Raw genomic sequence first — 57,671 nt, forward strand, 5'->3', positions numbered from 1 at the left:
GAAAAGCGCCTTCCGATCCGCGCACGGAGGCGCCGCTCGTGCGCACCGCCATCGTGCAGGCGGCCGTTCCCGCGTCCCGCGCGTTTACCGGAATCGTCGCCGCACGCGTGCAGAGCGATCTCGGGTTCCGGGTGCCCGGCAAGGTGCTGGAGCGGCTCGTCGATACCGGGCAAACCGTCCGGCGCGGCCAGCCGCTGATGCGGATCGATCCCGTCGACCTGAAGCTGGCGGCGCGCGCACGCGACGAAGCGGTGGCCGCCGCACGGGCACGCGCGCGGCAGACCGCCGAGGACGAAGCGCGCTACCGCGACCTGCGCGGCACCGGCGCGATATCGGCATCGGCCTATGACCAGGTCAAGGCCGCAGCCGATGCGGCGAAGGCGCAGCTGAGCGCCGCCGAGGCCGACGCCGACGTCGCGCGCAATGCGACCGGCTATGCGGACCTCGTCGCGGACGGCGACGGCGTCGTGATGGAAACGCTCGCGGAACCCGGCCAGGTCGTCAGCGCCGGCCAGCCGGTGGTGCGACTCGCACACGCGGGCAGCCGCGAGGCCGTGATCCAGTTGCCCGAAACCCTGCGCCCGGCGGTCGGGTCGGTCGCGCAGGCCGGACTGTTCGGCAAGCCGGACGTCAGCGTCCCCGCGACGCTGCGCCAGCTTTCCGATACCGCCGATCCGGGAACACGCACTTTCGAAGCGCGCTACGTGCTGCAGGACACGCTGGCGAACGCACCGCTGGGCGCGACCGTCACGATCCGCCTGCCGGACGACGCGCGCGCCGCGTCGCAAGGCGGCCTGCAGGTGCCGATCGGCGCGCTGCTGGACGCGGGCAAAGGGCCCGGCGTGTGGGTCGTCGCCGGCGAACCGGCCAAGGTGGCGTGGCGGCCGGTCAAGGTCGAGCATCTGGACGACGACAGCGCGCGTGTGTCCGGCGACGGCGCACTCAAGCCAGGCGAACGCGTCGTCGCGCTCGGCGCACAGCTGCTGCGCGAAGGCGAGCCGGTCCGCGTGTCCGCGCCGGCCATCACGGTCGCGGACGAAGGAGCACGGCCGTGAGCGAACGCCGATTCAACCTGTCGGCGCTCGCCGTGCGCGAGCGCGCGATCACGCTGTTCCTGATCTGCCTGATTTCGCTCGCGGGGCTCGTGTCGTTCTTCAAGCTCGGCCGCGCGGAAGACCCGGCATTCACGATCAAGGTGATGACCATCGTCACCGCGTGGCCGGGCGCCACCGCGCAGGAAATGCACGATCAGGTCGCCGAAAAGATCGAAAAGCGCATGCAGGAGTTGCGCTGGTACGACCGTACCGAAACCTACACGCGCCCCGGCCTGGCGATCACGACGCTGACGCTGCTCGACAGCACGCCGCCGTCGGAGGTCCAGGAGCAGTTCTACCAGGCGCGCAAGAAGATCGGTGACGCGGCGAACGATCTGCCGGCCGGCGTGATCGGCCCGATGGTCAACGACGAATACGCGGACGTCACCTTCGGGCTGTTCGCGCTGAAGGCCAGGGGCGAACCGCAGCGCCTGCTGGTGCGCGACGCCGAAACGCTGCGCCAGCGGCTGCTGCACGTGCCCGGCGTGAAGAAGGTCGATATCATCGGCGAGCAGCCCGAGCGCATCTACGTCCAGCTGTCGCACGAACGGCTCGCGACGCTCGGCGTGAGCCCGCAGGAAGTGTTCGCCGCGCTCAACGGCCAGAACGCGCTGACGGCGGCCGGCTCCGTCGAGACGCGCGGGCCGGAGATATTCATTCGCGTGGACGGCGCATTCGACAAGCTGCAGAAGATTCGCGACACGCCGATCGTCTCACGGGGCCGCACGCTGAAACTGTCGGACATCGCCACCGTCGAGCGCGGTTACGAAGATCCGTCGACGTTCTTGATCCGCAACAACGGCGAACCCGCACTGCTGCTCGGCATCGTGATGCGCGACGGCTGGAACGGGCTCGACCTCGGCCGCGCGCTGGACCATGAAGTCGGCGCGATCAATGCGGGGCTGCCGCTCGGCATGAGCCTGACCAAGGTCACCGATCAATCCGTGAACATCAGTTCGGCCGTCGACGAGTTCATGGTCAAGTTCTTCGCCGCACTGCTCGTCGTCATGCTGGTGAGCTTCGTCAGCATGGGCTGGCGCGTGGGGCTCGTGGTTGCCGCGGCCGTGCCGCTGACGCTGGCCGTGGTGTTCGTCGTGATGGCCGCCACCGGCAAGAACTTCGACCGCATCACGCTCGGCTCGCTGATCCTCGCGCTCGGCCTGCTGGTCGACGACGCGATCATCGCGATCGAAATGATGGTCGTGAAGATGGAGGAAGGTTACGGCCGCGTGGCCGCGTCGGCCTACGCGTGGAGCCATACGGCCGCGCCGATGCTGGCCGGCACGCTGGTGACCGCGGTCGGCTTCATGCCGAACGGCTTCGCGCGCTCCACCGCCGGCGAATACACGAGCAACATGTTCTGGATCGTCGGGATCGCGTTGATTGCGTCGTGGGTCGTGGCGGTGGTGTTCACGCCGTACCTCGGCGTGAAGATGCTGCCCGAGTTCAAGAAGATCGAAGGCGGTCACGATGCGATCTACGACACGCCGCGCTACAACCGTTTCCGCCAGATGCTGACGCGCGTGATCGCGCGCAAATGGCTGGTTGCGGGGTCCGTCGTCGGCCTGTTCGTCCTCGCCATTCTCGGGATGGCGGTCGTCAAGAAGCAGTTCTTCCCGATCTCCGATCGCCCCGAGGTCCTCGTCGAGGTACAGATGCCGTACGGCACGTCGATTTCGCAAACGAGCGCCGCCGCGTCGAAGGTCGAAGCATGGCTCGCGAAGCAGAAGGAAGCGCGGATCGTCACCGCGTACGTCGGCCAGGGCGCGCCGCGCTTCTACCTGGCGATGGGCCCGGAGCTGCCCGATCCGTCGTTCGCGAAGATCGTGGTGCGTACCGACAGCCAGGACGAACGCGACGCGTTGAAGGCGCGCCTGCGCCGCGCCGTCGCCGACGGCCTCGCGCCCGAAGCGCGCGTGCGCGTCACGCAACTCGTGTTCGGCCCGTATTCGCCGTTCCCGGTCGCGTACCGGATCACCGGCCCCGATCCCGACACGCTGCGCGGTATCGCATCCGACGTCGGGCACGTGATGAACGGCAGCCCGATGATGCGTACCGTCAATGCCGACTGGGGCACGCGCGCGCCGACGCTGCACTTCACGTTGCAGCAAGATCGCTTGCAGGCGGTCGGGCTGACGTCCAGCGCGGTCGCGCAGCAGTTGCAGTTCCTGCTGACCGGCGTGCCCGTCACCGCGGTGCGCGAGGACATCCGGACCGTGCAGGTGATCGCGCGTTCGGGCGGCGATGCGCGGCTCGACCCGGCGCGGCTCGACGACTTCACGCTCGCCGGCGCGAACGGGCAGCGCATTCCGCTGTCGCAGGTCGGCAAGGTCGACGTGCGGATGGAGGAGCCGATCATGCGCTGGCGCGATCGCGTGCCGACGATCACGGTGCGCGGCGACATCGCCGACGGCTTGCAGCCGCCGGACGTATCGGCCGCGATCACGAAGCAGCTGCAGCCGATCGTCGCGCGGTTGCCGAGCGGCTACCGAATCGAGGAAGCGGGCTCCATCGAGGAATCCGGCAAGGCGACGACGGCGATGCTGCCGCTGTTCCCGATCATGCTGGCGATCACGCTCGTCATCATCATCTTCCAGGTGCGCTCGATCTCGGCGATGGTGATGGTGTTCCTGACGAGCCCGCTCGGGCTGATCGGCGTGGTGCCCACGCTGATCCTGTTCCGGCAGCCGTTCGGCATCAACGCGCTGGTCGGCCTGATTGCACTGTCGGGGATCCTGATGCGCAATACGCTGATCCTGATCGGACAGATCCATCAGAACGAACAGGCGGGACTGGATCCGTTCCATGCGGTCGTCGAAGCGACCGTGCAGCGGGCGCGCCCGGTGATCCTGACCGCCATGGCCGCCGTGCTCGCGTTCATTCCGCTCACGCATTCGGTGTTCTGGGGCACACTCGCGTACACGCTGATCGGCGGCACGTTCGCCGGGACCGTCCTCACGCTGGTGTTCCTGCCGGCGATGTACGCGATCTGGTACAGGATCCGGCCGGGCCATTCCGCCGGTGCGCGGCACGGCCGGCATGAACCGGGATTGCCTGCCGAACCTGCACTTCAGACCGCGCTGGATGCGCGTAATTGACACCCTATTCATCGCATCGAAGGAAACAGCCATGTCGAACTCCATCGTTGTCGTCGTGACCGGCGTGTCGTCGGGCATCGGGCGCGCCGCCGCGGAGACCTTCGCCAAACGCGGGTGTCGCGTATTCGGCACCGTGCGCAGCATCGCCCGGACGGCACCCGTCGCCGGCGTCGAGCTGATCGAGATGGACGTGCGCGACGATGCGTCCGTTCAAGCCGGAATCCATACGATCATCGAGCGAGCCGCGCGTATCGACGTGCTAGTCAACAACGCGGGCACGAGCCTGATCGGCGCGGTGGAAGAAACGTCGGTGGACGAAGCGGCCGCCCTGTTCGACACCAACGTCTTCAGCATCGTGCGCACCGTGCAGGCGGTGCTGCCGCACATGCGCGCACGACGCAGCGGACGCATCGTCAACGTGAGTTCGGTGCTCGGCTTCTTGCCGGCGCCGTACATGGGGCTCTATTCGGCGTCCAAGCATGCGGTCGAAGGGCTGACCGAAACGCTCGATCACGAGGTGCGCCAGTTCGGCATCCGCGCGACGCTGGTCGAACCGTCGTTTACGCGCACCAGTCTCGACGTCAATGCGCCGCGCGCGAACGCGAAGATCGCCGACTACGACCGCGAACGCGCGCTGGCGTCGCAGGCTGTCGTCGACGGCGTGCAAGCCGCGCCCGAACCCGACGGCGTCGCCGCCACGATCGTGGACGCGGCGCTCGGCGCGTGGCGGATGCGGCGCACGCCGAACGGCGAGGCGTCGCTATTGCGCCAATTGCGGCGCTTCATGCCGGCAGGCCCGGTCGATTCGAGTCTGCGGAAAAAATTCGGGCTCGGGTGACGCGGCAGGCCGGCGAACCGTTGTTGAACGGGGTATCCGTCATGAATGTCGACACGGTCTGACTGGGCAATAGCGGCGGTACGCTTGCGCGCTGGCTGAAGGCGGCGGGACGGCGCTGTTCGCGAAGCACCGGCGGCGCCCGCCCGTCATTTGCACACGTAGTTGGCCGCGTCCTTGATCGACCCCGAACCGTTGTACGTCGCCTTCGCCGGATACATGCAGACGGGCTGGCTCGCGCTGCCGTCCGCCGACGTCAGCTTGATGCTGGCCGGCGCGTTCCCGTTCTCGACCCAGTTGACCAGTTGCGCATACAGGTCCTGGCGGTCGGCATGCGGCAACGGCACCGTATTCGCCGTTTGCGCCGGGCCGGCCGTGCCGTTGACGCCGCCATAGCCTCTGCAATGCCCCATGCCCGGAACCAGGAACAGCCGGTCGTACTGCTGTACCGCCGGAATGCCGCCCATGCGGCTCGCCACGCGTTCGTAGTAGTTGATGCTGCCCGACGGCGTGATCAGCGGATCGGCCAGGCCGTGGTAATGCAGCACCTTCGCACCGCTCTTCACGAGCCCCGACAGGTCCGGATTGTCGGTATTGATGTTGCCGAACGACGACTGCAGCGCGATCCCCTGGTCATAGGCGTTCGCCAGACCCGCATAGCCGAGGCTCTGCCACTTGTTCGCGCCGTTCCCGGTCGCGTTCGTGAAGCTGGTGCCCGCGATCGTCGGATCCTGCAATTCCAGCGCGACCAGGTCGGTCGAGATGCTGAACGGCGACGCGCCGGCCAGCGAACCGGTCAGCGTGCCGCGCATCAGGCCGAACCACAGCTGGTTGCTCGCGAGCGAGGTGGCCGTGCCGATGTCGGCCGCGGGGCTCGGCACCGAACCGTCGCGCGTCATCCCGTACCAGGTCTTGTTCATGGCGGTCGCCTGCGCGGCCGTCACGCACGCGGCCGTCGTGTTCGTACCGGTGACGGCGCCGATCTTCACGCCCGAGCACAGCACGTTCGGGTCCTGAGTCGGATCGTAACGACACTGGGCCGGGTCCATCAGGTAACCGAGATGCTGGCCGCCGACCGTGTCGCACGCGCTGACCGCCGCCCCCGACAGCAGCGACTGCTGCGCATCCGTCAGCGTCACGCCGCCGAGATCGACCTGCGCGACAACCTGCGGATACAGCTCGCCCGTAATGAACTTCGACCAGTTGAACGCAGGCGCGCCGTTCAGGTAACCGTCGTAGTCGGACGGATTGTTCTGCACCTCGTTGTAACCCTGCCGGCCGCCTGTCGAGCAGCCGTCCCAGTACGCATACTTTTGCGGCGTCGCGTAGTACGCGGCGACCAGCGCCTTCGTCTTGAGCGCCAGTTCGTGCAGACTGCGCTGCGCGAAGTCGTTCCACAGCGTCGTGTTGATCGTGCCGTCCGGATTCATCGCAAACGAACCGTTCGGGACGGCATGCCCGGTATCCGTCGTGCCGACCACCGCCCCCTCGGTGGCCGCGATCGTCGCCGCGCCCGGCACACCGCCGGCGCTCGCGACCTGCGTCGGGTCGTCGTACGCACCGCCTTGCCAGCCGCCGCCGCCGAGGTTGTGGATCCGGTGATTCCAGTTCGCCGGCGCAGGCAGCCAGATCTCCATGCCGATGCCGGCCGACGTCGACGGCGCGCCGGCCGGCCCCGCGTGACCGGGGCCCACGTTCAGCTTGACGAGACACAGGTCGCTCGCGGCAACCGGCGTCGCGGACGTGGCGGCCGATGCCGTCAGCACCAGCGGATCGCCGGCCTTGAACGACTTCACGGCGATGACGGAGGTGTTCGCGTCCGGTGCGAAGCGGGCCTTCATCGTGTCGTTGCATTCCAGCGCGACGGACGTCGTGCCGCTTCCCGATGCTTCCACGTCGTGGTCGTTACAGCCGGACAGCGCGAGCGTTCCCATCGCGGACGCGACCGCCAGCACACCCACACGCCATGCACGGCGACCGCCGTTGCCGCTTGTCGTCGAATTCATACCGCTCCTCCGTCTTGTCTCGATTGATGTGCGTTTTTGAAAGCGATTTGCTCAGAACATGTGCCGGATGCCGGCCATCACACCGACCTGGTTCTGCCCCGGGGCGGGCGTCGTGCCGCCGCCGCCGGCGCTGATCGTGAACGCGGCGTGCGCGCTGTTGGCGAGGTAGCCGCCCTGCAGATAGACGGCCGTCTGCTTCGACAGGAAGTAGGTGCCGCGTAACGCGCCGAGCGTCGCGCGCGCATCCTGGCCCGATACGTTGACGTGATAGACGCCGCCATCGACGAGGAAGGCCGGCGTCACGTAGTAGTTCGCGGTGAGGTAGAACAGGTTCGAATGCAGGTTCGGGCCGCCCGAGGAACCGGCGTCGACCCAGCGCCCGATCCAGCCGCCGCCGATCTTCACGCCGAACGCGTTGACGTAGCCGTTGACCTGCGCGCGATCGTCCTTGTCGCCGTTCGACGTCAGCGGTACCGGCTTCACGCCGTCGAAGAAGTTCGCGGCCGCCGTCGCGCCGCCGCCGCGTTGCTCTTCATACGAAGCGGCCGCGCCGAACGCCGTCGAATCGTATTTGAGCATCGCCGACCACAGCCGGCACACGGTCGTCTCGCCGGGCGTCGGGCCCGCACACGTGCCTTGCCCCGGCGAGTTGCCGGTCCCGGCCGAATCGCGGCCGAACGAATACATCGCGCCGGCCGTCACCCCGCCGAACTTGCCGCGCCATGCCACCGCATTGTCGGCGCGACCGTTCGGGATATAGGCATCGAGCGACGGCAAGCCATAGATATTCGGGCCGAGCAGGTCGGAATCGAGCACCGCGTAATACGTCATCGTGTACTGGCGGCCGAACGACACCGTGCCGTACGGGCTTTCTATCCCTACCCAGCTCTGGCGGCCGAACAACCGGCCGCCCTGTCCCATCGTGCCGCTGCCGACGTTGAAGCCGCTCTCGAGCGCAAACACGGCCTTGTAGCCGCCGCCGAGATCCTCCGACCCGCGCAGCCCCCAGCGCGACGGCAATTCGCCGGTGATCGACGGCATCCGCACGATGCCCTTGCCTTGCGCATTGGCATGCGACACATACTCGACACCTGTATCGATCACGCCATACAGCGTCACGCTGCTTTGCGCAAAACCGGCCGTCGCGAATCCGAGCAAAGCTCCGCCCACGAGATGGTGAAATCTCATTCAGTCTCCAAACTTTGATATGGGTATTTCTTGTTGATTCGGGTTACTAATCGGTAATCCGGTATTTCCGACGAGGACGACCGAGCCGGATCATCGTGTCGCGACGGTCGAGCTTCGACACGCTGCCGCTCGACTTGCCGCTGGCTTCCGGCCCAAAAGGGGATGTGATCGGGGGGCGTCTCCTTGTTGCATTGATCCGTTCGGCTGTGCAACCTGTTTGCGGCGATAGTAGCGACCGCAAAATCACCCGTCCAACACCGAATGGGTATCGGTTCATATCTGCGAGGTATGCATCGCCGTACCGTCCTCCTTTGGTGCATCGATTGCGGCCCTTCATCAAAAATCAATCTGTAAGCCAAACTAATTTTTACGAAAATCCGGCCATGCCGTCCCCTTCCCTGCCTTAGAATCGACATGACCCATTCGCGCCTCGCGCCCTCACTCCCCTCACTCGACGGCAACGAACATGGAGCTACGCCATCTGCGCTATTTCATCGCTGTCGCGGAAGAACGCAGCTTCACGCGTGCCGCACAAAGGCTGCACATTGCACAGCCGCCGTTGAGCCGGCAGATCCAGCAACTCGAGCAGCTGCTCGGCGCGTTGCTGTTCGAGCGTGAGTCGCGCCCGCTGAAGCTCACCGAGACCGGCCGCTTCTTTCACCAGCACGCGGCGCAGTTGCTCGCGCAAACGGCCGAGCTGGAATCGATGACGCGCCGCGTCGGCAAGATCGAGCGCAGCCTGTCGGTCGGCTTCGTCGGCTCGACGCTGTACGGGATGCTGCCGAAAGTGATTCGCCGCTATCGCCAGCTGCATGCGGAAGTCGAGCTGAGCCTGCACGAGATGTCGACGATGGACCAGATCAAGGCGCTCAAGGAAGGCCGCATCGACGTGGGCTTCGGGCGCATTCGCCTCAACGATCCGAGCGTGCGCCGCGTCGTGCTGCGCGAGGAGCCGCTGATCGCGGCGCTGCCGCTCGGCCACCGGATGTGCGGAACGAACGCGGCGCTGTCGCTGCACGACCTGCTCGACGACACGCTGATCGTGTTTCCGAACGCGCCGCGCCCGAGTTATGCGGACCAGGTACTCGCCGCGTTCCACGACCGCGCGCTCAAGCCCGCTCGCGTGCTGGAGACGCGCGAGTTGCAGGTCGCGCTCGGCCTCGTCGCGGCCGGCGAAGGCGTGTCGATCGTGCCGAAGAGCGTATACGGGCTGAAGCGCGACGACGTGTCGTACCACGAACTGGATGACGCGCGGCTCGTGTCGCCGATCATCATGAGCATGCGCATGCTCGACGAATCCGACGACATCGAGCGCATGCTGCGGCTCATCTACGACCTGTACGACGAACACGGCATCGCGTACCTGCGTCCGGCGTCGCAGGACCGGGCGGACGCCGGGTCATGATGCAACGTCGCGGTCAGTTCGCCAGCACGGCCACCGCCTTGATTTCGACGATATAGCCGGGCGAGCCGCCCAACATGTGCGCGCCGACCGCCGTCCATGCCGGCTTCGGATGCGCGCCGAGATAGCGGTCGCGCACCTGCATGAACAGCGGCAGGTCGCGCATGTCGGTATGGAACGTGGTCAGGTCGACCACGTCGTTGAACGATGCGCCGGCCGCGTCCAGCACCTGCTTCAGGTTCTCGAACGCCTGCACGATCTGCGCTTCGCGGCCTTCGACCAGCTGCATCGCCGCGTCGCGGCCGATCTGGCCGGACACGTACAGCGTGTCGCCGACCTGCAGGCCCGGCGCGTAGCCGATTTTCTCGTATACCGCTTCCATTCCCGCCGGAACGACGGCTTTGCGATCACGCATGGATGTCTCCGTGGCCGGCGTCGTCGCGCCGGCCGTCTGGTTGTCGATGAGGGCTGTCGATGAACGATGGCAAGCGGCGCGCCGCTCAACCCGTATCGCCGCCCGCCACCGGCAGCACCGTGCCGGTGATGTAGCTCGCCTCGTCGGATGCGAGGAACAGGATCGGCGCGATCTGCTCGTCGAGGCTGCCGTAGCGCTTGAAATACGTCGAGTCCGTCACCTGCTGCACGGCCTCGCCCATCCACGCCTGTTCCTGCTCGGTGTCGCCCGCCGCATTGCGCGGCACGCGGCGCGGCGGCGCTTGCGTGCCGCCGGGCGCGGTCGCGACGACGCGAATGTTGTGCGCCGCGTACTCCATCGCGAGCGCCGACGTCAGTGCGTTGACGCCGCCTTTCGCCGCCGAGTACGGCACGCGGCGGATCCCGCGCGTCGCGTTCGACGACACGTTGACGATCGTGCCGCCGCCGCGCGCGAGCAGGTGCGGCAGCACCGCGTGACAGGCATAGAGCGTCGGCATCAGCGAGCGGCGGATTTCCGCGTCGATCTGCGCCGGCTCGAATTCGGCGAACGGACGCATGCGAATCGCGCCGCCGACGCCGTTGATCAGGATGTCGATGCCGCCGAACACCTGCGCCGCGTACGCGATCGCCGCGTGCGCGCCTTCGTAGGTTTCGAGATCGGCGACGAAGCCGGCCGTCTCGCCACCGGTCGCTTCGGCCGCCACCTCGGCGACGAAGTCCGCACGATCGACGAACAGCACCCTGCCGCCCTCGGCCGCCGCGCGCAGCGCGACGCCTCGGCCGATGCCCTGCGCCGCGCCGGTGACGACGACGACCTTGCCGGAGAATCGTTGCATGGTCATGCCGCCTTTGCCGTGACGTTGGGGGTGAACTTCTCGTAGTGGAAGCTGTTCGGCTTCACGCCTTCGTCGTCGAAGTACTTGCGCACCGCGTCGACCATCGGCGGCGGCCCGCACAGGTACACGTCGACATCGCCGTCGTTCAGTGCATCGGCCGGGATGTGCTGCGTGACCCAGCCCTTGCGCGGATGGCTCGACGCGGCATCCGCGACGACCGTCGAAAAGCTGAAGCTCGGCAGTTTCGCCGCATACGCTTCGATCGCGTCGACCAGCACGAGATCGAGATCGCGCGTCACGCCGTAGATCAGGTGCACCTTCTGCGGCGAGCCGCTGCGCGCCAGCACTTCGAGCATCGACAGGAATGGCGCGAGGCCCGTGCCGCCGGCGAGGAACAGCAGCGGCCGCTGCACGTCGCGCAGGTAGAAGCTGCCGAGCGGGCCGTGCAATTGCAGCGTATCGCCCGGCTGCGCCGATTCGAGCCACCCGCTCATCACGCCGCCGGGAATCTTCTTGATCAGGAAGCTGACCTTCGCGTCGGCCGGCGCCGACGAGAACGAATACGAGCGGTGCTGGCCGCTCGCGGGCACGTCGATGTTCACGTACTGGCCCGGCAGGAACACGGGGGCGGCCGCGCCGACGTCGAGTTCGAGCACGACGGCCGCATCGTTGTGCTGCTCGACCTTCGTGACCGTCGCGGCAAAGCCGCTCTGGCCGGTCTTGCACGCGACCGACGAGGTCGGCACCGCGATCACGCAATCGCTCTGCGGCACCATCTGGCACGTCAGCACGAGGCCGCCGTCCTTCTCGTCCTCGGTGAGCGCGTCGTCGATGTAGTCGTCGCCGAGGTCGTAGCTGCCGCTTTCGGCGCGGCACTTGCAGGTGCCGCATACGCCGTCGGAGCAATCCATCGGCAGGTTGATCTTCGCGCGGAAGGCCGCGTCGAGAACCTTCTCGCCGGCCTTGCAATCGATGAAGCGGGTTACCCCGTCCTCGAAATTCAGTGCAATCTTGTAGCTGGACATGGCGTCACCTCCACTTCCTTTCATGACAAAGCAACAGCGTCAGACGTGATACACGTCGAGCACCTGCCGGATGTAGTCGTTCTTCAGCACGATCTTCTTGTGCGATATCAGCAGCGCATCGCCCGCCCGGCGCAACGTGACGAACATCGTGCCGAAGAAGTGATCGGTCACGCGGTAACGATGGTTCAGCGTGTGAAAGTTGTAGCGCACATCCACTTCGTCATCGCGCTCGGCCAGCACCTCGACGTTCGTCACGTTGTGGCTGGTGCGCGGCTCGGGCGTCGACGCGCCGCTGCGCTCGGTCTTGATCCGGAACACGCGATCCTCGAGGCCGCCGCGGTCCGGGTAATACATCAGCGAGATCTGGCTCTGGTGATCGTCGGTCGGCAGGTCGTCGTCGTCCCATGCGGGCATCCAGTACGTGACGTCTTCCGTGTAGCAGGTCAGCCACTCGTCCCACTGACGATCGTCGAGCAGGCGCGCTTCGCGATACAGCGCCGCGCAAATGGTCCGGTAATCGAAGCTCATGCCGTCACCTCCCCGCGTTCCTTCTTCAGCGCATCGCGCATCACGTGCACCCAATGTTCGTGCTGGCACACGAACAGCCCTTCGTCCTCGCTGCGCTCGCCCGAGATGCGCGGGTTCAGCCCCATCTTCTTCGCGTTCTCATCCGGGCCGTGTACCCACAGCGGCGCGCCGCGCGACAGGTCGTTCCACATCGCCGTAATGCCCGCATAGCCGGCCTGGCACGCGCGGAACTCCTCGAGATCGTCGGCCGTACCCATGCCCGTCACGTTGAAGAAATCCTCGTACTGGCGAATCCGCGTCGTGCGATCGGTGTCGCTCTCGCCCTTCGGTGCGAAGCAGAAGATGCTGACTTCGGTCTTGTCGACACCGAGCGGCCGCACCACGCGGATCTGCGTGCTGAACTGGTCCATCAGGAACACGTTCGGGTACACGCACAGGTTGCGCGTCTGGTTCACGATGAAATCGGCCTGCACGTCGCCGACGCGCGCCTTGATTTCGTCACGATGCCGGTACACGGGCCGCACTTCCGGGTTCATCGTCTTGGTCCACAGCAGGATGTGGCCGTTGTCGAACCCGTACACGCCCGCGACCGATTTGCTCCAGCTGTTCGCGTCGACGGCCTTGGTGCCGTCTTCCTTGCGGCGGCCCATCGTCGCCGCGTAGTTCCAGTGCACGGTGCTGACGTGGTAGCCGTCGCAGCCGTTCTCCATCTGCATCTTCCAGTTGCCTTCGTAGATGTAGGACGAGTTGCCGCGCAGCACTTCGAGCCCGTTCGGCGCCTGGTCGACGATCTGGTCGATGATCACGCGTGCCTCGCCGAGGTAGTCCTCGAGCGGCAGCACGTCGGCGCTGAGGCTGCCGAACAGGAAGCCGCGATAGTTCGCGAAGCGCGCGACCTTCTTCAGGTCGTGCGAACCGTCCGTGTTGAACTGCACCGGATACTCGGTCGTCTTCTCGTCCTTCACCTTCAGCAGCTTGCCGGTGTTCGAGAAGGTCCAGCCGTGGAACGGGCAGGTGAAGCTGCCCTTGTTGCCGTGCTTGCGGCGGCACAGCATCGCGCCCTTGTGCGCGCACGCATTGATGACCGCATGCAGCTCGCCGGTCTTGTCGCGCGTGATCACGATCGGCTGGCGGCCGATCCACGTCGTGTAGTAGTCGTTGTTGGCCGGAATCTGGCTTTCGTGCGCCAGGTACACCCAGTTGCTCTCGAAGATGTGCTTCATCTCGAGCTCGTACAGCGCCGCGTTCGTGAAGATGTCGCGGCGGCAGCGGAAAATTCCGGCCTCCTTGTCATCCTGCACGGCGGTTTCCAGCAGGTGATCCAGCTCGTTGGTGTGGTCGATCGTAGCGGACATGATGACTCCTCCCATGCGCGTGCCGCGTCCTGCAAGCACGCTCGCATCGGTTTCGGTTGAATCTCGGGGGACCGGCCGGCAGCGGCGGCGCATGCGCGCCACCCTGCCGCCGGCGGTTATGCCGTGGCGGAAGCGCGCAGGCGTTCGACGATCTGGTTGTCCTTGCCCTGCACGAGCGGCGTCAGTACGAAGTCGAACTCGATGTCCTGGTACGCATCGGCCTTCATGCCGAGCGCCGTGCCGCCGGTCTTTTCGACCACGGGCGGGATCAGCTCCTCGCGCGTCGCATACGCGAAGTCATCCCAGATCAGCGGATCGCCGTCGATGTTGAACTGCGTCGTCAGCTTGCGGTGATCGTCGCTTTCGACAAAGAAGTGCACGTGCGCGGGGCGGTTGCCGTGACGGCCGAGGCCGTTCAGCAGTTGCTGCGTCGCGCCGTGCGGCGGGCAGCCATAGCCGACCGGCATCAGCGTGCGGAATTCGTACTTGCCGTCGGCGCCCGTCTTCACCGCGCCGCGCAGGTTGAAGTCGCTCTGCTTGCCGGTCGGGTCGAAGTGCGAATAGAAGCCGTGCGAATTCGCGTGCCAGCATTCGACCACCGCGCCGGCCACCGGCTTGCCGTCGAGATCCTTGACCGTGCCGTGGATCACCAGCGGGCCCGCGCCTTCGTCCGCGTCGAGGTCGATCTTCGCGACGCCGTCGCGCACCGGTGCGCCCGCGACGTACAGCGGCCCCTCGATCGTGCGTGGGGTGCCGCCGTCGACGCCGAGCGCCTTGTCCTCGGCATCCATCCGGATGTCGAGATATTTCTCGAGACCGAGGCCGGCCGCGAGCAGCGCCGCTTCGCCATCCTGACCAAGCTTGTTCAGGTAGTTCACGCCGGCCCACACTTCGTCGGGCGTGATGTCGAGATCGTCGATCGCCTTGAACAGGTCGCCGAGCAGGCGCAGCACGACCTGCTGCATTCGCGCGTTGCCGCCCTTCGTACCGTTCCCGCCCGCGTTCGACGCAGCCTTCAGCAGATCCTGCACTTCCCGGGTTTCGAAAACTTTGACGCTCATGATGGTGTCTCCATGTGTATTTGGGGGATGACGGTCGTGCCTGACTCGGGCTACCGCTACCGCGCGACTCGCGTGAGCCCGTCGCGGGTGAAACGCCTGACCTTGTCTTCGTCGAGCTCGATGCCGAGACCGGGGCCGTCCGGCACGGTCAGTTCGAAGTCGCTGTAGTCCAGCGGCTGCGTCAGGATCTCTTCGGTGATCAGCAGCGGCCCGAACAATTCGGTGCCCCACTGCAGGTTCGCGAAGCTCGCGAACAGGTGCGCGGACGCGACCGTGCTGACCGCGCCTTCGAGCATCGTGCCGCCGTACAGCTCGATGCCGGCCGCATCCGCGATCGCGGCCACGCGCTGCGCGGCAAAAAGGCCGCCGCTCTGCTCGATCTTGATCGCGAACACGTCCGCGCCGTGATGCTTCGCGATGTCGAACGCGCTGTCGGGGCCTTGCAGGATTTCATCGGCCATCAGCGCGACCGGGAAGCGGCGCATCAGGCGCGCCAGCGCCGCGGCCGACGCGACCGGCTGCTCGACCAGCTCGCAGCCCGCATCGGCCAGCGCGGGAATCGCGCGCGCGGCCTGCGTTTCGCTCCATGCCATGTTCACGTCGACGCGTACCGACGCGCGATCGCCGAGCGCCTTCTTGATTTCGGCCACGTGGCGGATATCCGTCGCTGGCGGCTTCGCACCGATCTTCAGCTTGAACACGTTGTGGCGGCGCAGGTCGAGCATTCGCTCGGCTTCGGCGATGTCGGCGGACGTATCGCCCGACGCGAGCGTCCACGCGACCGGCAGGCGATCGCGCCGGCGGCCGCCTAGCAGTTCGCTGACCGGCACGCCGAGCCGCTTGCCGTGCGCGTCGAGCAGCGCGGTTTCGAGCGCGCTCTTCGCGAAGTGGTTGATCTTCGCGAGCTTGCCGAGGAACGCCATCAGCGTCTGGATGCGCGTTGCGTCCTTGCCGACGATTGCCGGTGCAAGGTACGCATCGATCGCGAGCTTCATCGCTTCGGGGCTTTCCGGGCCGTAGGCCATCCCGGCGATCGTCGTGCCTTCACCGAGACCCGTCACGCCGTCGCTGCAGAACACCTTCACGAGCATCAGCGTCTGGCCGTGCATCGTGGCCACCGACAGCTTGTGCGGACGGATCGTCGGCAGGTCGACGAGGCGGGTTTCGATGCGTTCGATGGTGGCGGAGGACATGGGGTGCGCGGCTTGGCGGGTGTTCATGGAACGGATTTATACGCGGCGGGGAAATGGAGCGTCCAATACTTTTCGGCGGAGCTTTTGATACCTGGCAGGTATTGAAATACAGCTTTTGACCGCTAATATTGCGTTGCACCATACCTGTTTTGGCAAGATATATGGGCTGAAAGGCTTGCTGGAGCGCGGTCGCGCTGGCGCGGCATAGCGCTTGGGCGGCGGTGCGATGTGGCTGTTTCGGCAGTGGGAAAACCCGCTGAAACCGGCGGCCCAGCTGAGTCGATCAGGGTTTTCCTGAGGGGAGAACGAGGGGCTGGCCGTCCGGGCTTTGGCTTCGACTTCGGTTGCTGCGGACGACCGGAGGGCGGTTGGTAGGCGGATATCGACGTTCGTTGTCGATGCTCGTCGTTCGCCAGAGGTTCGCTAACGCTCTGGCGGCATCAGCCTAATGGCAGTTGACGTTAGCGAACGGACGTCTCTCTAGCGTGATTTGCCGCCTCGAAAGTTCTTGCGTGTGACACCAGATTGCTTCGCACGTATGCCAACACCCCTCCGATTCGGACTAGTGGCTTGTTGGCGTGGTCCCGGTCTATCAAGCGCCCTGATGTCCCGGACAAATGCCCTCACCTCGTTCAACTGCTTGTACTGATTTGTTTGCGGGATAGAAACCCGAGTCGAGTCAATTTTAAGTAAATATGCAATAAACACATCGCGCATTTCGATAAAACTCTGGCTACTCGAACCATATGACTTTTGCTTCAGCTCATCACGCACTAGACGACTATTAATTCCCGTCGTCAATGCCATTTGCTCCATATAAACTGAAGAGTTGCCTAGTAATTCGATATGTGCAATACCGCTTTCCTTTATTGCAATTCGATCGGAAAGAGTCGGCTTTTCCACATTCGGGTCAAGTGTCTCCAATAATCTCCGATCAAATAGGCGAGTCACGGTTGTCAAAACGGATTCAACGGAAACTCCACACGCCTCAAAGAAGTCACATAATTCCGATATCAGCCAATGTCGCGCCTCTACTTGATCTAACCGAACATTTGCGGAACGTTGACGCAATATCCAGAGCACATAAAGAGCAAGCAAAGGAGATGTCGGCTTACGTGGGTCCGTATAAAATAGGTTGCAAATATACTCGTTCTCCATCTCGGAAAAGCGATCATATTCTCCTTTTATAAGTGCCCGATGAGTTCGATACTTATCAGACGAAACAGACGGCCCGCCATAGTGAGACTTGACAATGTCGTCGATCTTGATTTCCGGAGAAACAAAAATTCTTTCGGCCAGCCGCAACATACGCCGAATGTCAAAATTTGCAAGTCGTCCGATGAGCCCAGAGACATAGTCGCTATCAACAAATATTCTCTCGACTGCGTCTGCGAACATCGATAGGTCATCGATACTTACTGAAAATCCCTTTTTTGAAAAATAAGAAGAATTATTTTCCTTCTCCACATTGATTTTTTCCTTTACAAAGCGCACTCGCCGCGACAGTATTTCCTTAGCCTCAGGGACTGGAAGGTAGAAGCTTTTGGCTGCATAGCTTTGAAGTGCACCAGCCTTGCTCAGCCTCCAAACAGTGCGATCTGTTATTGGAACCATGATAAAAACCGCAGACGCACTCTCGAGTGAGTGCGCAAGCTGATAGATCTTGTCTTGGATATCAGGCGAAAATTGATCGGTGTTATCGAAGACAATACATGGCAAGCGCTTCAGCCCTAAGGTAGACCGTTTCAGTAAGAGACGAACATATTCTTCCGGCTGACTCTCTCTCCTAACTTCCATATGGTCGCCGAAAGCAATTTTGAACTGGTCTTTGTTGGTTTCGTACAGTGGTTTTTTGGGGCCATCCTTCCAACGAACGTATTCACCCCAGAAAATACCTTGGAGGTCGTCATAACTGGGCGGTTGATTAGTGCAGATTTGAACCTCCAACAACCCTCGAAGTTGGCGAATTGCCCATTCGACTATGCTGGAAGGATCGCCAGAATATTCATCTAAATTGACTCTTGCAATTGAACATTGTTGCCTTACACTGAACGGCAATATTTCCCCAAAAAATCGATCTATAAAAGTTGACTTTCCAGAGCCTTTATTGCCAACAAGAAGAACCGTTTCCGACCTTTGGGAGGTTAGCGTTTTCTCGATTTCTGCCTGAAGAGCAGAGCTTTCGGCGGTGTCGAGCGAGGCTATACCGTTCAGTACGTTTTGAACAATTTTTTGGAGTTCAAAATCGGCACGTCGACTTTCCGGCGTTTCGACGAAACACGCACGCACCATCTCTTTGTCTTCGGTATTTGATAGACGGGAGAAAAACTGAGAGAACATTAAAGATGCATCGGTTGCGAGGGCATCGCGTGGCTTCATATGTGCGTCAGCTGGATTTGAAACGAAATACTGTTCCTCCGCCTCGCCGATTGACACTCCTTCAGCTGAATTAAGGTGTGCAAAATGGCGTCGCTCAAGCACGTATGGAAGCGCAAGTAATTCTGCAAACCGCGAAAAGTCATCCTTAACGGATTCTATGGTAGGAAAGAAGATTCCTTTTCCCTGCAAGGGAGGAAGGCCGTCGGTTCTTGAGGCTTTGAAAAACAACCAACAACTACCGTCAGTAAGCACCGCCACAGGCGTACCCTGCTCGGTTGCATACGCTAGTGCTTGGCGAATACCCTCCTTCATCGGTTGCAAGACGGGACCATTAAGGGATAGGACCGTGGCCTTATTTGCGGCAGTACTAGCCTTGAGAAGACCGGAGCGCTTAGCCTCAATCACTATAGCACCTCGTCGTTCTCCGACTGTTAGAAGATAATCAATATATCCAGATGAGGTTGCTGGTTCGGTGAAAACGGACTCATGTCGCCACCCCAAAATCTCAAACAAAATTCGATCAAGGGCTTTTAATCGCGTATCGCTCTCGTTGGGAGCCTCATTGAGGGCTGCTGTTAGTTCCGGTTCTAAAGAGGTAAAGTCCTGAAACATCTGATCGATGCCTGTCGCCATTTTTCCCTCGAATGTATCGGCAGAACTTCAGTTGACCACAGTAAGTATAAGCCGGACTAGTGCTGGCGAGATTGGCCGCCGTGGCAATGCGGGGCTGGCCGACGCAAAAAGTGCGGATGTCCGTTGAACTTCGGAAGCAGCCGTTGAAACGGTACGAGATCCATTGGCCGCTCCAGGTCGGTAACTACCGCTCCGACGAAGCGTGAGCGCAGGTCTTGCCGCAGGTTTACGCGCTGAGCCTTCAGATACGGCGCACGTCGCACTACACCAGCAATAACCTGCCGTGTCACCAGACCGCATGCGGCAACAACCCGCACCGCAACTGTTCAATTTCCGCACACCCAATCGCAAACGCCCCCCACTCCACGCGCCCTCCGCGCGTGGGAACAAACCCGGATACCCCGGTTTTGCCCCGCCCGCCTACCCTCGCGCGTATGCCGGTCGATGCCCACGCAACAAAACCGACCCGGCCGATCCGAATTCACCAGGAGCGCACATGGATAGCAGCAGCACCCCCGCACTGTTCGACACCGACATCTGGCGCGGCAAGACCTTCAACGGCCGCTGGCACGCAAGCCCGCAAGCGGCCGACGTGATCGAACCGGCGACCGGCAACACACTCGGCCGCATCGGCGTCGCAGACAGCGCGGCCATCGCCGAAGCATCGGCTACCGCGCATCGCGCGCAGCCCGCATGGTTCGCCCTGCCCTACGACGAGCGCGCAGCAGTCCTGCGCCGCGCGGCGACAGTCGCCGAATCGCACTTCGACGCGATCGTCGACTGGCTCGTGCGCGAAAGCGGCTCGACGCGCGCGAAGGCGTCGTTCGAAACGTCGGTCACGATCAAGGCGCTGCACGAAGCCGCCGGCCTGCCGTCGCGCGCAGCCGGCGAAGTGTTGCCGTCGGCGGCCGGCCGACTGTCGCTCGCGCGCCGCCGCCCGCGCGGCGTGGTCGGCGTGATCTCGCCGTTCAATTTCCCGCTGTACCTCGCGATACGCGCGGTCGCGCCGGCGCTCGCGCTCGGCAACGCGGTCGTACTGAAGCCCGATCCGCGCACCGCCGTGTGCGGCGGCGTCGCGATCGCCCGCGTGTTCGAACTCGCCGGCTTGCCCGAAGGCGTGCTGCACGTGCTGCCCGGCGACGGCGCAGCCGGCGCGGCGCTGGTCGCCGATCCGCACGTCGCGATGATCCAGTTCACCGGCTCCACCGCGGCCGGGCGCAAGGTCGGCGAAGCGGCGGGCCGCTACCTGAAGAAGGTATCGCTCGAACTCGGCGGCAAGAATTCGCTGATCGTGCTCGACGATGCCGACCTCGACCGCGCGGTCGCCAACACCGCGTGGGGCGCGTATCTGCATCAAGGGCAGATCTGCATGGCGACCGGCCGCGTGCTCGTGCAGCGCGCGATTCACGACCGCTTCGTCGCGAAGCTCGTCGAGAAGGCGCGAAGCCTGCGCGTCGGCGACCCGGCCACCGGCGACGTCGGCCTCGGCCCTCTGATCAACGCCGCGCAACGCGACCATGCGGCGAGCGTGGTCGACGCGGCCCGCCGCGCGGGCGCACGCGTCGAGACGGGCGGCGGCCATCGCGGCCTGTTCTTCGAGCCGACCGTGCTGAGCGGCGTTGCGCCGGGCAATCCGGCATTCGACGAGGAAATCTTCGGGCCGGTCGCGATCGTCGTGCCGTTCGATACCGACGAAGAGGCGATCGCGCTCGCGAACAAGACCGAATACGGGCTGTCGATGGCGATCCTGTCGGCCGACGTCGGTCGCGCACTGAGGATCGGCGAGCGCTTGAACACGGGGCTGCTGCACATCAACGACCAGACGGTCAACGACGAAGTGATCAACCCGTTCGGCGGCGTCGGCGCCTCGGGCAACGGCTCGAGCATCGGCGGTGCGGCAAACTGGGAGGAATTCACGCAGTGGCAGTGGCTGACGATCAAGGGCGAAGCGCCGCTGTATCCGATTTGACGAGGAGACCGACCATGTACACCGAAAACGATACGCGCGCCGTCACCGCGGCCGTCGCGCGCGCGGCCGGCGCGCCCTTCTCGATCGAAGCGGCCCGCATCCGCGCGCCGCGCGGCGACGAGGTGCTGGTGCGCGTCGTCGCGACCGGCTTGTGCCATACCGACCTGATCGTGCGCGACCAGTACTATCCGGTGCCGCTGCCGGCCGTGCTCGGTCACGAAGGCGCCGGCGTGGTCGAGGCGGTCGGCCCGAACGTGAAGACGCTCGCCGCCGGCGATCACGTCGTGCTGACCTACGGTGCGTGCGGCCATTGCGCGTCGTGCGTGGGCGGTCACGGCGCGTACTGCCGGCAGTTCTTCGCGCTGAATTTCGGCGGCGCCGACGCCGACGGGCAGACGGCCATCCGGGACGAAGCCGGACAACCGCTGCACGATCATTTCTTCGCGCAGTCGTCGTTCGCGAGCTACGCGCTCGCACGCGAGAACAACGCGATCAAGGTGCCGAAGGAAGCGCCGCTCGAATTGCTCGGCCCGCTCGGCTGCGGGATCCAGACCGGCGCGGGCGCCGTAATCAATTCGCTCGCGGTGCGCACCGGCAGCAGCTTCGCGAGCTTCGGCGCGGGCGCGGTCGGCATGAGCGCCGTGATGGCCGCGCGCATCGCCGGCGCGACGACGATCATCGCCGTCGACATCGTGCCGTCACGGCTCGCGCTGGCGCTGGAGCTCGGCGCGACGCATGCGATCAACAGCCGGGAAGTCGACGTCGTCGAGGCGATCCGCGAGATCACCGGCGGCGGCGTCGACTTCGCGCTCGAGTCGACCGGGCTGCCGGCCGTGCTGTCGCAAGGGATCGACGCGCTCGGCTCGCGCGGAACGATGGGCGTGGTCGGCGCGCCGAAGCTCGGCACCAAGGCCGAATTCGACGTGAACAGCCTGCTGCTCGGCGGCCATACGATCCGCGGCATCGTCGAAGGCGACAGCGTGCCGCAGACGTTCATCCCGCAACTCGTGCAACTGTATCTGCAAGGGCGGTTTCCGTTCGACCGGCTGGTGAAGTTCTATCCGCTCGAGCAGATCAACCAGGCCGCCGAGGACAGCAGCAAAGGCATCACGCTCAAGCCGATCCTGCGTCTGCCGCATTGAACGCAAAAGGCGCCGCCGGCGGCACGCCGACGCAAATCGGCCGCACGCGGCGGCGCCTGTTCTCGGGAAAATGCCCTGCTTCTGGCACCGGGCTATATTACGCATTCGCGCGACACGCCAAGCCGGCACGTCGGGCCCGGCTCTTCGTCCCAAACTGGAGCGCAGCGTGAATACAGCCCCCGAATCCCTTTCACGGCCGGTCGACCTCGACCGGCTCCGCGCCCGCTTCGCCGCGGGCGAGCCGCTGCCGGAAGCGGCGTTGCCGGCCAGCGTCGCACGCTCGTGGCTGCGCTCGCGCGACGCGGGGCTGCGGCCATGGCAAACCGCCCGCTATGAAATGCAGCGCGAGCACGACGAATCGCGCGCGGACCGGCGGCTCTACCGCTGCGTCGCGCAGGAGATCGAGCCGCTGTGGGCGGCATTCGGCGGCATCGAATGGACGATCATGTGCGTCAATCCGCACGGCACGATCATCCATGCGCGGCGCAGCCCGCAATGCGCCGACGCGCTGCTGACGCCGATCGTCGCCGGGCGCCGGATCGTCGAACCGAACATCGGCACGACCGCGCCGAGCTGCGTGATTCACGACGGCGCCGAAGCCGTCGTCGCGGGCGCGCAGCATTATCTCGACGAGTTGTCGCGGGTGTTCTGCCTCGCGGTGCCGCTGGTGGGCTTCAACGGCGAAGTGATCGGCGCGCTCGATATCACCGGCATCGGCAGGCGCAACGTCGTGCAGCTGCGCGAGCCGTTCCGGCACGCGTCGCTGTCCGCCGAGCAGCGGCTCTACGCGATGCTGCGCGACTGCCATCTGCTGCAGGTGCAATTCGATCCGCGCTGGCTCGGCACGCCGCTCGCCGGCGTCATCGCGCTCGACGCAGCGGGCCGCGTGCGCGCTGTGAGCCGGCTGGCGCGCCAGATGCTCGATCTCACGCCCGTCGGGCCGGTGGCCCCGTACGATCTCCGGCAACTGTTTCCCGGCGCGACGCCCGCGCAGCGGCGCCGTTTGCTGACACCGGCCCGCACGCCGCAGCGGATCGCGCGCGACGATGGTAGCCACGTATGGGTGCGCACCGTGCGTGCGCCGCTCGATCGCGTGGCGACGGCGCGTCACGCCGATGTGCTCGAGGAGGCCGCCGACGTGTGCCATGCGGTGCCGGCCGCCGGCCCACAGGCGAGCCTGTACGAACAGTCGCTCGACGCGATCCGGCGGGCGCTCGACGAGCACGACGGCAATGTGTCGGCTGCCGCGCGGCAGCTCGGCATTTCACGCACGACGCTGTACGCGAAACTGCGGCAGCGCGATGCGGCGGGGATCGGGCGCGACGGGGCGCATTGACGGTTCGGCAGGATGCGGGCCGTGTGGTAATGGCCCGGTGCCACTGCCCGCCGCTCGTGCCGCTGCAACGCGAGCCTGGCCGCGAACGCTGCCGACCACGCCGTCGATGGCGTCGATCCACGGCAGCACGGAGTCGCCCGCGATCACCGCATGCGGGTGCGGCGACACCATGACGATCCCGCAGCGTGTCGGCGGACGGCACGGCAGCGACGGCCCCTACTCCCGCCACGTCGCCTCCGCGAGCTTCGCCACCAGTTCGTCGTACACCACCCGGATACGCCGGGGCATCGGGCCGCGCCGCGGCCGATAGACGTGCAGCTTCCACGGCTCGGGTTCGAGACTCGGCAACAGGCGCACCAAGCGCCCCTTCCGGACATACTGCCGGACCAGGTACTCCGAGCACTGGCCGAATCCTGCTCCGGCACACACGGCCTCGATCTCCACCTCGGTGTCGTCCGTCAGATAGGCCGGCGACGACGGAACGAAGTGTTGCTCCCCCCGAAAGATCCACGGCCATGCGCGGCCGCTCGCGCGGTCGATCAGGCACGTCACCGGCATCGCTTCGAGTGCCTTGCGGTTTTTCGGCTCGCCCAGCCGCTCGATCAGCGACGGCGCGCCCACGACCCACATCGGCAGCGGCCCGACCATGCGCGCGACGAAGCGGTTGTCGCCGATCGCGCCGACGCGCACGCCGATGTCGATCTGCTCGTCGACCACCGGCGACGGCACGTCGGACAGCCGCAGATCGGGCACGAGCCCCGGATACTGCTGCATGAGGCCGGTGAGGATCGGCTGCACGTAATGCCGCCCCATGCCTGACGGCGCCGTGATCCTGACGATGCCGACCGGCTCGTCGACCTGGGCGGCCGCGGGCCCGAACAGCCCGTCGACGGCGGAAAGCGCCGCCTGCGCGTCACGCGCGAACGACTGGCCGAATGCGGTAATCCGGATGCTGCGGGTCGTCCGGTGAAACAACGTTTCGCCGAGCATCTCCTCCAGCTCACGCACCGCGCGCGTCACGACCTGCGGCGATACGCCGAGACGCGCCGCCGCCTCGCGGAACGTGGGGGCCGCGGCAGCCGCGGCAAAGATCTTGAGGAGATCGAGTCGGTTGAGCATGGCGAACCCTTCTGACGCACCGGAAACTGTGCACTTCATTCCTGAATCAGGAATTCTGAATGCGTAATTGTTCCATTTTATTGCGACGATCGAGCGCCCACAATGGGCACCAGACGTCGCATTGACGTGGACGGTCAACCACTCTGGAGAAACGCATCATGAACGCAAGCACTCAACCTGCCCAACTCGAAGGCCGCATCGCCGTGGTGACGGGCGCCAGTTCCGGCATCGGCCGCGCATCGGCGATCGAACTCGCGCGACGCGGCGCGAAGGTCGTCGTCAGCGCCCGGCGCAAGACGGAACTCGATCGACTGGTCGACGAGATCACGAGGGCCGGCGGCGAGGCCCGCGCATTCGCGGCGGACGTCGCGAACGAAGACGATCTGCGCAAGCTCTTCGACTTCGCGGTATCGACTTACGGCCGCCTCGACATCGCGTTCAACAATGCCGGCACGGAAGGCGTGTTCGCGCCGCTGCTCGAGCAGAATGCGGAAAGTTTCGACAAGGTGTTCGAGCCGAACGTGCGCGGCGTCTTCAACTCGATGAAGTTCGCGGCCGAAATCATGCTGCGCCAGGGGTCGGGCAGCATCATCAACAACGCGTCGATGGGCGGCCTGATCGGCTTCGAGAACGCGTCGGTCTATATCGCGAGCAAGCACGCGGTGATCGGGATGACGAAGACGGCGTCGATCGAGTGGTTCAAGCGCGGCGTCCGCGTCAACGCACTGTGCCCCGGCCTGATCGAAACGCCGTTCCATCACCGCGGCATCTGGCCGTCGGACGAAGCGCAACAGGCGTTCGCCGCGTCGTCACCGGCAGGACGGTGGGGCTCCGCCGAGGAAATGGCGACGATCGTCGCGTTCCTCGCGTCGGACGACGCCAGCTACGTGTCGGGGCATGCACTCGTGGCCGACGGCGGTTATTCGGTGGCATGATCCACGGGGCGCGAGCCGCGCAGCGGCTTCAAGGCGCGGGGGCCGCGACCGCCGCTTCCCGTTTCGCGTGCAGCCGCAACGCGGCCCACGCGATCCCGGCCGCGAAGATCGCGACCACGCCGCCGAAGGTGCCGATCCACGGCAGCCCGAAGTCGCCCGCGATATGGTTGCCGAGCAGCGCGCCGGCGCCGATCCCGACGTTGTACAGCCCGGAGTAGATCGACACGGCCAGGTCGGTCGCCTCCGGCGCCAGCTTCAGCACCCACGCCTGCATCGCCAGCCCGAAACAGACGATCGCGCCGCCCCACACCAGCGTATGCGCCGACAGCGTGACGATGTTCAGCGCGCACGGGAACAGGATCAGCAGGCAGCCTGACAGCGCCACGATCGACGCCAGCAGGAAATCGTCGGGCCGGTGCGGGTAGACGCGATTGAAGCAGACCGCGGCCGGCAGGCCGGCGACGCCGAACAGGATCAGTACGTACGTGATCCGGCTATTGCTCGCGTGGTTGATGCTCTGCACGAACGGTTCGATGTACGTGTACGACGTGAAGTGCGCGGACACGACCAGCACGGTGATCGCGTACAGCGCGACCAGCGCGGGCTTGCGCAGAAATACGCCGATGCTGCTCAGCGATCCGGCGCCCTGGCTCGGCAGCAACGGCAACGTGGCGCGCAGCAACAGCAGCGCGACGCCCGCCGCGCCTGCGATGATCAGGAACGTGACGCGCCAGCCGAACGCCTCGCCGATCACGCGGCCGAGCGGAATCCCGGCCACCATCGCGATCGCCGAGCCCATCGCGATCAGGCTGAGCGCACGGCTTTTACGGTCGCTCGGCGCGAGCCGTACCGCGAGCGGGATCGAAATCGACCAGAACACCGCATGCGCGCACGCGATGCCGAGCCGGCCGATCATCAGCACGGTGAAGTTCCACGCAAAGCCGGTCACGACATGACTGCCGATGAACACCAGCAGCGCCACGCCCAACAGCTTGCGGCGCTCGACGTGCCGCGTGACGAAGGTCAGCGGCAACGAGACGACCGCGACGGCCCACGCGTAGATCGTCAGCATCAGGCCGACGGCGGTCGGCTGCATCTGCAGGCTGTCGCCGATCGCGCTCAACAGCGCGACGGGTACGAATTCGGTGGTGTTGAAGATGAAGGCGGAGAGCGCAAGGGCCAGAACGCCCCACCACGATTGTTCGGAACTGACGGCGTCGGGGGTTGCCATACGGGGATTCGACGAAGGTTGGGCGCGCGCGGGCGGCCCGCCCGGCGCATCGGCGCGATTGTACCAGCGCCGTTCGACACGCTGCCGCCGGGCGCGGCGCGTGCGGCATGTGCGGCGCGGGACATGGCGGTGACACGGCCGCGCACCGATAATGTAACGAATGGGTTTTTGCCGACGATTTGCCCGAACGCTACCGGACCAGGAGATTCACATGCGCATTGAAACGTCATTTCTGTTCGATCTCGACGGCACGCTCGTCGACAGCGTCTATCAGCACGTGCTCGCGTGGAAGGAGGCGCTCGATGCCGAGGGCATTGAACTGTCGGTATGGCGCATCCACCGCAAGATCGGGATGAGCGGCGGCCTGTTCCTGAATCAGCTGCTGCGCGAGACGGCCGGCGACATCGACGCGGAGCGCGTCGAGCGGCTCGCGCGGCTGCATGCGGCCGCCTACCAGCGGCTGCGCGCGCAGGTGCGGCCGCTGCCCGGTGCACGCGAGTTGCTGGCCGCGCTGACGAATGCCGGCATTCGCTGGGCCATCGCGACCAGCGGGCGGATGGAAACCGCGGCGATCAATCTGGAAGCGCTTGGCGTCGATCCGGCGAAGCAGGTCGTCGTCACGCGCGACCAGGTGAAGTATGCGAAGCCGGACCCCGACCTGTTCCTGACCGCGGCCGCTCAGTTGAACGTGCCGATCGAACACACGGTGGTGGTCGGCGACAGCATCTGGGACATGCTCGCCGCGGCCCGCTGCCGCGCACTCGGCGTCGGGCTGCTGTCGGGCGGGTATGGCAGCGACGAACTGGAACGGGCCGGCGCGCTGCGCGTGTATGACGATCCGGCGGACCTGCTGTGGCATCTGGACGAGATTGCGGCGCGGCCGTAGGTGCCGGCCGACCTGTCGACGGCGACAACGGGTCTACACGACGGGCCGTGCAGCACACAACGGTCCGGCAGCTTGCGTGGGCGACAAGCTCGACGTGAAAGGTGCGCGCCCAAGCGAAGTACATCGTGGCGCTCTGCGCGGCGGCATCGGGCACTACGCGCACCTCCCTCCGATAGCGCAGCCGCCGTTCAGCTGTCGAATTAAGCCTGGGCGAAATATGCAGGTCACCAGAAAAAATTTAATCGTGATCGCGCTCGTTTTGGCGCTGGCGATTCCGTTTCTTACGTTGCGAAAATCGTACGAGGGCTGCGAAAGCTTTACTCAGGCTCTTAACGGAGGAACGAAAGAGTTCGGTGGCGAGAAATACAAAATCGAGCTGTGTGGGGCACGTCGCTCGTTTGGCGACGGCGACGAAATTCGGCTCCAAGTGATAGGACCGGCAGGAGATGTGCTGGCGGAGCGGTATTTCGCGGTGCGCACGATAAACGATGCAGCCCCTCGGGAACTAGAGTACGGCGACGACAATATTTTCTACTACGACCAATCGAAGTCGTCTCCGTTGCGCTTCATCGCCATGCCGCCTTCCAGGATGGACGGGTGGACGGCGCGAGTACCTTTGCTGCAACGACTGATCGTGTTTTTTTCATAACGAGCAGCATGCGATCGTCAGGATTCACGTCGATCTCGCAGCGCCAAACATGAAGGGTGCGCGGATCGCTCATCTGCCCCTCCCGACGCGGGCTAGCATGCACCGATGAAGCCCCGACACCACCAACGCCACGCCGGTCAGTCGTCATCCACGCGCTTGTCGATCAGATAGCGGCCGCGCTCGACACCCGCGCGCAGCGCCTCCACCTCGGTCAGCCATTCGGGGCCGGCCGGCTCGGGCACGTACAGCTCGATGCGTGCGCCGTCCACATACACCTGCACCTCGTCGCGCCATGCGCCGCTTTCGTCGCGCCGCGCCCAGACGAGAATCTCGTGACCGCGATATGGGTCCCGAACCTGCGCATCCTGTTGATGTTGCACGGTGGCCTCCTGTCCTTATCTGCGATTCCGATGCAAAAAATGCGCGCCGCATGGTCGCCGCGCACGCCGTAGGCCTTGTGCGCACGCGCCGTGCCCGGCCGGCACGCGGCTTGCGTCCCCTTGGTGCATCGAATCGCCGCCGCGCCGCCACGCGCGTGCGGGAAGGAGTGCACATCATGATCGGCCATCTCGAACTGCTCGGACGCCTGCTGCTGGCCGCCCTGCTCGGCAGCGTCATCGGGCTCGAACGCGAGCGCCTGAACTGGGCCGCCGGGCTGCGCACGCACATGCTCGTATGCGTGGGCTCCGCGCTCGTGATGCTGGTGTCGACATTCGGCTTCGAGGACGTGCGCGGGCAAAACGGCGTCGTGCTCGATCCGTCGCGGGTCGCGGCGCAGGTGGTGTCGGGCATCGGCTTTCTCGGCGCCGGCTCGATCCTGCTGCGCGGCGAAGTCGTGCGCGGACTGACGACGGCCGCGAGCCTGTGGGCGGTGGCCGGCGTCGGCCTTGCCACGGGCGGCGGCATGTACCTGGCGTCGATCGGCGCGACGGCGATCGTGCTCGCGATCCTCGCGGGCGTGAAGCCGCTCGAACGCCGCTTCATCGCCCAGCGCCAGCAGCGCACGCTGCAGCTCGTGGCCGAGCGCGGCGGCCTCACGCTCGGCACGCTGCACGAAGCGCTCGGCCCCGGCCGCGTGCGCGTGAAACGGTTCATCGTCCAGCAGTCTGACGACGATCCCGACACCGACGACATTTCGGTGTCCTTCTCGCGCACGAGCGGACCGGAATTCGCCGCGATCTGCGAGACGCTGCAGAACATCGCCGGCGTACGAACCTGCCAACCCGACAACGCGTCAAGGAGCCTCGCGTGACCCGCACCGACCTGCTCTCCTATCTCGTGACGAGCCAGCTGGCCACGCGCATGCGGTCGAGCGCATGGCTCACCCCTCGCCAGCTCGTGAACGCGCAGCGCGCATGGCTCGCGTGCCATCACGCCGAATGCGGATGGCTCGAGCGGATCCGGATCGCGAACGCGTCGGCGACGATCGCGCAAGGCATCTACGACATCGCGATCGCGTCAGGCGCCCCCGACAGCGGCAAGCGCGTGCGGCTCGATGCCGATTCACCGGAACTGCAGGCGCTGCGTGAGCGTTGCGACGCGCTGCTGCAGCGGATCGACGGCGGCCGGGACGTCGACGCGCGATGATCGAGACGGATCGCAAGACACTCGCCGGCGAGCCGGCGATCGACGGCGCCCAGCCCCGCGGCGCATCGCGGCACGGCCTGCTCGAACGCGGTCGCAACTGCGACGCGATCCGTCACGCGGACCGCTTCACGATGCTCGTCGACGGCGACGCATACTTCTCGACACTGCGCGCCGCGCTGCTGCGCGCGCGCCATACGGTGTTCATCGTCGGCTGGGACGTCGACAGCCGGATGCGACTCGCGCGCGGCGGCCCCGACGACACGCTGCCCGACACGCTCGCGGCATTCCTGCATGCGCTTGCCGAAGCACGCCACAACCTGCGCATCTACGTGCTCGCGTGGGACTTCGCGATGATCTACGCGCTGGAGCGCGACTGGCCGCCCGTGTACCGCGCCGGCTGGCACGCGCATCGCGGGATCGTGTTCCGGCTCGACGGCACGCATCCGCGCGGCGCGTCGCATCACCAGAAGCTCGTCGTGATCGACGACCGGCTCGCGTTCGTCGGCGGCCTGGACCTGACGCGTGCGCGCCGGGACACGCCCGCGCACGCAGCCGGCGACCCGCGCCGCCATGACGAGGACGGGATGCCGTACGCACCGTTCCACGACGTGCAGGCGATGTTCGACGGCGACGCGGCCGCCGCGATCGGCGAGCAGGCCCGCGCGCGCTGGCTGCAGGCGTGCGGGCGCCGGATCGCGATCCGCGCGCAGCGCCATCTCGACCGGCCGGACGGCGACGATCCCTGGCCGCCCGGGACACGCGTCGACGTGCGCGACGTGCGGCTCGGCATCGCCTACACGGCCCCGCGCCACGGCGGCCGCGCGCCGGTGCGGCAGGTGCGCGCGCTCGTCGAGGACACGATCCGCGCCGCACGCCGGCACCTGTATGTCGAGAACCAGTACTTCACCGCGGCGGTGGTACGCGAGACGCTGTCCGCGCGCCTCGCCGACGCGCACGGGCCGGACGTGACGGTCGTCGCACCGCGCGTGCAGAGCGGCTGGTTGCAGGAAGCGACGATGGGCGTGCTGCGCGCGCGGCTGCACGCGACGCTTGTAGCGGCCGACCGCTTCGGTCGCTACCGGCTGCTGTATCCGCACGTCGACGGGCTCGGCGACGCATGCATTAACGTGCACAGCAAGCTCGCGATCGTCGACGACGAATGCATCGTGATCGGCAGCGCGAACCTGAACAACCGTTCGATGCTGCTCGACACCGAATGCTGCATCGCGCTCGTCGCGGCCGGCGATACACGCATTCGCGCGTCGATCGCCGGCATGCGTGCACGGCTGCTGGCCGAGCATCTCGGTACGGCGCCCGCGGTCGTGGCCGATGCATTGGCGGGCGCCGAACGACCTAATACCGTGCTCGACCGGCTGCGCGCGAAGCCCGGCCGCACGCTGCGCACGCTCGATCCGGCCGTCGCGCCGCAGCTCGACGCGCTCGTGCCGGTCAGCGCGCGGCTCGACCCGGAGCAGCCGATCGAACCGGACCGCTTCGTCCGCGAATTCGTGCCGCGCGACCGCCATCGCCCGCTCACCGCGCGCTTCTTCGTGCTCGGCACGGCCGTGCTGCTCGTCGCCGCACTCGCGCTCGCGTGGCGCTTCACGCCGCTCGGCGAACGCGTCAACGTCGCGTCGCTGTCGCATGCGGCAGCCGGCGTCGCGCAACTGCCTGCCGCACCGGTGCTGCTGCTGGCCGGCTACGTGATCGCCGCGACCTTCGCGGTGCCGATCACGCTGCTGATCGCGGTGACGGGGCTCGTGTTCGGCGCGTGGCCGGGCTTCGCCTATGCTGCGATCGGCACGATGGCGGCCGCCGCCGCGACCTACGGGCTCGGCCGCTGGCTCGGGCGCGACGCGGTGCGCCGGCTGGCCGGCGCGCGCGAACCGGCTGAGCGAACACATCGGCCGGCGCGGCGTGCTCGCGATGGCCGTGCTGCGGTTGCTGCCGATCGCGCCGTTCGCGGTCGTGAACCTCGTCGCCGGTGCGTCGCACATCGGCTTGCGCGACTTCCTGGTCGGCACCGCGATCGGGATGCTGCCCGGCATCGTGCTGACCGTCACGTTCGCGCACCAGTTGACGGCCGCGCTCGGTCATCCGCGGCCCGCGGCGTTTGCGTGGCTCGCCGCGATCGGCCTCGCGCTGGTCGGCGTGTCGATCCTGCTCGTCAGGGTGCTGCGACGATGGCGCTGAGCTCACACGCGGCGCCGCCGCCGGAAATCGCCGTCGCCGACGGTGCGCCCGCCGCCGCGCCGGGCGGGCGCGACCTGCGGATCGCGACCTACAACATTCGTGGCGGCTACGGCGCATGGCCGGCGCGCGCGGCCGACCGGATCGCCGCCGTGATCGACGAACTCGACGCGGACGTGATCGCCCTGCAGGAAGTACCGCTCGGCGGCACGCGCGCGCCCGACGTGCTCGCCCACCTGCGCGACGCGACCGGCATGCATGCGGTCGCCGGCCCGACGATCGACACGCCGGAGCGCCGCTATGGCAACGCGGTGCTGTCGCGCTGCCCGATCCGCGCGGCACGCACGCTCGACCTGTCGTTCCACCAGCGCGAGCCGCGCGGCGCGCTCGACGCCGACATCGATTGCGACGCGGGCACGATCCGCGTGGTCGCGACCCATCTCGGGCTGTCGGCAAGTGAACGCAGCGCGCAGGTGCAGCGACTGCTCGCGGCCTTCGACACGGGCGCGATGCCGGTGATCCTGCTTGGCGACATCAACGAGTGGTTCGTGCGCGGCCGTGCGCTGCAGGCGCTCGTCACGCGGTTCCGGCGCGCGCCGGCGCCGCGCACGTTCCCGACCGTGTGCCCGGTGTTCTCGCTGGACCGGATCTGGATCCACCCGGGCGAGTGGCTGATCGACGTGGTCGTGCACCGCAGCGTGCGGGCACGGCATGCGTCCGACCACTATCCGCTGGTCGCGCGGATGCGCGCGCCGCCCTCGACGCCCGCGGCGGGTACGTTGCTTGCGCAGTGAGTCCTTTTACGATTCGGCGGAGCGATCATGCAAACCGACGCCCTCGACGGAAAGGATCTCGATTACTGGTGCGCCCGCGCGCTGTGCGCGGATGACGAAGACACGCTGCGCTTCACGGCCGTCGAGCCGACCGTCGTCGTGACGGCCGCCTGCGACGCGTTCCGGCACGTCGATGCGCCATTCGCGCCGTCGACGTCGTGGGCCGACGCGTGCACGGTGCTCGACCGTGTCGACGATCTGCGGATCACCCGCCACGGCAACGACGTCGAATGCGACGCGACCTTCGTCGACGGCCCGTCGAGCTGCGGCGCCCACGGTCGCGACGCGCGCGAGGCGCTGCTGCGCGCGTTCGTGCGCGCACGCTTCGGCGACACGGTCGATGCGCCGCCGCCGTTCTCGCACCGGATCGAACACGGCGCCGTGGTGCGCTACGACCCCGGCGCACCGCTGCCCGAGCCGGACGACGAGCGCGCCACGGGCGACAGCACGGATATCCGCTCGATACCGCGGATGTGAGTACGCGCGGCTGCCATGAGCATGTAAAAACGACAGTCCCCATTCACCGAAATCAACTCCGACCGTTGCCGCACCGAACGCCACGCGGCAGGCACGCGCGTTGCGGCGCACCGGGATCACCGATCGCCGCCACCCGCCCGCGCCACGCCATGGACTCCACGCCGACCTTCGCTCCGCACCTCTATTTCTGCGACGCCCGCCTCGTCGGGCCGCTCGACGCGTGGCCTCAGACGTTCGCGCACATCGCGGGCATGGGCTTCGATCATGTGCTCGTCGGCGCCTTCTGGGCGGCGAGCGCCGCCGGCTTTCCGCGCCACGTGGCCGATTTCCGGCGGCCGGCCCAATCGTTCGCGACGCGTGCGAGCGCACTCGAAACCTTCTCGCGGCTCGCGCAGCTCGCGCACGGCCACGGGCTGCGCCTGCTGCTCGAAGTCGTGCCCGACCGCATCGCACGCGACAACCCGCTGCGCGCCGAGCATCCGGACTGGTACGTCGAGCGCACGCACGACGACGCGCTGATCGACCCGCGCGGCACCGCGCACGCGCTGGATCTCGCGCACGCGAACGTCGGCGACGAAGCGGCGCGCGACGCGCTGTCGGCATGGTGGTGCGCGCACCTCGCCACGTTCGCCGATGCGGGCGCGGCCGGCTTCCTGATCGATGCGCCGCATCATCTGCCGGCCGGCTGGTGGCCGGACTGGCGGGCGGCGCTGCGCCGCGCGCGCCCCGACGTCGCGGTGCTCGCGGGCGTGCCCGGCCATGCACGCGACGCCCTCGCGCAGCTCGAGGCTGCCGGGTTCGACGCGGTGTTTTCGTCGGTGCGCTGGTGGGACCTGCACGCGCCGTGGTTCGCGGACGAACACCGGCTGCTGCGGCGCATCGGCTCGCCGATCGCCTTCCCCGATGCACCGGACGGCCCGCGCCTCGCCGACGACTGGCCCGATGCTTCGGACGACACCGTCGCCCGCGCGTATCGCCGCGCGCTGTGGACGGCCGCGGCCGTCGGCACCGGCTGGCTCGTACCGATGGGCTTCGAGCGCGGCGTCACGGTGCCGCTGATGGCGCGCGACGCCGATGCCGGGCGCTACCGCGCCGCGTTCGACCACGGCCGTTTCGACCTGTCGGGCGCGCTCGCCGATGCCAACGCATGGCGCCGCGCGACGCCCGTCGCCGCGGCGCGCGGCGAGATCGCGCAACTGAGCGCGCCGGGCGCGGCCGCGACCGTGCTGCTGCGCGGCACGGGCCCGTCGCTCGAACACGACGAAGCCGCGCTGCTGATCGCGCTGAATCCCGCGCTCGACGCGCCGGCGCCGGTCGACCCTGCAACGATCCTGCCGGGCGTGCCCGGCGGCTTCACGCGTGTCGTCACGCAAGACGGTGCGCAAACGCATCCGCCGGCCGCGCTCGCACCATTTACGCTCGAACCCGGCGCCTACGCGCTGCTGCACGCGTGGCGTGCGCCCGCTGTCACGACCCGTCCCGACGCGTCGCGCGAGCGCGGCGCGCTGTCCGCCGCGCTCGCGGCCGACCGGATCGCGATCGAGCGCGTCGAGCCGTCGGTCGACGGCGGCCGCTTCGCGGTCAAGCGCGTGATCGGCGAACCGCTCGTCGTGCGGGCGTCGATCTTCACGGACGGCCATGCGCACCTCGCGGCCGCGCTCCAGTGGCGCGCGGAAGATGAAGACACCTGGCGCGAAGTGCCGTTCGAAGCCGAGCCGAACGACCGCTGGCACGCGCGCGTCACGCTCGACCGGCTCGGCCGGCATGAATTCCGCGTGATCGCATGGCGCGACGACTGGACGTCGCTCGTCGACGACGTCACGAAGAAGCACGCAGCCGGCCAGGACGTGACGCTCGAACTGCGCGAGGCGCAGTTGCTGCTCGCGGCCGCGCTCAAGCGCGCCGAGCCGGCCGACCCGCGCGCGGTCCCGCGGATGGCGCGCCTCGTCGCCGAATTCACGGATGCGCCGGCCGATGCGCGACTCGCGCTGCTCGGCGCCCCGCCGCTCGCCGACGCGTTCGCGGCGCTGCGCTACCGCCCGTTCGTCACGCATGACGACACGGCCTACCCGGTCGACGTCGAGCGCCGCGCGGCGCGCTTCTCGAGCTGGTACGAGATGTTTCCGCGCTCGGCCAGCGACGATCCGCACCGGCACGGCACGTTCGACGACGTGATCGCGCATTTGCCGCGCATCCGCGACATGGGTTTCGACGTGCTGTACTTCCCGCCGATCCACCCGATCGGCACGGCCGCGCGCAAGGGACGCAACAACAGCCTGAACGCCGGCCCCGACGATGTCGGCAGCCCGTATGCGATCGGTTCGCCCGACGGCGGCCACACGGCCGTGCATCCGCAGCTCGGCACGCTCGACTCGTTTCGCGCGCTCGTCGATGCGGCACGCAGCCACGGGCTCGAGATCGCGCTCGATTTCGCGATCCAGTGCTCGCCCGACCATCCATGGCTCGCCGAGCATCCCGGCTGGTTCGCGTGGCGGCCCGACGGCTCGCTGCGCTTCGCGGAGAATCCGCCGAAGCGCTACCAGGACATCGTGAACCCCGATTTCTACGCGCCGGACGCGCTGCCCGGCCTGTGGCTCGCGCTGCGCGACGCGGTGCTGTTCTGGGTCGATGCGGGCGTGCGGATTTTCCGCGTCGACAACCCGCACACGAAGCCGCTGCCGTTCTGGGCGTGGATGATCGACGACGTGCGCGGCCGGCATCCGGACGTCGTGTTCCTGTCCGAAGCATTTACGCGGCCGGGGATGATGTATCGCCTCGCGAAGGTCGGCTTCTCGCAGTCGTACACGTACTTCACGTGGCGCGAGTCGAAGCGCGACTTCATCGACTACCTGACCGAGCTGACGACCGGCCCCGCGCGCGAGTTCTTCCGGCCGAACTTCTTCGTCAACACGCCCGACATCAACCCGCGCCACCTGCAGAACGCGCCGCGCTCGCAGTTCGTGATCCGCGCGGCGCTCGCGGCGACGCTGGCCGGCTCGTGGGGCCTGTACTCGGGTTTCGAACTCGGCGAATCGGCGCCGCTGCCGGACAGCGAGGAATATGCGAACGCCGAGAAATACGAGCTGCGCGCGCGCGACTGGAGCAAGGCCGCGCATATCGGCGCCGAAGTCGCGCGGCTGAACCGTGCGCGGCGCGATCACGCGGCGCTGCAGACGCACCTCGGCCTCACGTTCGTCGACGCGGACAACGATTCGGTGCTCGTGTTCATGAAGGCGACGCCGGCGTTCGACAGCGTGGTGGTCGTCGCGATCAGCATCGACCCGTGGCATCCGCAGGCCGCGAACTTCACGCTCGACGCGGCGCTGTGGCGCGGCTTCGGGCTCGCCGACGGCGAACCGCTCGACGCACTCGAACAGGACGCCGCGCATGCGCAAACCTGGCGCGGCCATCGCCAGTACGTGTCGCTCGATCCGCACGTGCGGCCTTACGCAATCTGGCGGCTCATGCCGTCGCCGGACGCCGCGCGGGCGGCGGCGCCCGCACCGGACGACGCCCGACACGCCTCGGGAGCCCACGGATGATGAAACGCGAAGATTCCCTCGACGACGTGCGCCGCGCGCAGTTTCCGTCGCTCGCGCCGGCCGGCACGCCGCGCCGGCGCCGCGCGCGCCGCCGCGAACCCGCGCTCTGCGCGGACGATCCGCTGTGGTACAAGGACGCGATCATCTACCAGGTGCACGTGAAGTCGTTCTACGACTCGAACAACGACGGCATCGGCGATTTTCCCGGCTTGATCGCGAAACTCGACTACATCGCCGAACTCGGCGTCGACACGATCTGGCTGCTGCCGTTCTACCCGTCGCCGCGCCGCGACGACGGCTACGACATCGCCGACTACCGCGACGTGCATCCCGACTACGGCACGCTCGCCGACGTGCGGCGCTTCATCCGCGAAGCGCATGCGCGCGGCATCCGCGTGATCGCCGAGCTGGTGATCAACCACACGTCGGACCAGCATCCGTGGTTCCAGCGCGCGCGCCGTGCGAAGCCGGGCTCCACGCATCGCGACTACTACGTGTGGTCGGATACCGACACGAAATACGCGGGTACGCGAATCATCTTCCTCGATACGGAGACGTCCAACTGGACTCACGATCCGGTGGCCGGCCAGTATTACTGGCACCGCTTCTACTCGCATCAGCCCGACCTGAACTTCGACAATCCGGCCGTGGTGCGCGAAGTGATCCAGGTGATGCGCTTCTGGCTCGACCTCGGCATCGACGGGCTGCGGCTCGACGCGGTGCCGTATCTCGTCGAGCGCGAAGGCACGAACAACGAGAACCTGCCCGAGACGCACGCGATCCTGAAGCGGATCCGCGCGACGATCGACGCCGAGTACCCGAACCGGATGCTGCTCGCGGAAGCGAACCAGTGGCCGGAAGACGTGCAGGAATACTTCGGCAACGAGGACGAATGCCACATGGCGTTCCACTTCCCGCTGATGCCGCGCATCTACATGTCGATCGCGAGTGAGGACCGCTTCCCGATCCTCGACATCATGCGGCAGACGCCGGCGCTCGCGCCGAGCAACCAGTGGGCCGTGTTCCTGCGCAACCACGACGAGCTGACGCTCGAGATGGTCACCGATTCGGAGCGCGACCTGCTGTGGCAGACCTATGCGAGCGACCGGCGCGCGCGGCTGAACCTCGGCATCCGGCGCCGGCTCGCGCCGCTGATGGAGCGCGACCGCCGCCGTATCGAGCTGATCAACTCGCTGCTGCTGTCGATGCCCGGCACGCCGGTGATCTACTACGGCGACGAGCTCGGAATGGGCGACAACATCCACCTCGGCGATCGCGACGGCGTGCGCACGCCGATGCAGTGGTCGTCGGACCGCAACGGCGGCTTCTCGCGCGCCGACCCCGAACTGCTCGTGCTGCCGCCGGTGATGGGCTCGCTGTACGGCTACGACGCGATCAACGTCGAGGCGCAGACGCGCGATCCGCATTCGCTGCTGAACTGGACGCGGCGCATCCTCGCGACGCGCCGCGCGTCGCAGGCGTTCGGGCGCGGCACGATCCGTTTCCTGCGCCCGGAGAACCGCAAGGTGCTCGCGTACCTGCGCGAGCTCGACGGCCACGAGCCGGTGCTGTGCGTCGCGAACCTGTCGCGCGCGTCGCAGGCCGTCGAGCTCGACCTGTCCGAATTCGCGGGCCGCGTGCCGATCGAGATGACGTCCGATTCGCCGTTTCCGCCGATCGGCCAGCTCCCGTATCTCCTCACCTTTCCGCCCTATGGGTTCCTGTGGTTCGTGCTCGCCGAGCATGGCCGCGAGCCGTCGTGGCGGCAGCCGCATGCGGAGCCGCTGCCCGAGTACGTGACGCTCGTGATGCGGCGCGGCGATACGCGGCCGGACGTCGCGCAGCTGCACGCGCTCGCGCACGATGCGCTCGCGTCGTGGCTCGCACGGCGGCGCTGGTTCGCGTCGAAGGATCGCGCGATCGGCGACGCTTGGCTGAACGTCGTCACGCCGATTCCGGACGAGCCGTTCCAGTACGCGGAGGCGTGGGTGTCGGCGAGCGACGGCGGCGTCGAACGCTACGTGGTGCCGCTCGCGGCCGCGTGGGGTGGCGAGACGTCCCATCCGCTGTTCGCGCAGCTCGCGCTCGCACGCGTGCGGCGCGGCCACACGGTCGGCTACCTGACCGACGCGTTCGCGCTGCCGGCATTCGCGCGCGGGATGCTGCGCAAGCTGCGCGACGGCGCGACGGTGCCGACCGCCGACGGCGGCCGGCTCACCTTCCTGCCAGAAGACGCGCTCGCCGCGCTCGATCCCGGCGACGATGCGGAGGTGCGCTGGCTCGCGGCCGAGCAGAGCAACAGCTCGCTCGTGATCGGCGACGCGATCGTGCTGAAGCTGGTGCGCAAGGTCGCGCACGGCATTCATCCGGAAGCGGAAATGAGCCGGCACCTGACGCGCATCGGCTATGCGAACACCGCGACGCTGGCCGGCGAAGTCGTGCACGTCGATCCGGACGGCACACCCCACACGGTCGCGATCCTGCAGCGCTACGTCGACAACCAGGGCGATGCGTGGACACGCTCGTTCGACTTCCTGCGGCGGGCGGTCGACGAGCTCGCGCTGCCGGCCGCGGACGACGACGAAGCGGCTGACGCGGCCGACGAACCCGACGCGCTGCTCGGCTATGCGGCGTTCGCGGGCATCATCGGCACGCGGCTCGGCCAGCTGCACGTCGCGCTCGCGCAGCCGTCCGGCGATCCCGCATTCGCACCGGAGCAGGCAACGCCCGACCACGTCGACGGCTGGTGCGCGGACGCGATCGCGTCGTTCGAGCGCGCGCTCGACGTGCTGCACACGCGGCTCGATGCGCTCGACCCCGCGATGCGCGCAGCGGCCGACACGCTGCTCGCGTCGCGCGACGCCGCCGTAGTGGCGCTCGGCGAACTCGTGCCGCGCACGCTCGACGCGCAATGCATGCGGATTCACGGCGATTTCCATCTCGGCCAGGTGCTCGACGTGCAGGGCGACGCGCTGCTGATCGACTTCGAGGGCGAACCGGCGCGCCCGCTCGAGCACCGCCGCGCGAAGTCGCATCCGCTGCGCGACGTGGCCGGCCTGCTGCGCTCGCTGTCGTACGTCAGCGCGACCGCGCAGTTCGCGATCGAGAAGGCGCCGCCGCAGGCGGCCGGCCGCAAGCGCGCACTGTTCGACCGCTTCGGGCAGGCCGCCGCCGACCGCTTCGTCGACTGCTATCGCGCGGCCGCCGACCTCGCACCCGCGCGCTTCGTCGATCCGCGCTATGCCGATCGCCTGCTCGCGCTGTTCCTGATCGACAAGGCGTCGTACGAGCTGTGCTACGAAGCGGCGAACCGGCCCGACTGGCTGAGCGTGCCGGTCGGCGGGCTCGCGGCGCTGGTCGAGCGCCTGCTCGGCGACAGCGGCCTGCCCGAAGACGGAGGAACCCCATGACCGACACGCTGTTCGAACGCGCCGATATCGACGCGCTGCTCGCCGGCCGCCATCCCGATCCGTTCGCCTGCCTCGGCCCGCACAGGCAGGACGACCGGCTCGTCGTGCGCGCGCTGCTGCCGGGCGCCGAACGCGTGCGTGCGCTGTCGCCGGACGGCGACGAACTCGGCGCGCTCGCATGCGTCGATCGCGCCGGCTGCTTCGCCGGGACGATCGCGCACGACGGCGGCGTGCCGCATTACCTGCTCGCGGTCGACTGGCCCGACGCGCGGCAGGTGATCGACGACGCGTACGCGTTCGGCACGCTGCTCGACGAAGCGGCGCTCGCGCGCTTCTCGGCCGGCGACCCGAGCGCCGTGCTCGACTGCCTCGGCGCGACGCCCATGCGCATCGACGGCGCCGACGGCGTGCGTTTCGCGGTCTGGGCGCCGACCGCGCAGCGCGTGTCGGTGGTCGGCGACTTCAACGCGTGGGACGGCCGCCGCCATCCGATGCGGCTGCGGCGGCCATCCGGCGTATGGGAGCTGTTCGTGCCGGGCATCGGCGCGGGCGAGTGCTACAAGTACGAGCTGCGCGCGGCCGACGGGCGCGTGCTGCCGCACAAGGCTGATCCGTGCGCACGCGCGACCGAGGCGCCGCCGCGCACGGCGTCGGTGGTCGCCGACGTCGCGGCGCTCGACGCCTTCGCGTGGCACGACGACGGCTGGATGCATGCACGGCCGCGCGTCGACCGCTACCGCGTGCCGTGGTCGATCTATGAAGTGCATCCGGAGTCGTGGCAGCGCGTGCCCGAGGACATGAACCGCAGCGCGACGTGGGACGAGCTCGCCGAGCGGCTGATTCCGTACGTGAAGGGGATGGGTTTCACGCACGTCGAGTTCATGCCGATCGCCGAATACCCGTTCGGCGGCTCGTGGGGCTACCAGCCGCTCGCGCAGTTCGCGCCGTCCGCGCGCTTCGGCCCGGTCGACGGTTTCGCGCGGTTCGTCGATCGTGCGCATGCAGCCGGCATCGGCGTGATCGTCGACTGGGTGCCCGCGCACTTCCCGAACGATGCGCACGGCCTCGTGCAATTCGACGGCAGCGCGCTGTACGAGCATGCCGATCCGCGCGAAGGGATGCACCCCGACTGGAACACCTGCGTGTTCAACGTCGGGCGCACCGAGGTCGGCGCGTTCCTCGTCGCGTCGGCGCTCGCGTGGGCGCGCCGCTATCACGTCGACGGCATCCGCGTCGACGCGGTCGCGTCGATGCTCTACCGCGACTATTCGCGCAAGGAAGGCGAATGGGTGCCGAACGTGCACGGCGGCCGCGAAAACCTCGAATCTGTCGCGTTCCTGCGCCTGCTGAACGACACGCTGCACGGTGCGGCCGCGCCGGCCGGCGTCGTCACCGTCGCGGAGGAGTCGACCGCGTGGCCGGGCGTCACCGCACCGACCGGCGACGGCGGGCTCGGCTTCGACTTCAAGTGGAACATGGGGTGGATGCACGACACGCTCGCGTACCTGCACGAGGATCCGATCCACCGCCGCTATCACCACGACCGGATGACGTTCGGGCTCGTCTACGCGTTCTCGGAGCGCTTCGTGCTGCCGCTCTCGCACGACGAGGTCGTGCACGGCAAGGGCTCGCTCGTCGCGAAGATGCCGGGCGATGCGTGGCAGCGGCTCGCGACGCTGCGCGCGTACTTCGGCTTCATGTGGGCGCACCCCGGCAAGAAACTGCTGTTCATGGGCAGCGAATTCGCGCAATGGGCCGAATTCGCGCACGATGCGACGCCGCACTGGGACCTGCTCGACGCACCGGCCCATCGCGGCGTGCAGCGGCTCGTGCGCGACCTGAACCGCACGTATGCGGCGGAACCGGCGCTGCATGCGCTCGACTGCCACGCGGCGGGGTTCTCCTGGCTGATCGGCGACGACCGCGACAACAGCGTGTTCGCGTTCGCGCGCCGCGACGACGCCGGGCACCTGGTCGTGGCCGTCTGCAACTTCACGCCCGTGCCGCGCGCCGGCTACCGCCTCGGGCTGCCCGCGCCCGGCCACTGGCGCGAACTGATGAACACCGATGCCGCGCCGTACGGCGGCACCAACGCCGGCAACGACGGCGCCGTGTGGGCCGAGGCCGTGCCCGCGCACGGCGAGGCGTGGTCGGCGCTGCTGCGCCTGCCGCCGCTCGCGACGCTATGGCTGACGCCCGCGTGATTTCCTGCGCCCTCGACACGGAGATTCGCCCCATGCCGACCGCCCTGCCCGCCCGTCTCGAATCCGGCCGCTGCTATCCGCTCGGCGCGACCTGGGACGGCCTCGGGACCAACTTCGCGGTGTTTTCCGCGCACGCGCAGCGCATCCAGCTGTGCGTGTTCGATCCGACCGGCCGCAAGGAACTCGCGCGCCTGGACCTGCCCGAATGCACCGACGAGGTGTGGCACGGCTACCTGCCCAACGCGCATCCGGGCACCGTGTACGGGTTTCGCGCGGACGGCCCGTACCAGCCGCAGCACGGCCACCGCTTCAATCCGACCAAGCTGCTGCTCGACCCGTATGCACGCAAGCTGGTCGGCCAGTTCCGCTGGTCGGACGCGCTGTTCGGCTATCGCGTCCATTCGAACCGCGCGGACCTGTCGATGGACCGCCGCGATTCGGCGCCGGCGATGCCGAAAGCCGTGGTCGTCGACGAAGCGTTCGACTGGAGCAACGACCGCCGCCCGGACGTGCCGTGGCGCAACACGGTGATCTACGAGACCCACGTGCGCGGCGCGTCGATGCGCCGCGCCGGGTTGCGCGTGCCGGAGCGCGGCACGTTCGCGTCGCTCGCGCACCCCGCGTTCGTCGATCACCTGCTGTCGATCGGCGTGACGACGGTCGAACTGCTGCCGATCCACGCGTTCCTGCAACAGCGCGAGCAGGTGAAACGCGGGCTGCGCAACTACTGGGGCTACGACACGGCCGCGTTCTTCGCGCCGGAGCCGTCGTATCTCACGACGCGGCGGCTCGACGAAATGCGCATCGCCGTCCGCCAGCTCCATGCGGCCGGCATCGAGGTCGTGCTCGACGTGGTCTACAACCACACGTGCGAAGGCAATCAGCTCGGGCCCACGCTGTCGTGGCGCGGCCTCGACAACGCGAGCTATTACCGGCTGCGGCCCGACGATCCGCGTTACCACGTCGACGAAACCGGCTGCGGCAACACGCTGAACCTGTCGCATCCGCGCGTCGTGCAGATGGTGATGGACTCGCTGCGCTACTGGGCGACCGCGTTCAACATCGACGGCTTCCGCTTCGATCTCGGCGTGACGCTCGGCCGCGAGGATCACGGCTTCGAGCCCGGCGCGGGGTTCTTCGATGCGTTGCGGCAGGACCCCGTGCTGGCGCAGCGCAAGCTGATCACCGAGCCGTGGGATCTCGGCCCCGGCGGCTATCAGCTCGGCCGCCATCCGCCCGGCTTCGCCGAATGGAACGACCGGTTTCGCGACACCGTGCGGCGCTTCTGGCGCGGTGACGCCGGACAGCGCCCGGAACTGGCCGCGCGGCTGTCGGGCTCGGCCGACCTGTTCAATCACGGCCGGCGCCGCACGTGGGCATCGATCAATTTCATCACCGCGCACGACGGCTTCACGCTCGCCGACCTCGTGTCGTATGCGGGCAAGCACAACGAGGCGAACGGCGAGGACAACCGCGACGGCCGCGACGACAACTGCAGCGCGAACTGGGGCGCCGAAGGCCCGACCGACGACGCGAAGATCCGCGACGTGCGTCTGCGCGTCGCGCGCTCGATGCTCGCGACGCTGTTTACCGCGCTCGGCACGCCGATGCTCGTGGCCGGCGACGAATTCGGCCGCACGCAGCAGGGCAACAACAACGCGTATTGCCAGGATAACGAACTGTCGTGGCTCGACTGGGACCAGGCGCGCAGCGACGACGGCGTGGCGATGACGCGCTTCGTGTCGCGGCTCGCGGCACTGCGGCGCATGTATCCGGTGATGTCGGCGCCGCGCTATCCGTCGGGCGACCGCGACGGCGCGCCAGGCATGCGCGAGATCGAATGGTTCGACGAACGCGGCGACGCGCTCACCGTGCCCGCGTGGGAAGACGGCGAACGCCGCGCGCTGACGATGCGGCGCGTCGGCACCGGCCGCACCGGGCGCACCGAGGCCTTGCTCGTGATGCTGAATGCGTCGACCGACACCATCACGTTCATGCCGCCCGCGCCCGTGCTCGATTACCGGATCCTGCTCGACACCGCGACGCCCGACTCGGGCCCGCGCTCGTGGCCGGCCGACGGTCTCGACGTCGCCGCGCACGCAGCCGCGATCGCGGTCGCGGCCGTGCCACCCGATCCGCCTTCGTGAGGACCGCCATGACATCCCGTTCCGACCATCCACCCGGCTCGCAGGCTTTCGAAGCGTCGTTCGGCGCCACCTGCGTCGATGCCGACCACACCCGCTTCCGGCTGTGGGCGCCCGCGAGCCGCGCGGCCGCGGTCGAGCTGCACGACGACAGCGAACACGTGATCCCGATGACACCCGTCGGCGACGGCTGGTTCGAGACGGTCGCGCCGTGCGGCCCCGGCGCGCTGTATCGCTACCGGCTCGACGGCGGTCTCGTCGTGCCCGATCCCGCGTCGCGCTTCCAGCCCGGCGGCGTGGACGGCCCGAGCCAGGTCGTCGACCCGGCCGCCTATCGCTGGCGCCACGACGCATGGCGCGGCCGCCCGTGGCACGAGACGGTGCTGTACGAGCTGCACGTCGGCGCCTGCGGCGGCTACGCGAGCGTCGAGCGGCGGCTGCCGTCGATCGCCGCGCTCGGCGTGACCGCGGTCGAGCTGATGCCCGTCAATGCGTTTCCCGGCGCGCGCAACTGGGGTTACGACGGCGTGCTGCCGTTCGCGCCCGACACCTCGTACGGGCGGCCCGAGGAACTGAAGGCGCTCGTCGATACCGCGCACGGGCTCGGCCTGCAGGTGTTCCTCGACGTCGTGTACAACCATTTCGGCCCCGAAGGCAACCTGCTGCCGCGCTACGCGCCCGCCTTCTTCCGCACGGACCGGCAGACGGCATGGGGGCCGGCGATCGACTTCTCGTGCGCGCAGACGAGCGCGTTCTTCATCGACAACGCGCTGTACTGGCTCGACGAATTTCGCTTCGACGGCCTGCGCATCGACGCCGCGCACGCGATCGACGACGACGCGTGGCTGCGCGAACTCGCGCGCCGCGTGCGCGCGTACGCGGGCGACGCACGCCACATTCACCTCGTGCTCGAGAACGAGCGCAACGCGGCGAGCCTGCTCGGCCCCGGCGGCTTCGACGCGCAGTGGAACGACGACTTCCACAACAGCGCACACGTGCTGCTGACGGGCGAGCGCGACGGCTATTACCGCGCGTACGCCGACGCGCCGCTGCACCATTTCGCCCGCACGCTCGGCGAAGGATTCGCGTACCAGGGCGAACCGTCGCCGCTGCACGACGGCGCCGCGCGCGGCGAGCCGAGTGCGCACCTGCCGCCCACCGCGTTCGTCACGTTCCTGCAGAACCACGACCAGGTCGGCAACCGCGCGTTCGGCGAACGGCTGCGCGCACTCGCGAACGACGACGCGGTACGCGCCGCCACCGCGCTGATGCTGCTCGCGCCGTCGATCCCGCTGCTGTTCATGGGCGAGGAAGACGGCAGCACGCAGCCGTTCCAGTTCTTCACCGACTATCGCGGCTTGCTGGCCGATGCCGTGCGCGAAGGCCGGCGCCGCGAATTCGCGGCGTTTCCCGCATTCGCCGATCCCGCGCATCGCGACCTGATTCCCGATCCGAACGACATCGCGACGTTCGTCCGCTCGTCGCTGCACCATCCGCCCGACGACACCTGGGCCGACGCGGCCGCCTGGCAGCGCTTCTACCGCAGCGCACTGGCCGTGCGCGCGGCGCTCGTGATGCCGCAGCTGCCGGGCACGCATGCGCTCGGCGTCGAGCGGCTCGCGGGCGGCGGCGACCCGCAGGGGCTCGTCGCGCGCTGGCGCCTCGGCGACGGTAGCACGCTGACGATCGCGCTGAACCTCGGCTCGCACGATGCCGTGCTGTCCGAATTGCCGGTCGGCAAGCTCGTGTTCGAGACGCCGCCGCGCGCCCGCGACCGGCTGCCCGACCTGCGGCTGCCGCCACGTGCGTGCATCGTGTGGCGCGACGGTGCGGTCAACCACGATGCGCGGCACCACCGCGCGAACGGGCAGGGCCGATCATGACGACCGACGTCTCGATCGCGGTACTCGCGCAGGCGGCCGGCCTGGAAACCGACTGGATCGACGCAGGCGGCGTCGCGCGGCGGGTGGACGACGACGCGCTCGCCGCGCTCGTCGACGCGCTCGGCTGGCCGTGCGGCACGGCGGCTCAGCGCGCCGACAGTGCCGCGGCACTCGCTGACGAGAACGCGGCACCGCCGCGCATCGTGACCGGCGACGCCGGCCTGCCGCTGTCGCTGCCGGCTGCCATCGCGCCGCCGGGCGCGCGCTTCCGGATCACGCTCGAAGCCAGCGGCCACGTCGACGGGCGGGTGGACACGCACGGCGCGCTGCCGCCGCTCGCGATACCCGGTTATCACGCGCTCGACGTCGGCGATCAGCGCATCGGGCTGACGATCGCGCCGCCGCGCACGCGCCCGTTCGACACGCGTGCGGCCGGTGCGGACAACCGCTGGGGCATCGCGGCGCAGCTTTACAGCCTGCGCCGCACCGGCGACGGCGGCGCCGGCGACTATACGGCGCTCGCACGGCTGGCCGCCCACGCAGCGCGGCACGGCGCGCAAGCCGTGGCCATCAGCCCGACGCACGCCGGCTATCCGGCGCTGCCCGCGCACGACAGCCCGTATTCGCCGTCGTCGCGGCGCTGGCACAACGTCGCGTATCTCGACTGCGACGCGGTGCCGGGCGCCCAGGCCGCGGCCCCCTCATTCGGTGCGCCCCCCGAATCGCCGCTGATCGACTGGCCACATGTGCTGCCGATGAAACTGCGCCGCCTGCGCGCGTGCTTCGACGCGTGGCATGCCGGCGCCACGCCCGAGCGCGATGCGTTCCAGCGGTTTCGCGCGGCGGGCGGTGCGGCGCTCGACGCGCACGCGCGCTTCGATGCGCTGCAGGCGTTCTGTCTCGAACACGGGCTCGGTGCGGACTGGCGGCAGTGGCCGGCACCGTGGCGTACGCCGGGATCGGCCGAAGTCGATGCGTTCGCGCACGCGCATGCCGACACGATCGTATTCCACGCCTTCCTGCAGTGGTGCGCGTCGCGCGCGCTCGGCGACGCGCAGCACGCGGCGCGCGGCGCCGGCATGGCGACCGGGCTGATCGCCGATCTCGCGGTCGGCTCCGATCGCGCGGGCAGCGACGCGTGGGCGCATGGCGCGACGCTGCTGCGCGGCGTGTCGCTCGGCGCGCCTCCGGACCGGTTCAACGCGGCCGGCCAGGCATGGGGCGTGACGACCTGGACACCCGCCGCGCTGCGCGCCGACGGTTTCGTGCCGTTCATCGAACTGTTGCGCGCCACGTTCGCGCATGCGGGCGGCATCCGCATCGATCACGTGCTCGGTTTCGCGCGGATGTGGATCGTGCCGGACGGCAGCGCGCCGCGCGACGGCGCGTACCTGCGCTATCCGCTCGACGACCTCGTGCGGCTCGTCGCGCTCGAGGCGGCCCGCCATCGCGCGATCGCGATCGGCGAGGATCTCGGCACCGTGCCGGCCGGATTCCGCGAACGGCTCGGCGCACAGGGAATCGCGGGCATGCGCGCGCTGTGGTTCGAGCGCGAGGCGGACGGCACGTTCCGGCCGCCGTCCGCGTGGGATCGCGACGCCATCGCGACGACGTCGACGCACGATCTGCCGACCGTCGCCGGCTGGTGGCGCGGTGTCGATCTGGCGTGGCGGCGGGTCGCTGCCGCGCAGCGGCACGACGAACCGGATGCGCGCGACATCGCCGCACCGGCGCCGGACGATGCGAGCGCACACGACTCCGACGAGATCGTGCAACGCACGGTGCCCGGACCTGACGCCGCCGACGCCGCGCAACCGCCCGCCTGCCCCCCCGACCTGCTCGCCGCGCACGCAGAACGCGCGACCGAACGCGCCGCGTTATGGCGCGCGCTGCAGCAAGCGGGCTGCGCACCGGCCGGCAAGGCCACCCCGCCAACCGACGCGCCGCCGGTCGGCGCGATCCTCGCGTACGTCGCGCGCAGCGCGTCGCCGCTCGCCATCGTGCCGCTCGAGGACCTGCTCGCGCTGGACGCGCAGCCGAACCTGCCGGGCCCGCCGTGCGGCCATCCGAACTGGCGGCAGCGGCTGCCGCGCACGATCGACATGCTGTTCGACGCCGACGTGCGCGAGCGCATCGCGGCCGTCGCGCACGCGCGCCGTTCGCGGGAGCGCGGCACATGACGCCGCGCGCGACGCTGCGCCTGCAGCTCCATGCGGGCTTCACGTTCGACGACGCAGCCGCGCATGCCGACTACTTCGCGCGGCTCGGCGTGAGCCATCTTTACCTGTCGCCGGTCGCGACAGCCGAACCGGGCTCGCGGCACGGCTACGACACCATCGACTACGACGTACTCAATCCCGAACTCGGCGGCGAAGCCGGCTTCGTCCGGCTCGTCGACGCGCTGCGTGCCCGCGGCCTCGGCGTGATCGTCGACATCGTGCCGAATCACATGGGCGTCGGCGGATCGTCGAACGGCTGGTGGAACGACCTGCTCGAATGGGGCCCCGCGAGCCCGTACGCGCGCTACTTCGATATCGACTGGCACCCGCCCGACCCGGCACTCGACGGCAAGGTGCTGCTGCCGTGTCTCGGCGAGCCCTATGCCGACGCGCTAGCGGCCGGCGACATCACGCTCGGCGCCGACCCGGCCAGCGGACGCTTCTTCGTCGCGTGCCCCGGACGGCGGTTGCCGGTGGCGGCCGCCACCTACGCGGACATCCTGCGCATCGCGAACCGCGCGGACCTGAACGCGCTCGCCGAGCGCTTCGATGCCGCGCCGCCACGCGACAGCGCGCGGCTGGCCGCCGCGCACGCGGCGCTGCGCGATCACGCGGCCGCGCACGGCCCGCACGCGCTCGACGCCGTGCTGCGCGGCGCCGACCCGCGCATCGCGCGTTCGCGTACCAGCCTGCACCGGCTGCTCGAACGCCAGCACTACCGGCTCGCGTGGTGGCGCACGGCCGCCGACGAACTGAACTGGCGGCGCTTCTTCGACATCGCGACGCTCGCGGGTGTGCGCGTCGACGACGACGCCGTATTCGACGCCGTTCATGCGCTGCCGCTGCGCCTGCATGCGGCCGGGCTCGTCGACGGCGTGCGGGTCGATCACGTCGACGGCCTCGCCGATCCGCGCGCGTACTGCCGGCGGCTGCACGAACGACTCGCCGCGCAGGGCCGGGCGCAGCCGTATGTGGTCGTCGAGAAGATCCTCGCACCCGGCGAGACGTTGCGGGCCGACTGGGCCGTCGAAGGAACGACCGGCTACGACTTCATGAACGATGTCGGCGCACTGCTGCACGATCCGGCCGGCGCCGCCCCGCTCGCCGCTCACTGGGCCGCCGTGTCGGGGTCGTCGCGCACGTTCGCGCAGGAAGCGCTCGACGGCAAGCGGCGCGTGCTGATGCGCCAGCTCGCCGTCGAGCATGCGCGCGTGGCGCGACTGCTGCATGCGATTGCACGGGCGTCGCCCGCCACGCGGGACGTCAGCCGGATCGCGATTCAGCGCGTGCTGGGCGAACTCGCGGTACGGCTGCCCGTGTACCGCATGTATCCGGCACCGCGCGACGAGCCGGCCGATGCCGACCGTCGCGTGCTTGCACAGGCCTATGAAAGCGCGCGCGCGGCCATCGATCCGGCCGACCGGTTCGCGCTCGATCGTGTCGCCGCCTGGCTTGGCCTGCCGGTCGTGCGCGTGCCGCGCGCGGCCCCCGACGCGCTGGTCGTGGCGCGCATCGCATTCGCTCAGCTCACCGCACCGCTCGCCGCGAAAGGCGTCGAGGATACGGCCCACTATCGCTATGGCCGGCTGCTGTCGCGCAACGAGGTCGGCGCCGATGCCGGCGACTTCAGCCTGTCGCGCGGCGCGTTCCATGCGCGGAACCGGCACCGCGCGCGCACCGTGCCGCACGGGCTCCTCGCGACGGCCACGCACGACCACAAGCGCGGCGAGGACGCACGTGCGCGGCTCGCGGTGCTCAGCGAGATGCCCGACGCGTGGCGCGCGGTATCGCTCGACTGGTCGGCGCTGAACCTGCCGCACCGCGGCCGCGCGCATCGTGACCTCGCGTGGGCGCCGGGGCCGGCCGCCGAGGCGATGCTGTATCAGACGCTCGTCGGCTGCTGGCCGCCGACGCTCGCGCCCGACGATGCCGCCGGGCTCGTCGCACTCGCCGCGCGCGTGATGCAGTGGCAGACGAAGGCCCTGCGCGAAGCGAAGCAGCATACCGACTGGCTGGCGCCCGCGATCGATTACGAGCAGGACTGCGCGGCATTCGTCCGCGCGATCCTGACGCCGCGCGGTGCCGGCGATTTCGTGCACCGGCTGCATGCGTTCGTCGCGCGGATCGCGCCGGCCGGTGTCGTCAACAGCCTGGCACAGACGGCGCTGCGAATCGCCTCGCCCGGCGTGCCGGACCTGTATCAGGGAACCGAATCCTGGGATCACTCGCTCGTGGATCCGGACAACCGGTGCGACGTGCCGTTCGCTGCACTGGCGGCCGAACGGGTCGACGAGCCGGTCGCGTCGTATCTGTCGACGTGGCCCGACGGGCGCGTGAAGCGTGCGCTGGTCGAGCGGATGCTCGCACTGCGTGCGCGGTGGCCGACGACGTTTGCGGATGGCGCGTACGTGCCGCTGCGGGTGCACGGCCGGCTCGCGCGCCACGCGGTGGCGTTCGCGCGGTGCGACGATGCGGCTACGGTGGTGGTCGTGGCGACGCGGCTCGCATGCCGGTTGCTCGGTGAAGCGCCCGGGTTGCCGCGCGTGGAGCCCGCGCAGTGGGGCGATACGGCGGTCGCGCTGCCGCGCGGCAGCGCCGGACCGTGGACGGACGCGTTGAATCCGCGGGCCGCCGTCGATGCGCCGGGAGGCAGGCTGGCGCTCGATCGCTGCCTGGACGGGTTGCCCGTCGCCGTGTTCGTGGCGGCGCGTGCCGGCAATTGAAGCCGGCGCCCACCCTGCAGGCGCCGACCGTGCACTACCGGAATCGACGTCGTGCGAAATGTGCTGTAAATGATCGATTCGCGACGCGTCACCGAATTTCAACCGAGACGGTTAGCCACAGGCGATTTCGTCAGCCGCCGATACGCGATGACACCCTCACGACCACTCCTCCGGCGGCGTCGCCCCGCTGTCGTCCTCCCATAACGGCTTGCCCTTCCCGTCGCCATCGCGCGCCGCCACGGGCCCGCTCGCTCCGCGCGTCGACCGCCGCGTGTCGCGCGACGTCGCCGTGGTCGCACGCGCCCGCGTGCGCGTCGGCGTCACGGTGCGTTGCCCATCCCTGCGGCGCGTGTCGGTCGCGCCTGCGTCGTTCGCCTGTCGTGCATTCGAAGCCGCGTTCATCTTTTCTCTCCCGTGTCATCAGAAAGTGGCCGAACGATCGCCGCAACTTCGGTGCCGCAACCGGGCAAGTATCTTGCTGCGTCATGTCGTCCCGAATGGATGCCCGGAGGTGACGATGCCGACCGACCGCAACCCACCGCCCGCCACGCGCCGTCGGCTCGGCGAATGGATGGCGCGCGAAGAAGCCCACATGGTCGCGTTCCGCGAGAAAATCGCGACCGACGCCCGCGCGCATGCGGGCGACCGGCTGCGCACGCCGGCCGTGCAGGCACTCGCGCGGTTGTTCGACGACGACGCCGTGCTGCGCATGAGCCTGACCCGCGCGATCGACGAAGCAATCGAATCGGGACACCGGCTCGGCTACACGTCGATCGGCGAGTTGATGACCGTGATCGATCATCTGATGACCTACACACCGCCGTTCAGCGAGGAAAGCCTGATCGTGTGCCCGCTGAACGCGTTCTTCGACTGGCCGATGTGCATGCCGTCGGGCCATGCGGTGTTTCGCGACGCGGCCGTCAACGCACAATTGAAGCGCGTGCTGAACGTTTGGTGCGATTTCCTCGGCGGCCCGCATTCGCGCGCGCATCTCGACACGTCGGCGCCCGACGGCTGGTTCTGCGACGAAGCGCGCAAGCGCCTCGGGCTGTCGCAGTTCCGGTATCGCGACGACCAGCCGCACTGGGGCTTCGATTCGTGGAACGACTTCTTCACACGCCGCTTTCGTGACGGCGCGCGCCCGGTCGCGGCGCCCGACGATCCGCACGTGATCGTCAGCGCGTGCGAGGCCGCGCCCTATCACACCGAAACCAACGTGAAGCTGCGCGACACGTTCTGGATCAAGGCGCAGCCGTATTCGCTGCGCGACCTCTTCACGCCCGCACGGCTGTCGCTCGCCGAGCGCTTCGTCGGCGGCGACGTGTACCAGGCTTACCTGAGCGCATACAACTACCATCGCTGGCATGCGCCGGTGCGCGGCGTCGTCACGCATGCGTACCGCGTCGACGGCACCTACTACTCGGTCGCCGAAGCGGAAGGCCCGGACCCGGCCGGCCTGAACGATTCGCAGGGCTACACGACGGCCGTCGCCACGCGCGCGGTGGTCGCGATCGCCTGCGACGATCCCGGCATCGGCACCGTGGCGGCCGTGTTCGTCGGGATGGGCGACGTGTCGTCGTGCGTGGTCGAGGTCGTGCCGGGACAACGCGTCGACAAGGGCGACGAAATCGGCTACTTCCAGTTCGGCGGATCGACGTACTGCCTGCTGTTCGAGGCCGGCGTGATCGACCGCTTCCTGCATGCGCCGCCGTTCGACGGCCAGACACCCGTCGTCCAGGTCAACGCGTCCGTCGCGATCGCGCGGTAAGCGCCGCGCGACGGCGCGTCACGCATCGGTCACGTCGTTCAGGTCGTTCGCGTCGATCGCGTCGGGTTCGGGCGCGTCATGCCGCTGCACGCACCGCAGCACCGACAGCCCGCCGGCCGTCAGCACGGGCCGACGCTCGCCCGACGCGTCGTCGCGCTGCATCACGATCAGGTGTTGTTCGACGAGTGCGACGACGTCGTCGCGGTCGATCTGGATCTGCTCCGGTGCGTGATGCACCAGGAACAGCGCGGCAAATTCGTGGGCGGTCAGCATGCTCGTTTCCCCGTTGGCGGCTGCGTGCGACGCGACGAACGCGTCGCGTCGGCATGCGGCGCGAATCGTGCGCCGGCGACGGGTAATGCATGCAGGGACCATGCCGGCCGACACCGCGCGACCGGCCTCCGCTGGGTCGGCGCCCGGCGCGATGCGGCACCGCGCGCCGGGCGCGACGCGCTGCAAAGTTTTCAACGGCATGTAATGCCGGACGCGTCGCGGAGCAGCGTGCCGGGTAGCGCGGCCGGGTCAGGGCTTGCGCGGAAACAGGCCGGCGCGCGCACGGCCGGCCGGCCGGTGCGCGAAAATAGCCGCTGTGCAGCACCACGTCGCCGCCATTGCCGTTGGCCAGCACGTCCGCGCACGCGGCCTCGATGCGCGCGCGGCCACGTTCGAACGCGTCGCGCAGGTCGGCCTCCAGCGCGGATTGCGCGCCGAAATGATCTTCCAGCGATTCGACCGTGATCGCGCAGGTTTGCGGCGTGCCGTCGACCTCGACGACGAAGCGCAACTGCAGCGCCGCGCCGTCGAATACGGGCGGCGCGTCGGTCAGCGTCACGCGGCGTGGGGAATCGGCCGGCATGGGCTCAGGCGCCCCGCGCCGCGAGGCGGTCGACCAGCGCACCGTTGAACGCCGGCAGGTCGGCCGGCTTGCGGCTCGTGATCAGGTTGCCGTCGCGCACGACTTCCTCGTCGACCCACTTGCCGCCCGCGTGACGGATATCGTCCTGCAGGCTCGGCCAGCTCGTCATCGTGCGGCCCTCCACGAGCCCGGCCGACACGAGCAGCCAGCCGCCGTGGCAGATCGCCGCGATCGGCTTGCCGGCGCCGACGGCCGCCGTCACGAATTCGCGCGCGGCCGGCAGCATCCGGATCGCGTCGCCGTTCACGACGCCGCCGGGCAGCACGACCGCGTCGTAGTCGCCTTCGCGCGCATCGTCGAACGTGCGGTCGACCTTCACCCGGCTGCCCTTGTCGACGTGCCGGAAACCCTGGATCTCGCCGCGCTTCTGCGAAATCACGTCGACCTGCGCGCCTTCCGCCGCAAGCGCGCGCTGCGGTTCGACGAGTTCGGCTTCCTCGAAACCGTCGACCGCGAGGATCGCTACCTTGCAATGATCCAGCCTGCCGCTCATGAATGCCTCCTTCGGTGTGTCGGCACATGGCGTGCCATGGTGATTGCGCAGCAATCGGCGTGCCGGCACGGCCGCCCTATCGCGGCACCCCCGGCGGAACGACCCCGCGATCGCGCCCTTGCCGCACGGGCATACGCGTGCGGCGTCGTCGCGCTGCAAAGATTTCAACGGGCTGGTAACCGGACGCGGCCGGTCGGGCCGCCGTGATTACTGCAGGCGACGCGCCGCGTCCAGCATCGAATCGGTCAGCTCGATCGTCAGCGTCAGGTTCTCGTCGGTGTCGGGCAACTGGTCGAGCGTCTGCTGCACGGCCTCGTGCAGCATCGCATGCACGCGCATCCGCGCGCCGTCGTCGAGATCGGCGTAATGCTCCATCGTGTCGCAGTCGAGCGCGAGCACGACCGAATGCCGCGCAGCCTCGGGCGGTGCTTCGTTCGCGAGCGCCCACGCCGCATGAAACATGATCCGGCCCGATTCGACATCGACGTGGACCGTCGTATCGAGATCGTCCGCGTCGGCCGCATCGCCGTCGACCGCTTCGTTCTCCAGCAAGATCCGGGAATTCGATTGCATGATGTCCTCCTGCGTGGTGGCTGCGCGCTCGTCCAGGCAACCGCGCCGCCATCGCGCCGTGCCGGCCGCGCCGGCACGACACCGTCAATAACCGCTGGAACCCGCGCCGCCGGTCCCGCCGCGCGCGACACACTTCGATTCGGATACTGACTTCATGGCGTTTTCTCCCTGTTGATGATGCCCTGACGAACATTCCCGCTGAACATTCCTGCTCGCTCCTTTCAGCAAGGCCCATGCCGTCATCGGCCCCGTGCGCGGCGCGGCACGCGGTTTGCGTCACCAGTCTTCGTACATCCGTTTCGTGCCCCTCATGGAGCCCCTGCCATGCCTTCCGCTTCCGCCTCCCACGCGCACGGCAAGCGCCTCACGCGCCGCGCCGGCCGCGCCCGCAGCGCCGATCCGAACCATCGCAAGCGCTGGTCCGGCGAAGTCACGCAAAAAAGCGATGCGCTCGACATCGAGCCCGACATCTTCAAGTCCGACGATCCGGCGGCGATTGCCGCATCGCTGAAGCATTCGGCCGAACACAGCCGCCGCCGCAAGGCGTCGCCGTTCCAGTCGGCGATGTCGATGCTGAACTTCTACGTGAACCGCGCAGGCCGCAATCTGCCGAAAACGCGCCGCACGACGCTCGAACGCGCGAAGCGGAAACTGCGCGAGGCGTTCGGCCGCAAGCCCTGACGGCTTGCGCGTCCGCCCTGCCGACCCGCCGCGACCGCACGCATGCACGAGACGCTCTGGTACCTGATCATCGGCGCCGTCCTGCTGGGCATGGGCGTCGCGACGTCGGCGCTGCGCCACCTGCCATGCAGCACGGCGATGATCTATCTCGTGCTCGGCATCGCGCTCGGCCCGGCCGGCGCCGGCCTGCTGCAACTCGACCTCGAGCGCGACGCCCGGTTGCTGCGTGAAATCGTCGAAATCGCGCTGCTCGTCTCGCTGTTCGCGATCGGGCTGCGGCTGCGCGTGCCGCTGTCCGACAAACTGTGGCTCGTGCCATGCCGCCTCGGCCTGCTCGCGATGGTCGTCACCGTGCCGCTGCTCGCCGCCTGCGCGGTGCTCGCGCTCGGGCTCGGCTGGGGCCCCGCGTTGCTGCTCGCGGCGATCCTCGCGCCCACCGACCCCGTGCTCGCGCACGACGTACAGGTGCACGATCCGGGCGATCGCGACCTCGTGCGCTTCGCGCTGTCCGGCGAAGGCGGGATGAACGACGGCATCGCGCTGCCGTTCGCGCTCGCCGGGCTCGCGCTGTGCGGCGCGCATGACGTGACGCATGGCATTGCGCCGCTGTCCGGCACGTTCGCGCTCGTCGCGCTGTGGGGCATCGCGGGCGCGGCCGCGATCGGCGGCGGCCTCGGCTGGGTGACGACGAAGACGATCGGCTGGCTGCGCACGCGTCACGCGCAGGCGCTCGGCCTCGAAGGCTTCTTCGCGCTCGCACTGATCGTGCTGTCGTTCGGCGCCGCGCAGCTCGCGCACACGTTCGGCTTCATCGCGGCGTTCGCGGCCGGTGTCGCGATGCGCCGCGTCGAGCACCGGGCGAGCGGCGACCGCCCGCCGCGCGAAGTGATCGGCCAGATCGATTCGGAAGACGTCGTCGCCACCGAAAAGCATCCGGAGAAAGCACATGCGTTCATGGCCGAGTCGGTGCTTGGCTTCACGATCGAACTCGAACGGATCGCGGAAGCCGTCGTGATGACGATGATCGGCAGCGTGCTCGCGACGCTGCCCGGCCCATTGATCACGTGGGGCGCGGCCACGCTGGCGGCCGTGCTGTTCGTCGCCGTGCGCCCGCTCGCGGTGCTGCTCACGCTCACCGGTTCGCGCGCGACGCATGCGCAGCGGCGGCTGATGGCGTGGTTCGGCATCCGCGGCATCGGTTCGTTCTACTACCTGCTGTTCGCGCTCGAGCACGGGCCGTCCGATGCGGTGCGCCCGCTCGCGGCGCCGGTGCTGGCCGTCGTGTCCGCGTCGGTGGTCGCGCACGGGATCTCCGCGACGCCGCTGATGAACTGGTACTACCGGCTGCAGCATCGGCGCTGACGCGTTCATGTTTCCGCCCCGAGCCGCGCGCGCATCGCGGCGGTGATGCGCTGGCGCGTCTTCGCATAGTCTTCCCACGGATCGCGCTTCAGCGCATCGAGCCGCTCGTGCAGCGTATCGATCGTCCATTGCCCGCCGCCCGTCGTATCGGGCACCTCGTCCCAGTCAAGCGGCACGGACACACCCATGCCGGGCCGCGCGCGCACCGAGTACGCGGCGATCGTGCTCGCGCCGCGGCCGTTGCGCAGGTAATCGACGAAGATCTTGCCGCGCCGGTGACGCGGCCCCATCGTCGCGGTGAAGCGCTCGGGCAGCGTAGCGGCGACATGCT

The 57,671-nt window shown here is 68.2% G+C and carries 42 protein-coding genes and 2 pseudogenes (2 of these 44 running past the window's edge); 25 read left to right on the top strand and 19 right to left on the bottom strand.

Annotated features, from left to right (window positions below):
* The 3 genes in view from AC5LXX_RS33655 to AC5LXX_RS33665 are tightly spaced (at most 31 nt apart) and all read left to right on the top strand, a layout consistent with a single transcriptional unit that may run on beyond the window.
* Window positions 1-1,055: the 3' portion of an efflux RND transporter periplasmic adaptor subunit gene (locus tag AC5LXX_RS33655; protein WP_493413540.1), read on the top strand. It extends 70 nt beyond the left edge of the window; the window shows 1,055 of its 1,125 coding nt (coding positions 71-1,125); the start codon falls outside the window, past its left edge; the stop codon is at window positions 1,053-1,055.
* A complete protein-coding gene (locus AC5LXX_RS33660) occupies window positions 1,052-4,192 on the top strand; it encodes an efflux RND transporter permease subunit (protein WP_493413541.1) in 3,141 nt (1,046 codons plus the stop codon). The genes AC5LXX_RS33655 and AC5LXX_RS33660 overlap by 4 nt, the downstream gene beginning before the upstream one ends.
* A 31-nt stretch (window positions 4,193-4,223) precedes the next feature.
* On the top strand, window positions 4,224-5,030 hold the full coding sequence (locus tag AC5LXX_RS33665) for an oxidoreductase (protein ID WP_493413542.1): 807 nt from the start codon (window positions 4,224-4,226) through the stop codon (window positions 5,028-5,030).
* Window positions 5,031-5,176: 146 nt separating this feature from the next.
* On the opposite strand, the gene AC5LXX_RS33670 is transcribed toward AC5LXX_RS33665, so the two are convergent.
* Together AC5LXX_RS33670 and AC5LXX_RS33675 are read right to left on the bottom strand one after the other, a co-directional pair.
* On the bottom strand, window positions 5,177-7,033 hold the full coding sequence (locus AC5LXX_RS33670) for a tannase/feruloyl esterase family alpha/beta hydrolase (RefSeq protein WP_493413543.1): 1,857 nt from the start codon (window positions 7,031-7,033) through the stop codon (window positions 5,177-5,179).
* A gap of 51 nt (window positions 7,034-7,084) precedes the next feature.
* On the bottom strand, window positions 7,085-8,221 hold the full coding sequence (locus AC5LXX_RS33675; RefSeq protein WP_493413544.1) for a porin: 1,137 nt from the start codon (window positions 8,219-8,221) through the stop codon (window positions 7,085-7,087).
* Window positions 8,222-8,687: 466 nt separating this feature from the next.
* On the opposite strand from AC5LXX_RS33675, the gene AC5LXX_RS33680 reads away from it, so the two are divergent.
* The gene (locus AC5LXX_RS33680) at window positions 8,688-9,626 is read left to right on the top strand and encodes a LysR family transcriptional regulator (protein ID WP_493413545.1); all 939 of its coding nucleotides are present in this window, start codon (window positions 8,688-8,690) and stop codon (window positions 9,624-9,626) included.
* A gap of 13 nt (window positions 9,627-9,639) precedes the next feature.
* Here AC5LXX_RS33680 and AC5LXX_RS33685 read toward each other — a convergent pair whose 3' ends face one another.
* From AC5LXX_RS33685 to AC5LXX_RS33720, 8 genes are all read right to left on the bottom strand, one after another.
* On the bottom strand, window positions 9,640-10,038 hold the full coding sequence (locus AC5LXX_RS33685) for a RidA family protein (RefSeq protein ID WP_493413546.1): 399 nt from the start codon (window positions 10,036-10,038) through the stop codon (window positions 9,640-9,642).
* Between the two features lie 85 nt (window positions 10,039-10,123).
* Window positions 10,124-10,900, bottom strand: a complete 777-nt coding sequence (gene benD, locus AC5LXX_RS33690) for a benzoate diol dehydrogenase BenD (RefSeq protein WP_493413547.1) — start codon at window positions 10,898-10,900, stop codon at window positions 10,124-10,126.
* Window positions 10,897-11,919, bottom strand: a complete 1,023-nt coding sequence (gene benC / locus AC5LXX_RS33695; protein WP_493413548.1) for a benzoate 1,2-dioxygenase electron transfer component BenC — start codon at window positions 11,917-11,919, stop codon at window positions 10,897-10,899. Before benC ends, benD begins: the two co-directional genes overlap by 4 nt.
* 39 nt (window positions 11,920-11,958) lie before the next feature.
* A complete protein-coding gene (gene benB / locus AC5LXX_RS33700) occupies window positions 11,959-12,447 on the bottom strand; it encodes a benzoate 1,2-dioxygenase small subunit (RefSeq protein ID WP_493413549.1) in 489 nt (162 codons plus the stop codon).
* The gene (locus tag AC5LXX_RS33705; protein WP_493413550.1) at window positions 12,444-13,802 is read right to left on the bottom strand and encodes a Rieske 2Fe-2S domain-containing protein; all 1,359 of its coding nucleotides are present in this window, start codon (window positions 13,800-13,802) and stop codon (window positions 12,444-12,446) included. The genes benB and AC5LXX_RS33705 overlap by 4 nt, the downstream gene beginning before the upstream one ends.
* A gap of 116 nt (window positions 13,803-13,918) precedes the next feature.
* Window positions 13,919-14,863 (bottom strand): catechol 1,2-dioxygenase, encoded by a 945-nt coding sequence (catA, locus tag AC5LXX_RS33710; RefSeq protein WP_493413551.1) that lies wholly within the window; start codon window positions 14,861-14,863, stop codon window positions 13,919-13,921.
* A 56-nt stretch (window positions 14,864-14,919) separates the two neighbouring features.
* On the bottom strand, window positions 14,920-16,056 hold the full coding sequence (locus AC5LXX_RS33715; protein WP_493413552.1) for a muconate/chloromuconate family cycloisomerase: 1,137 nt from the start codon (window positions 16,054-16,056) through the stop codon (window positions 14,920-14,922).
* A gap of 480 nt (window positions 16,057-16,536) precedes the next feature.
* Complete coding sequence (locus tag AC5LXX_RS33720; RefSeq protein WP_493413553.1) at window positions 16,537-19,068, bottom strand: ATP-binding protein; 2,532 nt, start codon at window positions 19,066-19,068, stop codon at window positions 16,537-16,539.
* A gap of 496 nt (window positions 19,069-19,564) precedes the next feature.
* Between AC5LXX_RS33720 and AC5LXX_RS33725 the strand changes: the two genes are divergently transcribed.
* From AC5LXX_RS33725 to AC5LXX_RS33735, 3 genes are all read left to right on the top strand, one after another.
* Window positions 19,565-21,037 carry a benzaldehyde dehydrogenase gene (locus AC5LXX_RS33725; RefSeq protein WP_493413554.1) on the top strand — a complete coding sequence of 491 codons (1,473 nt, stop codon included), beginning with the start codon at window positions 19,565-19,567 and terminating at the stop codon, window positions 21,035-21,037.
* A gap of 14 nt (window positions 21,038-21,051) precedes the next feature.
* Window positions 21,052-22,179: an NAD(P)-dependent alcohol dehydrogenase gene (locus tag AC5LXX_RS33730; protein WP_493413555.1), complete on the top strand. Its 1,128-nt coding sequence runs from the start codon at window positions 21,052-21,054 to the stop codon at window positions 22,177-22,179.
* Window positions 22,180-22,249: 70 nt separating this feature from the next.
* Window positions 22,250-23,515, top strand: coding sequence for a helix-turn-helix domain-containing protein (locus AC5LXX_RS33735; protein ID WP_493413556.1), 1,266 nt, complete (start codon window positions 22,250-22,252; stop codon window positions 23,513-23,515).
* 216 nt (window positions 23,516-23,731) lie between these two features.
* On the opposite strand, the gene AC5LXX_RS33740 is transcribed toward AC5LXX_RS33735, so the two are convergent.
* Entirely contained in the window at window positions 23,732-24,634 is a 903-nt protein-coding gene (locus AC5LXX_RS33740; RefSeq protein ID WP_493414332.1) for a LysR family transcriptional regulator, read from the bottom strand.
* Window positions 24,635-24,792: 158 nt separating this feature from the next.
* Between AC5LXX_RS33740 and AC5LXX_RS33745 the strand changes: the two genes are divergently transcribed.
* Window positions 24,793-25,569 carry an SDR family NAD(P)-dependent oxidoreductase gene (locus tag AC5LXX_RS33745; protein ID WP_493413557.1) on the top strand — a complete coding sequence of 259 codons (777 nt, stop codon included), beginning with the start codon at window positions 24,793-24,795 and terminating at the stop codon, window positions 25,567-25,569.
* 28 nt (window positions 25,570-25,597) lie between these two features.
* Here AC5LXX_RS33745 and AC5LXX_RS33750 read toward each other — a convergent pair whose 3' ends face one another.
* Window positions 25,598-26,800, bottom strand: coding sequence for a sugar transporter (locus AC5LXX_RS33750; protein WP_493413558.1), 1,203 nt, complete (start codon window positions 26,798-26,800; stop codon window positions 25,598-25,600).
* Window positions 26,801-27,011: 211 nt separating this feature from the next.
* Between AC5LXX_RS33750 and AC5LXX_RS33755 the strand changes: the two genes are divergently transcribed.
* Both AC5LXX_RS33755 and AC5LXX_RS33760 read left to right on the top strand, forming a co-directional pair.
* On the top strand, window positions 27,012-27,686 hold the full coding sequence (locus AC5LXX_RS33755) for an HAD family hydrolase (RefSeq protein ID WP_322080864.1): 675 nt from the start codon (window positions 27,012-27,014) through the stop codon (window positions 27,684-27,686).
* A 76-nt stretch (window positions 27,687-27,762) separates the two neighbouring features.
* Window positions 27,763-28,335: a hypothetical protein gene (locus AC5LXX_RS33760; protein ID WP_493413559.1), complete on the top strand. Its 573-nt coding sequence runs from the start codon at window positions 27,763-27,765 to the stop codon at window positions 28,333-28,335.
* A gap of 137 nt (window positions 28,336-28,472) precedes the next feature.
* Here the strand turns inward: AC5LXX_RS33760 and AC5LXX_RS33765 are convergent, their stop codons facing one another.
* On the bottom strand, window positions 28,473-28,715 hold the full coding sequence (locus AC5LXX_RS33765) for a DUF6566 family protein (protein ID WP_124452541.1): 243 nt from the start codon (window positions 28,713-28,715) through the stop codon (window positions 28,473-28,475).
* Window positions 28,716-28,891: 176 nt separating this feature from the next.
* On the opposite strand from AC5LXX_RS33765, the gene AC5LXX_RS33770 reads away from it, so the two are divergent.
* From AC5LXX_RS33770 to treY, 12 genes and pseudogenes are all read left to right on the top strand, one after another.
* A complete protein-coding gene (locus AC5LXX_RS33770; RefSeq protein WP_124452539.1) occupies window positions 28,892-29,587 on the top strand; it encodes an MgtC/SapB family protein in 696 nt (231 codons plus the stop codon).
* Window positions 29,584-29,922, top strand: coding sequence for a hypothetical protein (locus tag AC5LXX_RS33775; protein WP_124452537.1), 339 nt, complete (start codon window positions 29,584-29,586; stop codon window positions 29,920-29,922). Before AC5LXX_RS33770 ends, AC5LXX_RS33775 begins: the two co-directional genes overlap by 4 nt.
* Window positions 29,919-32,115, top strand: a pseudogene (locus AC5LXX_RS33780) (VTT domain-containing protein). Before AC5LXX_RS33775 ends, AC5LXX_RS33780 begins: the two are co-directional and overlap by 4 nt.
* Window positions 32,106-32,906: an endonuclease/exonuclease/phosphatase family protein gene (locus tag AC5LXX_RS33785; protein ID WP_124452533.1), complete on the top strand. Its 801-nt coding sequence runs from the start codon at window positions 32,106-32,108 to the stop codon at window positions 32,904-32,906. The pseudogene AC5LXX_RS33780 and the gene AC5LXX_RS33785 overlap by 10 nt, the downstream one beginning before the upstream one ends.
* 27 nt (window positions 32,907-32,933) lie before the next feature.
* On the top strand, window positions 32,934-33,422 hold the full coding sequence (locus tag AC5LXX_RS33790; protein ID WP_493413560.1) for a phage protein NinX family protein: 489 nt from the start codon (window positions 32,934-32,936) through the stop codon (window positions 33,420-33,422).
* A gap of 149 nt (window positions 33,423-33,571) precedes the next feature.
* On the top strand, window positions 33,572-36,964 hold the full coding sequence (locus tag AC5LXX_RS33795) for a maltotransferase domain-containing protein (protein ID WP_493413561.1): 3,393 nt from the start codon (window positions 33,572-33,574) through the stop codon (window positions 36,962-36,964).
* On the top strand, window positions 36,964-40,374 hold the full coding sequence (gene treS, locus AC5LXX_RS33800) for a maltose alpha-D-glucosyltransferase (protein WP_493414333.1): 3,411 nt from the start codon (window positions 36,964-36,966) through the stop codon (window positions 40,372-40,374). The genes AC5LXX_RS33795 and treS overlap by 1 nt, the downstream gene beginning before the upstream one ends.
* Complete coding sequence (gene glgB, locus AC5LXX_RS33805; RefSeq protein WP_493413562.1) at window positions 40,371-42,578, top strand: 1,4-alpha-glucan branching protein GlgB; 2,208 nt, start codon at window positions 40,371-40,373, stop codon at window positions 42,576-42,578. The genes treS and glgB overlap by 4 nt, the downstream gene beginning before the upstream one ends.
* Before the next feature lie 32 nt (window positions 42,579-42,610).
* Window positions 42,611-44,725, top strand: coding sequence for a glycogen debranching protein GlgX (gene glgX / locus AC5LXX_RS33810; RefSeq protein WP_493413563.1), 2,115 nt, complete (start codon window positions 42,611-42,613; stop codon window positions 44,723-44,725).
* A gap of 8 nt (window positions 44,726-44,733) precedes the next feature.
* On the top strand, window positions 44,734-46,605 hold the full coding sequence (treZ, locus tag AC5LXX_RS33815; protein ID WP_493413564.1) for a malto-oligosyltrehalose trehalohydrolase: 1,872 nt from the start codon (window positions 44,734-44,736) through the stop codon (window positions 46,603-46,605).
* The gene (malQ, locus tag AC5LXX_RS33820) at window positions 46,602-48,785 is read left to right on the top strand and encodes a 4-alpha-glucanotransferase (RefSeq protein WP_493413565.1); all 2,184 of its coding nucleotides are present in this window, start codon (window positions 46,602-46,604) and stop codon (window positions 48,783-48,785) included. The genes treZ and malQ overlap by 4 nt, the downstream gene beginning before the upstream one ends.
* Window positions 48,782-51,547 (top strand): malto-oligosyltrehalose synthase, encoded by a 2,766-nt coding sequence (gene treY / locus AC5LXX_RS33825; RefSeq protein WP_493413566.1) that lies wholly within the window; start codon window positions 48,782-48,784, stop codon window positions 51,545-51,547. The genes malQ and treY overlap by 4 nt, the downstream gene beginning before the upstream one ends.
* 156 nt (window positions 51,548-51,703) lie before the next feature.
* Here treY and AC5LXX_RS33830 read toward each other — a convergent pair whose 3' ends face one another.
* Window positions 51,704-51,949, bottom strand: coding sequence for a hypothetical protein (locus tag AC5LXX_RS33830; RefSeq protein WP_493413567.1), 246 nt, complete (start codon window positions 51,947-51,949; stop codon window positions 51,704-51,706).
* A gap of 115 nt (window positions 51,950-52,064) precedes the next feature.
* Between AC5LXX_RS33830 and AC5LXX_RS33835 the strand changes: the two genes are divergently transcribed.
* Window positions 52,065-53,315 carry a phosphatidylserine decarboxylase family protein gene (locus AC5LXX_RS33835; protein WP_493413568.1) on the top strand — a complete coding sequence of 417 codons (1,251 nt, stop codon included), beginning with the start codon at window positions 52,065-52,067 and terminating at the stop codon, window positions 53,313-53,315.
* Between the two features lie 18 nt (window positions 53,316-53,333).
* Here AC5LXX_RS33835 and AC5LXX_RS33840 read toward each other — a convergent pair whose 3' ends face one another.
* The 4 genes and pseudogenes from AC5LXX_RS33840 to AC5LXX_RS33855 all read right to left on the bottom strand — a co-directional run bounded on the left by AC5LXX_RS33840 (window position 53,334) and on the right by AC5LXX_RS33855 (window position 55,297).
* On the bottom strand, window positions 53,334-53,588 hold the full coding sequence (locus tag AC5LXX_RS33840) for a hypothetical protein (RefSeq protein WP_493413569.1): 255 nt from the start codon (window positions 53,586-53,588) through the stop codon (window positions 53,334-53,336).
* A gap of 301 nt (window positions 53,589-53,889) precedes the next feature.
* A pseudogene (locus tag AC5LXX_RS33845) lies at window positions 53,890-54,171 on the bottom strand (DUF1488 family protein); the annotation flags it as partial.
* A gap of 4 nt (window positions 54,172-54,175) precedes the next feature.
* On the bottom strand, window positions 54,176-54,724 hold the full coding sequence (locus AC5LXX_RS33850; RefSeq protein WP_124452507.1) for a type 1 glutamine amidotransferase domain-containing protein: 549 nt from the start codon (window positions 54,722-54,724) through the stop codon (window positions 54,176-54,178).
* Window positions 54,725-54,931: 207 nt separating this feature from the next.
* A complete protein-coding gene (locus tag AC5LXX_RS33855) occupies window positions 54,932-55,297 on the bottom strand; it encodes a hypothetical protein (protein ID WP_493413570.1) in 366 nt (121 codons plus the stop codon).
* 324 nt (window positions 55,298-55,621) lie between these two features.
* Between AC5LXX_RS33855 and AC5LXX_RS33860 the strand changes: the two genes are divergently transcribed.
* Both AC5LXX_RS33860 and AC5LXX_RS33865 read left to right on the top strand, forming a co-directional pair.
* On the top strand, window positions 55,622-55,978 hold the full coding sequence (locus AC5LXX_RS33860; protein WP_124452774.1) for a DUF3175 domain-containing protein: 357 nt from the start codon (window positions 55,622-55,624) through the stop codon (window positions 55,976-55,978).
* Between the two features lie 42 nt (window positions 55,979-56,020).
* Window positions 56,021-57,340, top strand: coding sequence for a cation:proton antiporter domain-containing protein (locus AC5LXX_RS33865; RefSeq protein ID WP_493413571.1), 1,320 nt, complete (start codon window positions 56,021-56,023; stop codon window positions 57,338-57,340).
* Window positions 57,341-57,345: 5 nt separating this feature from the next.
* Here the strand turns inward: AC5LXX_RS33865 and ligD are convergent, their stop codons facing one another.
* On the bottom strand, window positions 57,346-57,671 hold the 3' end of the coding sequence (ligD, locus tag AC5LXX_RS33870) for a DNA ligase D (RefSeq protein ID WP_493413572.1). 2,422 nt of this gene lie beyond the right edge of the window; 326 of the gene's 2,748 nt are visible here — the last part of the coding sequence; its start codon lies beyond the right edge, outside the window; the stop codon is at window positions 57,346-57,348.

This window comes from Burkholderia torrens (assembly GCF_984668525.1).

What these genes read in the sequence shown, in the direction of transcription:
- AC5LXX_RS33785 (WP_124452533.1), top strand. Translation starts at nt 32,106, where the DNA reads ATGGCGCTGAGCTCACACGCGGCGCCGCCGCCGGAAATCGCCGTCGCC.
- AC5LXX_RS33790 (WP_493413560.1), top strand. Translation starts at nt 32,934, where the DNA reads ATGCAAACCGACGCCCTCGACGGAAAGGATCTCGATTACTGGTGCGCC.
- AC5LXX_RS33675 (WP_493413544.1), bottom strand. Translation starts at nt 8,221, where the DNA reads ATGAGATTTCACCATCTCGTGGGCGGAGCTTTGCTCGGATTCGCGACG.
- AC5LXX_RS33840 (WP_493413569.1), bottom strand. Translation starts at nt 53,588, where the DNA reads ATGCTGACCGCCCACGAATTTGCCGCGCTGTTCCTGGTGCATCACGCA.
- AC5LXX_RS33835 (WP_493413568.1), top strand. Translation starts at nt 52,065, where the DNA reads ATGCCGACCGACCGCAACCCACCGCCCGCCACGCGCCGTCGGCTCGGC.
- AC5LXX_RS33860 (WP_124452774.1), top strand. Translation starts at nt 55,622, where the DNA reads ATGCCTTCCGCTTCCGCCTCCCACGCGCACGGCAAGCGCCTCACGCGC.
- benC (WP_493413548.1), bottom strand. Translation starts at nt 11,919, where the DNA reads ATGTCCAGCTACAAGATTGCACTGAATTTCGAGGACGGGGTAACCCGC.
- catA (WP_493413551.1), bottom strand. Translation starts at nt 14,863, where the DNA reads ATGAGCGTCAAAGTTTTCGAAACCCGGGAAGTGCAGGATCTGCTGAAG.
- AC5LXX_RS33680 (WP_493413545.1), top strand. Translation starts at nt 8,688, where the DNA reads ATGGAGCTACGCCATCTGCGCTATTTCATCGCTGTCGCGGAAGAACGC.
- AC5LXX_RS33670 (WP_493413543.1), bottom strand. Translation starts at nt 7,033, where the DNA reads ATGAATTCGACGACAAGCGGCAACGGCGGTCGCCGTGCATGGCGTGTG.
- AC5LXX_RS33720 (WP_493413553.1), bottom strand. Translation starts at nt 19,068, where the DNA reads ATGGCGACAGGCATCGATCAGATGTTTCAGGACTTTACCTCTTTAGAA.
- glgB (WP_493413562.1), top strand. Translation starts at nt 40,371, where the DNA reads ATGACCGACACGCTGTTCGAACGCGCCGATATCGACGCGCTGCTCGCC.
- AC5LXX_RS33855 (WP_493413570.1), bottom strand. Translation starts at nt 55,297, where the DNA reads ATGCAATCGAATTCCCGGATCTTGCTGGAGAACGAAGCGGTCGACGGC.
- benD (WP_493413547.1), bottom strand. Translation starts at nt 10,900, where the DNA reads ATGACCATGCAACGATTCTCCGGCAAGGTCGTCGTCGTCACCGGCGCG.
- AC5LXX_RS33865 (WP_493413571.1), top strand. Translation starts at nt 56,021, where the DNA reads ATGCACGAGACGCTCTGGTACCTGATCATCGGCGCCGTCCTGCTGGGC.
- AC5LXX_RS33705 (WP_493413550.1), bottom strand. Translation starts at nt 13,802, where the DNA reads ATGTCCGCTACGATCGACCACACCAACGAGCTGGATCACCTGCTGGAA.
- AC5LXX_RS33850 (WP_124452507.1), bottom strand. Translation starts at nt 54,724, where the DNA reads ATGAGCGGCAGGCTGGATCATTGCAAGGTAGCGATCCTCGCGGTCGAC.
- benB (WP_493413549.1), bottom strand. Translation starts at nt 12,447, where the DNA reads ATGAGCTTCGATTACCGGACCATTTGCGCGGCGCTGTATCGCGAAGCG.
- AC5LXX_RS33665 (WP_493413542.1), top strand. Translation starts at nt 4,224, where the DNA reads ATGTCGAACTCCATCGTTGTCGTCGTGACCGGCGTGTCGTCGGGCATC.
- AC5LXX_RS33740 (WP_493414332.1), bottom strand. Translation starts at nt 24,634, where the DNA reads ATGCTCAACCGACTCGATCTCCTCAAGATCTTTGCCGCGGCTGCCGCG.
- AC5LXX_RS33725 (WP_493413554.1), top strand. Translation starts at nt 19,565, where the DNA reads ATGGATAGCAGCAGCACCCCCGCACTGTTCGACACCGACATCTGGCGC.
- AC5LXX_RS33750 (WP_493413558.1), bottom strand. Translation starts at nt 26,800, where the DNA reads ATGGCAACCCCCGACGCCGTCAGTTCCGAACAATCGTGGTGGGGCGTT.
- AC5LXX_RS33715 (WP_493413552.1), bottom strand. Translation starts at nt 16,056, where the DNA reads ATGTCCTCCGCCACCATCGAACGCATCGAAACCCGCCTCGTCGACCTG.
- AC5LXX_RS33755 (WP_322080864.1), top strand. Translation starts at nt 27,012, where the DNA reads ATGCGCATTGAAACGTCATTTCTGTTCGATCTCGACGGCACGCTCGTC.
- treZ (WP_493413564.1), top strand. Translation starts at nt 44,734, where the DNA reads ATGACATCCCGTTCCGACCATCCACCCGGCTCGCAGGCTTTCGAAGCG.
- glgX (WP_493413563.1), top strand. Translation starts at nt 42,611, where the DNA reads ATGCCGACCGCCCTGCCCGCCCGTCTCGAATCCGGCCGCTGCTATCCG.
- malQ (WP_493413565.1), top strand. Translation starts at nt 46,602, where the DNA reads ATGACGACCGACGTCTCGATCGCGGTACTCGCGCAGGCGGCCGGCCTG.
- AC5LXX_RS33745 (WP_493413557.1), top strand. Translation starts at nt 24,793, where the DNA reads ATGAACGCAAGCACTCAACCTGCCCAACTCGAAGGCCGCATCGCCGTG.
- treY (WP_493413566.1), top strand. Translation starts at nt 48,782, where the DNA reads ATGACGCCGCGCGCGACGCTGCGCCTGCAGCTCCATGCGGGCTTCACG.
- AC5LXX_RS33735 (WP_493413556.1), top strand. Translation starts at nt 22,250, where the DNA reads ATGCCCTGCTTCTGGCACCGGGCTATATTACGCATTCGCGCGACACGC.
- AC5LXX_RS33795 (WP_493413561.1), top strand. Translation starts at nt 33,572, where the DNA reads ATGGACTCCACGCCGACCTTCGCTCCGCACCTCTATTTCTGCGACGCC.
- AC5LXX_RS33830 (WP_493413567.1), bottom strand. Translation starts at nt 51,949, where the DNA reads ATGAACGCGGCTTCGAATGCACGACAGGCGAACGACGCAGGCGCGACC.
- treS (WP_493414333.1), top strand. Translation starts at nt 36,964, where the DNA reads ATGAAACGCGAAGATTCCCTCGACGACGTGCGCCGCGCGCAGTTTCCG.
- AC5LXX_RS33685 (WP_493413546.1), bottom strand. Translation starts at nt 10,038, where the DNA reads ATGCGTGATCGCAAAGCCGTCGTTCCGGCGGGAATGGAAGCGGTATAC.
- AC5LXX_RS33770 (WP_124452539.1), top strand. Translation starts at nt 28,892, where the DNA reads ATGATCGGCCATCTCGAACTGCTCGGACGCCTGCTGCTGGCCGCCCTG.
- AC5LXX_RS33730 (WP_493413555.1), top strand. Translation starts at nt 21,052, where the DNA reads ATGTACACCGAAAACGATACGCGCGCCGTCACCGCGGCCGTCGCGCGC.